Origin of the sequence: Corallococcus sp. AB011P (assembly GCF_003611605.1) — a bacterium.
GTDB lineage: Bacteria > Myxococcota > Myxococcia > Myxococcales > Myxococcaceae > Corallococcus > Corallococcus coralloides.
The window spans coordinates 392,952-447,695 of the sequence record NZ_RAVX01000005.1; the positions used below are offsets into that span (position 1 = coordinate 392,952).

The following is a 54,744-nucleotide window of genomic DNA, read 5'->3' on the forward strand; positions in this document are numbered from 1 at the left end:
CCGGCGCGGTGCGCGAGGTGGCGGTGGTGGAGGAGGGGAGGGTGGTGCCCGGACACGTGATGAACATCAACGCGTCCTTCGACCACCGCTTCCTCGACGGCTACCACGCGGGCGTCATCGCCAGCACGCTGCGGGAGATGCTGGAGCACCCGGAGGAGGCCTTCGGTCCGCTCCCGCCTCCATCGGCGGAATAGCCCGCCGTCAACGTTGTCCGTTCCCACGAGCGAAGCGCCCGGGAGGCTGGCCCACGCGCTTGCTGAACGCCGCGGTGAAGGTGCTCGCCGAGCTGTAGCCAACACGCTCGGCCACCTCCGTGATGGTGAGCTCCTGGCCGCGAAGCAGTCCCCTCGCGACGGCCATCCGCCAGTCCAGCAGGTACTCCATGGGGGGCAGGCCCACGGTGCGCGAGAAGCGCTCGAAGAACACCGAGCGCGAGAGCGCCGCGCTCTTCGCGAGCTGCGCCACGGTCCACGGACGCGTGAGGTGGCGGTGCATCTGCCGGATCGCGGGTGCGAGCCGCGCATCCGCCAGTCCGCGGAGGAGCCCCGGAGGTGTGTCGCCACTCGGCGTGGACCGCAGCGCCTCGATGAGCAGCAACTCCACGAGCCGCGTCAGCACGAGCTCGCGCCCCGAGCGCTGTTCGCTCGTTTCGTCCCTGACGAGCTGGACCAGCGTGGAGAGCCGCTCCACGCCGCGCACGTGCACCAGGACCGGGAGCAACGACACCATCAGGGCCGCGTCCGGCGAGTCGAAGACGAAGTAACCCCCGAGCAGGCGCACGTCCGGGCGGCCGCCACGCCGGCCGTGACGCACCTCCCCCGCGGGGGCCGGGGCCACCTTGGGGTCGACACGTTCGGGCGTCACCGTCTCGAAGCCAGAAATGGTGAAGCCCGGTGTCGCCGGCAGCAGCACGAAGTCGCCTCCCTCGAGCGTGACGGCGGGCTGGCCGTCGACGGCCAGCCGGCAGCGCCCTTCGAGCACGGCACAGAAGCTGGGCTGACCGAAGTCCGAGTAACGAACACCCCATGCGCCAGCCCCGCTGATGCCCTTCGAGAAGATGGCCCTGGGCTGAAGCAGCGCGATGACTTCCGAAAGGGGGTCGGTCATGGCTGGACGATAGCAAAAGAAATACGGACTCCCCGTAGTGGAGCGTCCTGAACGCCGCCGGTACCTTCAGAACATCGACGCCGCGCGAATCGCGGCAAAGGAGACGGCATGAAGACGGTGTTCATCACGGGGTGCTCTTCCGGTTATGGACTTGAGACGGCACGCCACTTTCACGCGCAGGGCTGGAACGTGGTCGCCACCATGCGAACGCCACGGGAGGGCGTCCTCCCTTCCTCGGACCGGCTGCGCGTGGTGCCGCTCGACGTGACGAAGCCGGAGAGCATCGCCGCCGCGCTGGAGGCGAGCGGGCCCATTGACGTGCTCGTCAACAACGCGGGCATCGGGCTCATGGGCGCCTTCGAGGCCACGCCGATGGCCACGGTGCGCGAGGTGTTCGAGACCAACGTCTTCGGCGTCATGGCGATGACGCAGGCGGTGTTGCCGCGGCTTCGCGCACGCAAGTCGGGAGTCATCGTGAACGTGACCTCCAGCGCGACCCTGGCCCCCATGCCGCTGGTGGCCGTCTACACCGCGAGCAAGGTGGCCATCGAAGGGTTCACGGAGTCGCTCGCCTTCGAGCTCGAGGACTTCAACCTGCGCGTGAAGCTCGTCGAGCCGGGCTATTGCCCGAGCACCCGCTTCACGAGCAACGGCACCCCACGGATGGAGGGGCTGTTCCCCGAAGCGTATGCGCCCTACGCCCAGCGCATCTTCGCCTCGCTCGGACAGCCCTCCGCGGTGACGCGCGAGTCCGACGTGGCCGAGGCCATCTGGCGTGCCGCGAATGACACGTCGAAGACGCTCCGCTTTCCCGCCGGGCCAGACGCGGTGGCGCTGGCCCGGTCGGCGTGACCCTCCGGAAGTCTGTCAGTACGCATACTCCCAGCCGCCACGGCCGCGGGTGCCCTGGCCCATCCGCGCGCTCATCTCGCGCAGCCGGCGCACGCGCTCCGGGATGGGCGGGTGCGTGGAGAACAGCGACATCACCCCGCCGTGGTGCAGCGGGTTGACGATGAACAGGTGCGACGTCGCGGGGGCCCGGTCATACGGCATGGCCTCCGCGCCGCGCTCCATCTTCAAGAGCGCGCTCGCCAGCGCATCCGGGTCACCGCACAGCTCCGCGCCCGTGGCGTCCGCGCCGTATTCACGCGAGCGGCTCACCGCCAGTTGCAGCAGCGTGGCCGCGATGGGCGCCACCAGCAGCAGGCCCAGGTTGGACAGCGCTCCGGCCACGCCACCGTCCCTGTCGTCGTCGCCGCGGCTGAGCATGCTGCCGCCGAACCAGAAGAGCATCTGCGCCGCGTAGCTGATGATGCCCGCGAGCGTCGCCGCCACCGTGCCGATGAGCGTGTCCCGGTTGCGCACGTGGCCAATCTCGTGCGCCAGCACGCCCTCCAATTCGCGCCGGTCCAGGATGTCCATGATGCCCGCCGTCACCGCGACGGCCGCGTGGCTCGGGTTGCGGCCCGTGGCGAACGCGTTCGGCTGCGCGGTGGGGAGGAGGTAGACCTTCGGCTTCGGCATGCCCGCGCGCGCGGCCAGCCGCTCCACCATCTCGTGCAGCCACGGAGCCTGCTCGTAGGACAGCGGCTGCGCGCCGTGGATGGCCAGCGCGATGCGGTCGCTGAACCAGTACGAGCCGAAGTTCATCACCACCGCGAAGAGGCCCGCCATCATCAGCCCCTGCGCGCCGCCCAGCCGCTGGCCGATGACGAGCACCAGGCCCGTCAAGCCCGCCAGCAGCACGGTCGTCTTCAATGCGTTGCCCAGCCGGTGCCACCCGCCGCCCTTGAGCGCCGGTGCGGCCGGTCCTCGGGTTGTCATGTGGGGGTCACGCCGCGCCATGTTCCTCGTTCCGTGCCTTTCGCCCCGCCATGGGGGCCACACGAAACGTAAGCAGGAGCAAGGGGGCGTCAACGTAACGGGTCCAGGCTACCCCGGAGGCCCATGGCCCCGGCTGCCGCCCGTCCCAAAGGTAGTGCCGGCCTTAAAGATAGAAACGATCCGCCACGCCCGCCGTACGCTGGAGGATGGCGCTCCACCCGAGCCAGACGTCAATGCCACTGTCGCCCGCCTTCGACTCGCTCCCCAGGGCACCGAGCGAGCCCGTGCAGCCCGCCACCATGCCCAGCCCGGATTCGCGCACGTGCTCCAGCAGCGCACGCACGGTGGGCATGCCGCGCGCCTCGAAGCGGTCCGCCACGTCCTCGCGGCCGGCGAAGTCCGGTTCGTCCAGCCTGTCCAACAGGAAGCGCTCCAGGGCCCACCAGAACAGGTACACCTCCACACGTCGTCCGGCAGCCGTCGCCGCCGCCGCGATGGAGAGCCCCTGGTGCACCCGGTCGTATTCGCCACTGTGCAGGAAGACGACGACCCTGTTGTCCGGCGTGCTCACGCGGTCGCTCATACCGTCCAGAAGCCACCGCGTCCATTCACGCCCGGGGGGCGACCGGTGGGGCCCTTTGGCTTGCACCTCGGCCCTGGCGCTTGGTAGGAACCCAACGACCTTCCAGGCTTACAGGTTTTTTGCAGCGACAGCACGGGTGGCTTTCAGCGACATGGGCGACGAGACGACAGCCAGGCGGAAGGATGCCCACCTCGACCTGTGCGCGACCGGCGATGTGGAACCCGCACGGAACTCCACGCTGCTGGAGAACGTGCACCTCATCCACTGCGCCATGCCGGAGATGGCGGTGGAGGACGTGGACCTGTCCACGCCGTTCCTGGGCAAGCGACTCCAGGCGCCGCTGCTCGTCACCGGGATGACGGGTGGCACGGACCGCGCGGGCGCGGTGAACCGGGACCTGGCGCTGCTCGCGGAGCGGCACGGCCTGGCCTTCGGCGTGGGCAGCCAGCGCGCCATGGCGGAACACCCCTCGCGCACGGCGTCGTACGCGGTGCGCGACGTGGCGCCCACGGTGGCGCTCTTGGGCAACATCGGGCTGTACCAGGCCATTGGCCTGGGCGTGGATGGCGTGCGGCGGTTGATGGACGCCATTGGCGCGGACGGCATGGCGCTGCACCTCAACGCGGGCCAGGAGCTGACGCAGCCGGAAGGCGACCGCGACTTCCGCGGCGGCTACCGCGTGGTGGAGGAGCTGGCGCGTGCCATGGGCGACCGGTTGCTGGTGAAGGAGACCGGGTGCGGCATCGGTCCGGACGTGGCGCGGCGCCTGGTGGAGCTGGGCGTGCGCAACGTGGATGTCTCCGGGCTGGGTGGCACGTCGTGGGTGCGCGTGGAGCAGCTTCGCGCGGTGGGCTCGCAGGCCCAGGTGGGCGAGGAGTTCAGCGGATGGGGCATCCCCACCGCGGCGGCCATCGCCAGCGTGCGCAAGGCGGTGGGGCAGGAGGTCCGGCTCGTGGCCAGCGGCGGCGTGCGCGGCGGGCTGGAGTCCGCGAAGGTGCTCGCGCTGGGCGCGGACCTGGCGGGCATGGCGCTGCCGCTGTTCCGGGCCCAGCAGCAGGGCGGGCTGCCGGCGGCGGAGGAGGCGCTGAAGGTCATCCTCACGGGCCTGCGCCAGGCGCTGGTGCTGACGGGCAGCCGCACCGTCGCTCAGCTGCGGCAGCGGCCTCGCGTGGTGACCGGCGCGTTGAAGGATTGGTTGGCGGCGTTGTGATGCAGGGTGGATCCCAGGTTGGGAAGGAAGAACATGTCTGACACCGTGACGTCCCGGCTCGCCGGTTTCCACAAGCTGCCCCTGGAGGAACGCCTGGCGCGCATTGGCCAGATGTTCCGGCTGACCGAGGCGGAGCTGGACCAGCTGCGCGGCGAGAACGGCCTGGACCTGTCGATCGCCAACCAGATGATCGAAAACGCGGTGGGCACCTTCTCCCTGCCGCTGGGCCTGGGCCTGAACCTCAACGTCAACGGGCGCGACTACCTGGTGCCCATGGCGGTGGAGGAGCCCTCCGTCGTGGCGGCGGTGTCGTTCGCGTCGAAGATCGTCCGCGAGTCGGGCGGCTTCATCGCGGAGGCCGACGAGTCGATGATGATCGGCCAGGTGCAGGTCTCCAACTACGGAGACCCCGGCCGCGCGTCCGAGAAGATCCTGGATGCGAAGGATGAAATCCTCGCCCTGGCCAACAGCTTCCACCCGGCCATGGTGGCCCGCGGCGGTGGCGCGAAGGACGTGGAGGTGCGCCTCCTGCCCGCGCCGGAGGGGCCGCGCGGCGAGCCGCTGCTCATCGTCCACCTGCTCATCGACGCGCAGGAGGCGATGGGGGCGAACCTCATCAACACCATGGCGGAGGGCGTGGCGCCGCTGATTGAGCAGCTGACGGGCGGCCGGGTGTACCTGCGCATCCTGTCGAACCTGGCGGACAAGCGGCTCGCGCGCGCCACGTGCCGCATCCCGCTGCCGCTGCTGGCGGACTTCGGCCTGCCGGGCGAGGTCATCGCCGAGGGCATCGCGCAGGCGAGCCGCTTCGCGGAAGCCGACCCGTACCGCGCCGCCACGCACAACAAGGGCGTGATGAACGGCATCGACGCGGTGGCCATCGCCACGGGGCAGGACTGGCGCTCCATCGAGGCCGGCGCCCACGCGTTCGCGTGCCGCAAGGGGCAGTACCGCCCGCTGTCCACCTGGTACCTGGAGGAAGGGCACCTGGTGGGCCGCATCGAGCTGCCGCTGGCGCTGGGGCTGGTGGGCGGCCCCATCAAGATCCACCCGGGCGCGCAGGTGGCGCTCAAGCTGATGCGCGCGACCAGCGTGCGTGAGCTGTCCATGGTGTTCGCGGCGGTGGGCCTGGCGCAGAACTTCGCGGCGCTCCGCGCCCTGGGCTCCGTGGGCATCCAGAAGGGCCACATGGCCATGCACGCGCGCAGCGTCGCCGTCACGGCGGGCGCGCGCGGCGGGGACGTGGAGAAGGTGGCCAACCTGCTGGTGAAGGCCGGGCACGTGAAGGTGGAGAAGGCGCGGGAGATCCTCGCGAGCCTGCCGCCGGAGACGCCCGCCGTCGCCACCCTCACCAACGGCTGACGTCCGCCCCCGGGCGCTCTCCTCGTGGGAGCGCTTGACGGGGCAGGGCGGGGCGCGGAATGAAGGCGCCCGCCCCCTTCGCGTGCCTGGTGCCATGACTTCCGCAATGAATCCCCTGGTCGCCTTCGGTGCTGGCAAGGTCATCCTGCTGGGCGAGCACAGCGTGGTGTACGGCTACCCCGCCATCGCCGGCCCGCTGACCATCGGCGTGGTGGCGCGCGGTGGGCCTTCGCGCTCGTGCGTGCTGGACGTGCCGGTGACGGCGGACGCGGCGCAGAAGCGGATGATGCGCAAGGCCTTCGCGCGGGCGGCGAAGCTCGTGGGCGAGCCGAAGGTGAAGGTTACCCTGGAGCCGCAGCTGCCCCTGTCCGCGGGGCTGGGCAGCTCCGCGGCGCTGGCGGTGGCCACGTCGCGCGTGCTGCTGCAGGCGGCGGGGCAGGAGCCCACGGCGAAGGCGACGGCGCGGCTGGCGTGGGAGATGGAGCAGGAGTTCCACGGCACTCCGTCCGGCGTGGACCACACCACGAGCGCGGAGGAGAAGCTCATCCTCTACCGGCGGGTGCAGGCGCCCGCGGGCGTCACGGGCCGCGCGCGCGAATTGAAGAGTCCGCGGCCGGTGTCTGTGGTGGTGGCGCTGGCGGGCGCGCGCAGTCCCACGAAGCTGACGGTGGGGGCGCTGCGCGAGCGGCAGGCGCGGTGGCCGGAGCGCTACAAGCGGCTCTTCGGTCAGGTGGGGAGGCTCGTCACCGAGGCGGCGAAGACGGTGGAGGCGGGCGACCTGGAGGGGCTGGGGGACGCGATGAACGTCAACCAGGGCCTCCTGAACGCGCTGGGGTTGTCGTCACCAGCGCTGGAGGACATGGTGTTCCGGCTGCGCTCGCTGGGCGCGCTGGGGGCCAAATTCACCGGGGCGGGAGGTGACGGTGGCGCGGTCATCGGCCTCTTCCCCGAACCGGAGCCCGTGGTCGCGCAACTGACGCGTGACGGCGTGCGCTGCTTCGCGAGTCAGCTCGCGGGGCCGCGGGTCCAGGGAGACATTCCATGAAGGCAACGGTCCGGGCGCATCCCAACATCGCGCTCGTGAAGTACTGGGGAAAGCGCGACGAGGCGCTCATCCTTCCGCACCAGTCCAGCCTGTCGCTGACGCTGGCCCCCATCCACGTGACGACGACGGTGGAGTTCGGCGCGCCGTCGGACACGGTGGAGCTGCACGGCCACGTGGCCAAGGGCAGTGAGCGCGACCGCGTGCTGCGCCTGTTGGACGCGGTGCGCGTGCAGGCGGGGCGCGACCTGGGACCCGCGAAGGTGGTGTCGCGCGGGGACTTCCCGATGGCGGCGGGCCTGGCGAGCAGCGCGGCGGGCTTCGCGGCGCTGGCGGTGGCGGGGCGCGCGGCGGCGGGGCTGCCCCAGGACACGCGGGCGTCCAGCATCCTGGCGCGGCGGGGCAGCGGCTCCGCGTGCCGCAGCGTGCAGGGCGGCTTCTGCGAGTGGATGCGCGGCGAGCGTGAGGACGGCGAGGACAGCTACGCCGTGCAGCGCTTCGACGCGGGGCACTGGGCGGACCTGCGCATGGTGGTGGCCATCCTCGACCGCGGCGAGAAAGAGGTGAAGTCGCGGGACGGGATGAAGAACACGGTGGAGACGAGCCCCTACTATCCGGCGTGGGTGAAGGACGCGGAGGCGGAAGTCCCCCGCGCCCGGGAGCTCATCGCGAAGAAGGACCTGGAGGCGCTGGGCGAGCTGTGCGAGCGCAACGCGTGGCGCATGCACTGCACGACGCTCTCGGCGGATCCGCCGCTCTCCTACCTGAGCCCGGCGACGCTGGGGCTCATCCAGCACCTGCGCGAGCAGCGCAAGAAGGGCGTGCCGGTGTGGTTCACGCTCGACGCGGGGCCGAACCCGGTGCTGCTGACGACCGCGGCCCACGAGGTCGCGGCGGAGGCCCTGGCCCGCGCCTGCGGCGCAGTGGACGTGGTGCGCTGCGTGCCCGGCGGTGACGCGACGCTGCTCACCGAGCACCTGTTCTGATGGACCGAGCGCTCTCCGCCCCGGGCAAGCTGTTCATCTCCGGTGAGTACGCCGTGCTGTGGGGCGGCGTGTCGCGCCTCGCGGCCGTGGCGCCACGCACGGCCGCCTATGTGCGCAGGCGTCAGGACTCGCGCGTGCACATCTGCCTGGAGGAGGGGACGCTCCAGGGGCTCACCACGCCCCGCGGTGTGAAGTGGGACCGCGAAGTGCCCGCGGGTTTCTCCTTCGTCGCCCGCACGTTGGATGAAGCCCTGCGCGCGCACGGCCGCGCGAGCGTGGGCTTCGACGTGGCGGTGGCTCCGGGTGCGCTCGGCCCGGGTGGCCACAAGCTGGGCATTGGAGGCAGCGCGTCCGCGACGGTGCTCGCCGCGGAGGCCGCGCGCTTCGTGCTGGAGGAGAAGTTCGACGTCCTGAAGCTCGCCCTCACCGCGCACACGCTGGGACAGGGCGGCAAGGGCAGCGGCGGCGACGTGGCCACGAGCTTCGCCGGCGGTGCCGTGCGCTACCGGCGCTACGACATCACCGCGCTCGCGGACGCCGCCAACACTGGCCGCTTCAACGCCGCGCTCGCCGAGTCCCCACCCGTGGACCTCTGGCGCATGCCCGTGCCGCGCGTGTCCATGCTCTACGCCTTCACCGGTGAGAGCGCGTCCACGAAGCTCCTCATCGGCCAGGTGGAAGCCCGCCTCGCGGACGCAGGCCGCAAGGCCTTCGTGGAGCGCTCGGATGCGTTGGGCCATGCGATTGAGAACGGTCTGGGTGGCGGCGACTTCCGTGCCTTCGCCGAAGCCGTGAAGGCCCAGCACGCGCTGCTCCTGGAGCTGGGCCCGCTGGAGACAGAAGGCATGCGCCGCGTGCTGGCCATCGCCGCGTCGTACCACTGCGCGGGCAAGCTCTCCGGCGCGGGCGGCGGTGACGGCTGCATCCTCTTCGCCCCGGACGCACAGGCGCGCGAAGCGCTGCGCGAGGGCCTGGAGTCGCGCGGCTTCCTCACGCTGACGCTGGACGTGGAGCAGGGCGTGCGCGGCGAAGCGCAGACGGATGCGCGGCTTCGTGGCTGGGTGGACGCGCTCACGTGAAATCAGCGCGGCGCGCGCCCGGGCCCGCCGTTAGAACATGTGACCGAACGTGATGTAGAAGCGCTGACGGCCCGTCTCGGTGGAGCGCGCGTAGTCCATGCGCACCACGGCCGCGCGGCGCGAGAAGCGCAGGCCGCCGCCGATGCCCGGGTGCCACTCATGCCACTTGCCGTCCGTCACACCCGGATGCCACACGCGGCCCAGGTCCAGGAACACCACCGCGCCCAGCGTCAGCGGCTGCCCGAAGAAGCCCATCCGCGCCGCCTGGAAGCGCAGCTCCGAGTTGCTGAACGCCTTCACGTTGCCGGCGAAGCGGTTGCGCTCGATGCCGCGCACGCTGCTCATGCCGCCAATGCCCTCGGACACGTTGACGCCGCCCGTGGTCATCCACTCGAAGAACGGCACCTCCCCGAAGAGCATGTCCAACGTGAGCCGCTGCGCGAAGACGAGCCGCGGGGTGATGCGGATGTAGCGGCGCTCGCTCAGCGTCACGCCCGCGTACTGGTAGCGGCTGAAGGTGGCCAGGCCCGACACCCGCAGCGCTATCTCCTCCACACCGCCGGACGTGGGGTCGGACTCGTCGTCGCGCGTGTCCCAGAGCGCGCCCGCGAGCAGCTGCCCGCTGGGCCCGCCCTCGATGCCGATGGGCTTCTCCTGCGCCAGGATGGACGTCGCGTAGGGTGACACGCTCGTGTAGCGCCAGCCGTAGCCCACGTACGACTGGAACGGGTGCTTCTCACCGAAGGGCCGCCCGCGCAGACGCACCCAGAGGCCCGGCGAGCCCTTGTCGTAGTTGTACTTCTGGTCATCCACGTCACCCCGGAAGTCCGGGGCGGACAGGTTGCCCGCGCCGAAGAAGGGGCTGCTCTTCTCCTGGCGGTACTCCAGCCGTCCCTCCAAACGCAGGGGCCCCAGCAACTGCGGGCCGTCGTAACGGAGGTAATGATTCATGGCGCCGCGCGCGGTGAAGAACACCTGCGCGGACAGGGCATGCGCGTAGGGCGTCTTCGTGCCGTCGCCATAGAGGTACATGCCGCCGACAGCGCCGTAGCCGAAGCCCTGATCCGAGCTGAAGGACACGAGCGGCAGCGCGATGCCGTCCATCGTCGGCGTCCGCTTCACCGGCACGAGCCCGGGCGCGGAGCGGCCTGCCGCCACGGCGCTCAGCGACAGCAGCATGAAGAAGAGGAAGACGACTGGAGCCAGCATCGAAACCCCGTGAAGCCCCGAGGGGGCGCATCGATTCCAGCCCGGGACAGCCAGCTCATCCGCCCGCCTGCTCTCCAAGAGAGCAACACGGCCCCGGAAGCTCCTGTCCCCCTGAATGCCCATTTTGCCTTGGGGGATGGGGGAGCCGTCAACGTGCGCGAAAGTCTCAACGAGCTCGTCAGCGAGAATTCACGAAACTGGGCGAATACCCTCGTCCGGAGGATTGGATCGAAAGTTCCGCCCGTGGCGGCGCGTCGGCCTCGGAACGCTCTGCTCGTCCACCTGGACGGTGTGCCCAAGGCGCTGCTCGACGAGGCCATTGTCACAGGGCGCATGCCCTTTGTTTCACAGTTGGTCCGCTCTGGCGCGTATCACCTGGAGAACGCATTCTGGGGCGCGCCCACGTCCACGCCGTTCTTCCAGGCGGGGCTGCTCTACGGGCTGCAACACCCGAACCTGCCGGGCTACAGCTGGTACGACCGGGCGCTCGGCCGCAAGGTGCAGATGAACACCCCGGGCGACGCGATGGCCATCGACGCGCGCCTGCGAGGCCACGGCCGCACGAGCTTGTTGGACCACGGCGGCCACACGTACTTCTCGCTCTTCCACGCGGGCGCCATGAACCGCATGTGCATGAGCACGCTGTCGAGCTTCAAGCTCATGGCGCGCTCGTTCGCGTACGAGCTTCAGGGCCTGGGGTCGGCGCGCACGAAGGGCGCGTGGGACTTCCTGCGTTCCTTCGGCATGGAGTCCTGGCAGGCCGCGCGCGAGGTGCGCCAGTGGGCGCGCTCGCTCAATGACTGGCGCCACGAGCAGGGTTTCCTCGTCAGCCGCATCCTCCTCCAGCGGTTGGGCTGGAGCTTCGCGTACACCAAGTCCCTGGTGGACATGGTGCGCGGCGTGCCGCTCATCTACCTGGTCTACGGCAACTACGATGAAGTGGCCCACCGCCGCGGCCCGCGCTCGGAGCTGGCGATGCAGGAGCTGCACCGCGCGGACGCGTCGCTGGCGGGGCTGTTCGCCGTGGCCCGCGCCGCGCCGGAGCCCTACGACGTCATCTTCCTGTCGGATCACGGCCACGTGGACAGCCTGCCCCTGGAGCAGCGCCAGGGCCGGCGCCTGGAGGCCGTCCTCTTCGAGGGCGAGGTGCCTCCGCTGCGCGCCGACGTACACCGCGGCCTGCTGGACGGGCGCCAGCCTCCCGCCCCGGACACCGCCGCGCGCGAGCCCTTCATCCCGGTGGTGGTGGAGGCCGGCAACTTCGCCCACGTCTACCTGAGCGGCCGTCCCGCGCCGCTGGAGGCGCGCGAGCTGCTGGCGCGGCATCCGGAGGTGCTGGCCCGGGCCACGAACAACCCGGACATCGGCATGGTGGCGATGCGCCGGGGCGCGGAGGCGGTGGTGGTGATGGGCGGGGGCGTCTACGGCCCGGAGGACCTGGACCGCGCGCCGCTCACCACCGAGTACAGCAAGCGCGCCGTGGCGGACTTCCTCCACGGACTGCCGCGCATGGACACCGCGGGGGACCTGGTCCTCTTCGGTGAAGCCGTGCAGAAGGGCGGCACGGTGGGCTTCGCGTGGGAGTTCGGCTCGCACGGCGGCTTGACGCGCGTGGAGTCCGACAGCCTGGTGATGTGGCCAGCGAACGGCCCGGTGGACCTGTCTGGCCTCAGCCACTGCGCGCGGTTGCACGAGCGCCTGGCGGAGGCCTACCTGGACACCGGCTCACCGCGGATTCTCCATTGAAACCGAGGAAGGGGAGGACCATGCGGCTTCCCAACGCCGGTGGACGCACGTGGCTCAAGGTGCTGGGCGGAGTGGTGGGGCTCGTCCTGTCCCTGCTCCTGCTCTCCACCGCGTTCTTCAAGTGGAACCTGAGCGGATCCGGGGACCTGCTGACGCCGCGCTTCCCCCTGGACAAGTTCGTCCGTGACCTGCCGGGGCACCTGGTGTGGCTGGTGCCGTTCATGCTGCTGCAGGCGTCGCTGGTGCCGCTCCGGGCGGTGCAGTGGCAGGCCACGCTGCGCAAGCCCATCCCGTTCAAGGACCGCTTCCAGCTGGTGGGCATTGGCGCCTTCGTGCACAACGCGCTGCCGGGGAAGCTGGGCGAGGTGACGCGCTCCTTCCTCCTGTCGCGCACGCACAACATTCCCTTCATCCGGAGCCTGGGCTCCGTGGGCGTGTGCAAGCTGATGGAGTTCGCCTGCTTGATGCTGCTGGTGGCCCTGTCCTTCCTGGGCCCCTTCGGCGAGACCATGGCCCACTTCCGGACGGAGCTGCACGTGGCGCTGTCGCTGTGCATCGGCCTGGTGGCGCTGGTGGTGCTGCTGGCCCACTGGGCGGCGCCCCTGGGCCGCTGGCTGCACCAGCGTCACACCATGCCCCGCGTGGACAGCTTCCTGAATCACGTGGGCGAGGGCTTGGGCACCGCGCGCTCCTTCAAGGGCATGGCGAAGGTGTTCTTCTTCTCCATCTTCCCGGTGTTCGCCTCCGCGCTGGCGTACGGCCTGGCGCTGCACGGCGTCCACATCCCCGGTGGGCTCTTCGCGGGCGCCGTCGTACTGGGCGCCATCTCCCTGGGGCAGTCGCTGCCGGGCGTCCCGGCGGGCATGGGCATCTACTACTTCGTCACCAGTTGGGCGGCGCGCGCGCTGGGCTCCCACCCGGAGGACGCGGCGGCCTTCGCCACGCTCACCCACCTGGGCACCGTCATCAGCCAGGTGGCCGTGGGCGCCTGGTGCGTGCACCGCTCCAAGCTGCGGATCCGCGACCTGCGCAAGGGCGGCCGGCTGGCCAACGCCGCCGCGCACCACGTGGCGCATGAGTCCGTGGAACCCGCGCCGCCCTGAGCCGCCCGTGCGAAGAGGGCAGGGCCGGAAAACAAAAAGGGCCCCGACTTGTGGTCGGGGCCCTTCGATTACTTCATGCCCAGGAGAGGACTCGAACCTCCATGCCCTTGCAGGCGCTAGACCCTGAATCTAGTGTGTCTACCAATTCCACCACCTGGGCAGGTGGCTCGCGGTGCCTTGCGGCGCCGCGATGGGCGAGACGTATAGAGAACCTCCCCCGCCCGGTCAAGCATCCTTTTTCAGGCTACTTCTTCAGCGGCCAGCGGCCCTCGGACTCGAGCTTGCGGCGGATGGCCGGGTTCTCGTCCATGAAGGCGACCAGCGACTCTTCGGTGATCTCCACCGTGACGTCCTCGCCGCCGACCTCCGTCTGGCAGGACAGGCGGGAGTACGGCCGGACGTCGAAGCCCATGTCCAGGCGGTCCATCTCGTCGTCACGCTGCTCGCTCAGCGAGTCCAGGCCCTTGCGGATCCAGACATGGCAGGTGGAGCACCCGCACACGCCGCCGCAGCTGTGGCCCACCTGGGCCTCGCCCTTCTCCGCGGCGTCCAGCAGGGTGGTGCCTTGGGGCACGTCCACGGCGACCTCGGCCAGGGGGCTCTTGAAGGTGACCTTGGGCACGGCTCAGTACTCCTCCACGGAATGGCCGGACACCACCTGGGTGATGGCGTGGTTCATGACCCGTTCGATGAAGGCCCGGGACGCCTCGTCCAGCGCGTGCAGGGCCTCCTTCACGGCCAGGTAGTCCTTGCCCTGCGCGGCTTCGCGCACGCGAGCCATGGCGGCCTGGATGGCCTCCGGCTCGCCGGCCTGGAGCAGCGTGGCGTTCTCGCGCAGCTGGCGGTCGGCCTCGGAGAGGACGCGCTCGGCCTCCACCTGCTGCTCGCGCAGCTGGCGGGCCTGGATGTCGTCCTCCGCGAAGTCGATGGAGTCGAGGAGCATCTTCTCAATCTCCTCCTCCGTCAGGCCATGGCTGGGCTTCACGGTGATGGCCTGCGCCACGCCGGTGCTCTGCTCCTTCGCGGTGACGGACAGGATGCCGTCCGCGTCCACCTGGAAGCGCACCTCCACGCGGGCCATGCCGGCCGCCATGGTGGGGATGCCGGAGAGCGTGAAGCGCGCGAGGCTGCGGTTGTCCTGCACCAGCTCGCGCTCGCCCTGCACCACGTGCACGTCCAGGCCCGTCTGCCCGTCCTTGAACGTGGTGAACACCTGCGCCGCCGCCGTGGGGATGGTGGAGTTGCGAGGGATCAGCTTCTCCGTGATGCCGCCCATCGTCTCCAGGCCCAGCGACAGGGGGATGACGTCCAGCAGCAGCACCTCGTCCTGACGGTCGCCGTCGGTGAGGAGGCTCGCCTGCACTGCCGCGCCCAGCGCCACGACCTGATCCGGATCGATGTCGCCCAGGGGCTCGCGGCCGAACAGCTCCGCCACGAAGCGGCGCACCGCGGGCACGCGCGTGGAGCCACCCACCAGGATGACGCCGTCCAGCTCGCCCGCCGCCACGCCCGCGTCCTTCAGGGCCCGCCGGCACACCGTGCCCGTCTTCGCCACGAGCGGCTGGATCCACGCCTCGAAGTCCGCGCGGGACAGCGGCTGCGAATGGCCCTCCACGCTGAGCGTGACCTCCGCCGCGTCGGTGAGCGCCTCCTTCGCCTTTCGAGCGGCGACCATCAGCTCCGCCACCTGCGCGGGAGTGGGGGCCTGGACGCCCCGCTTCTGGAGCACGTGCTGCGCGATGGCGCGGTCGAAGTCGTCGCCGCCGAGCGCGGAGTCACCGCCGGTGGACTTCACCTCGAAGACGCCGTCCTCCAGCTTGAGGATGGAGATGTCGAACGTGCCGCCGCCCAAATCGTAGACGGCGAACATCCCCTGGCTGCCCTTGTCCAGGCCGTACGCCAGCGCGGCGGCGGTGGGCTCGTTGAGCAGGCGCAGGACCTCCAGTCCCGCGAGCTTCCCCGCGTCGCGGGTGGCCTGGCGCTGGGCGTCGTCGAAGTAGGCGGGCACGGTGATTACGGCCTGCTCCACCTTGCCGGAGAAGTGCGCCTCCGCGCGGCGCTTCAGGGCGCGCAGGATTTCGCCCGACACTTCAATGGGCGTCACCGGCTGGCCACCGGCCACGTTGAAGCGCACCACGTTGGCGCCGGGGGCGAAGTCGTAGTGGCCCAGCTTGCGCGTCTCCGGGTCGTCCGGGCTTCGGCCCATGAAGCGCTTCACCGACACGATGGTGTCCGTGGGGGCCTCGGCCGCGAGCTTCCGCGCGCGTGCGCCCACCACCACGCCGCCGTCCCTACCGTAGTGCACGACCGATGGGAGCAGCAGCGAGTCACCATCGTCCACCGGAACGCACCGGGGCTTGCCCTGGGACACGGACGCCACCAGCGAGTGCGTGGTGCCCAGGTCGATGCCCACCACGTGGCCCTTCGGCTTGAGCGGGTCGTGGATCTGCAGATAGCCGTTGTTGCTCACGCGAGCACCTCCTCCTCGAACGCGTCCACCTGCTCGAGGAAGCGCGTGAAGTAGCGCACCCGCCCCAGCGCGTGCGATGCCTTTCTCACCCCGTCCGGAGAATCCCCGGCGCCCTCCAGCGTACCGAGCGCCGCCACGGCCTCCTGGAGGGCCGCCGCCTTGCGGCCCGCCACGTCCTTCGCCATGGCCTGGGCCTTCGGCAGGTCCCTGGCCGCGATGGCTTCATCCAAAGCCTCGCGCAGCTCCATGACCTCCTCCAGGAACTCCAGGGGCATGTCCTTCTGGGCGCCCGCGTCCTCGCGGTCCAGGTCCACGCCGTGGAGCTTGAGCAGGTAGAAGGCGCGGCGCACCGGGTCCTTCAGCGTCTTGAAGGCCCCGTTGAGGGCGGTGGTGCCCTCCACGGCGGCCAGGCGCGCCTTCGCGTCACCGGGTCCGACGCGGTCCGGATGCAGCTGGAGCGACAGCTCCCGGTACTGCTTCTCCAGGGCCGGCACGTCCACGGCGTGGGAGCGGGGCAGCCCGAACACGTCGAAGTGGGTCCTCACGGTGCGCACATCCTCATGGGAAAACGAAAAAGGGGCCCGGCACCGGGCCGGACCCCTGCTGCCCGCTCCCTGACCGACGGGGCGGGCGGGAAGGCCACTTCAGGCTCAGACGGAGAAGCTCTCTCCGCAGCCGCAGGCGGCCTTGATGTTGGGGTTGTTCAGCTTGAAGCCGGACGCCATCAGCGTCTGCTCGAACACCAGCTCCGTGCCGATGAGGTACAGGTAGCTCTTCGGGTCCACGAAGACGCGCACGCCGTCGCGCTCGAAGACCTTGTCGCGCTCGCGGGACTTCTCCGACCACTCCATGGAGTACTGGAGGCCGGAGCACCCGCCGCCCTTCACCGCGATGCGCAGACCGGCGTCCGGCGTCTGCCGTTCCGCCAGCAGCTGCTTGAGGCGCGCCACCGCGCTGTCCGCCAGGCCAATGCCCTTGGGGGCCGGCTTGGGGGGCGTCTGAGGGGCCTGGGTCGTCTGGGCCTGCTCGTTCATGGGGTCGTCCTCAATCCTGGAAGAGGTGCCGCGCGGGACTTCAGGCCTGCCGCGACGCGCGCTTCTTCTTGAAGTCTTCGATGGCCGCCTTGATGGCGTCCTCGGCCAGCACGGAGCAGTGGATCTTCACTGGGGGCAGCGCCAGCTCCCGGGCCACGTCCTTGTTGGAGATGGTCATGGCCTGATCCACCGTCTTGCCCTTCACCCACTCGGTGACGAGCGAGCTGGACGCGATGGCGGAGCCGCAGCCGAAGGTCTTGAACCGCGCGTCCTCAATCACGCCCGAGTCGCTGATCTTCAGCTGGAGGCGCATCACGTCGCCGCAGGCGGGGGCGCCCACGAGGCCCGTGCCGACGTTCGGGTCGTTCTTGTCGAGCGTCCCCACGTTGCGGGGGTTCTCGTAGTGCTCGATGACCTTCTCGCTGTAAGCCATGCGTCTCACGCTCCTTCTGCACAACGCTTGAACTGATGCGCTTCGGAGACAACCGATGCGCGGCCGGGCGGGCGGGGGCTTCCGTGCCCGGCGGGAAGTCTTGAGGGGAGGGGAGCGCTTAGTGGGCGGTCCACTCGATGCTCTTGAGGTCGATGCCTTCCTTGGCCATCTCGTACAAGGGGCTCATGTCTCGCAACTTGCGGACTTTGTCCACCACGAGGCGGATGACGAAGTCGACCTCCTCCTCCGTGTTGAAGCGGCCCAGGCCGAAGCGGATGGAGCTGTGCGCCATGTCCTCTTCGACCCCCAGCGCGCGCAGCACGTAGGAGGGCTCCAGCGACGCGGACGTGCACGCGGAGCCGGACGACACCGCGACGTCCTTGATGGACATCATCAGGGCCTCGCCCTCCACGTAGGAGAAGGAGATGTTGAGGCTGCCCGGCATGCGGTGCTCCAGGCTGCCGTTCACCGTCACCATGTCCAGCTGCTCCATGATGCCGGTGCGCAGCCGCTCACGCAGGCGGAACAGGCGCGCCGCTTCCTCCGGCAGGTCCTGCCGCGCCACCTCCGCCGCCGCGCCGAAGCCGACGATGGACGCCACGTTCAGCGTGCCGCTGCGCATGCCGCGCTCGTGACCGCCGCCGTCCACCATGGGCGCGATGCGCACGCGCGGCTTGCGGCGCACGTAGAGGGCGCCCACGCCCTTGGGGCCGTACATCTTGTGCGCGCTGATGGAGGCCAGGTCGACGTTCATCTTCTCCACGTCGAAGGGCACCTTGCCCACGCCCTGCACCGCGTCGCAGTGGAAGAGGACGCCCTTCTCACGGCACAGCTTGCCAATCTCCGCCACCGGCTGGACCACGCCGATCTCGTTGTTGGCGAACATGATGGAGACGAGCACCGTCTTGGGCGTCATCGCCGCGGCCAGCTTCTCCAGGCTCACGCGGCCGTCCTTCTCCACGTCCAGGTAGGTGACGCGCGCGCCGCCCGTGGGCATCTCCGCCCACTTCTTGTACGTGTCGTCCGCGTCCAGGTTGAACTTCGCGGCCAGCTCGGGGACTCCTTCCGGCGTGACGTCGCGCTCGGCCAGCTGGCCCAGGCGCAGGAGCTTGAGCTCGTCCAGGCGCTCCTGGCGCACGCGCTCCAGGCGCTTGCAGGTGTCCAGGACGGCCTTGTGCTCCGTCTTCAGGGTGATGATGTGGTCGCCCTTGGACTTGTAGAACTCGATGACGCCCTTGATGGCCAGGTTGTCGGACTCGGTGGCGCCGGAGGTGAAGACGATCTCCTTCTCCGACGCGCCGATGAGGTCCGCCACCTGCCGGCGCGCCTTCTCCACCGCGGCCTCGGCCTTCCAGCCGAACGCGTGATTGCGGCTGGCCGCGTTGCCGAAGTCCTCGCGGAGGTAGGGCAACATCGCCTCCAGCACCCGCGGGTCGAGCGGGGTGGTCGCGTGGTTGTCCATGTAGATGGGCAGGCTCAGCATGAAGTCCTCAGGAAGAAGTGACGCAGGAGGGTGGAACACCCCTCCGCTCCCCGGCGACGCGGTGGGTCCGCGCGCAGCGGCAGGGTCTACATGGGCCCACACGAATGTGGACCGGACTGGTCAATTATAAAATCGACCCCCCTCGGGTCAAGGGAACATGGGGTCCGAGGCCCCTGTCCGCGACGCATCTGGTCGTGGAGTGCACCGGGCTGGTTCAACGCACCTCCAGAGTGGAGCACTCCAACTGCGCCGGATTGGAGCGGGGTGATCCGAAACAGCGCTTCGCGCGCCCATAAGTGCCCGTTTCGCGGTACCCCGGGGCATGGCCGGGCGCCTGCACTGGAGACAGCGCGGAGGGTGCCACCACATGAGCGCCAACGCGAAGTCGCAGGCCCGGAGCAACGCCCAGGACACGCAGCAGGACGGGACGGGGCGGCCGTCGCTGATCCGCCTGGAGGGGGGCCTGGAGCGCTCCCGCTACGCGGACGGCTGGCGGGCGGGCAAGCCCGCGGAGGATCCGGACAAGGTGAAGAAGTGGGGGCTCATCACCGCGCGGCCCAGCGAGTTCCTCATCCACATGCGCCGGGGGCGCGTGCGCGAGGTGAGCGGCCAGGGCGCGAGCTGCTTCAAGCTGCCGGGGGACTCGGTGGCCATCGTGCCCACCAGCATCCAGCGGTTCCAGTTCACCGCGGATCAGGTGACGAGCGAGAAGGTCGGCGTGGCGGTGACGGGCCTGGCGGTGTACCGCATCGCGGATCCGCTGGTGGCCTTCCGGATGCTCAACTTCAGCTATCCGGAGCGCGCGCAGGAGAAGCTGGCGGAGCTGCTCGGGGAGATGTTCGTGGGCGCGGCGCGCCGGCTGGTGGCGAACCTCACCGTGGAGGAGTGCCTCACCCGGCGCAAGGAGGGCATCGCGGCGGAGCTGATGCGCGAGATTGCCCCGGTGCTCTCCGGGCGGGGCCGGCTGGAGGACCGCACCGATACGGGCTGGGGCGTGCTGCTGGACACGATTGAAATCCAGGACGTGCGCGTCCTGTCCTCCTCTGTCTTCGAACACATGCAGGCCCGCTTCCGGCGGGAGCAGGAGCGGCAGGCGCGCGAGGCGGAGCTGGCCAAGGAGCGCTTCGTGCGGCGCGAGGAGACGGAGGCCGAGCGTGTGCTCAACCTCCAGAAGCTCGCCGCGCGCGAGGAGGTCCGCCAGCGCACCCAGGCCACGGAGGAGCAGGCGCAGATGGAGCAGCTCGCGCAGGAGGCGCGGCTGGCCCAGGCGAAGATGGAGCAGGCGCGCCAGCAGCAGCAGGAGCGGACCTCCGTGGAGCGCGAAGTGGCGCTCGCGAAGCTGACCGCGCAGGAGGAGGTCCGCACACGCACGGAGGCGCTGAAGGAGCAGGCCCGGCTGGAGGCGCTGGCCACGGACGCGCGGCTGGAGGAGGCGCGGCTCACGAGCGAACGGCAGCTCGCGTACAACCGCGCGCAGGGGGAACTGGAGGAGCTGCGCTGGGAGCAGGAGGCGGAGGCCGCCAAGGCGCAGGTGGAGCTGGAGCGGATGCGCCGCCAGCAGGAGGCGGAGGCCGCGCGTCATGAGGTCCAGCTCGCCGAGGCCCGGCAGGAGGCCGAGCAGCTGTCCGCCCGGCTCCAGGTGCTGCTGGCGAAGCAGTCCATCGCGGAGGCGGAGGCCGGCATCGCGGAGCTGGAGCTGCGGCGCACCCGCGCGCAGCAGGGGCTGGAGCTGGAGCGGGCGAAGACGCTGCGCGACATCGAGAACTCGGTGAGCCCGGAGGTCATCCAGTTGACGTTGGCGCGGCAGCTGCCGCAGGTGGCGGCGGCCTTCCAGCAGCAGATGGGCGAGGTGCACGTGACGGCGGTGGATGGAGCGAACCCCTTTGGCTACATCGCCGCCGCCGTGGAGGGCGTGATGGGGCTGGCACGCTCCGCGGGGCTGAAGGTGCCTGCCTCCCCTGCGCAGCAGCCTGCGGGGTAGCCGCGTCCCCGGCCTCCGCATATAGAAGGGAGCCTCCGAAGGTCCGGACGCGCGGAGGCGTAAGGCACGCATGGACACGAAGAAGCTGACGCTGGCGGCGGTGGTGGCGGGAGTGGCGGTGGTGGTGGTGCCGTGGCTGTTGCCCACGGGCCCGAGCGCCGGGCTGGACGCGGCCCGGTTCCTGGAGTCCGGCAACCTCGCGTGGGGCGCGCTGGTGGTGTTCGCCGGTGGCCTGCTCACCGCGATGACACCGTGTGTGTACCCGCTCATCCCCATCACCGTGTCGGTGTTCGGCGCGAGGAAGGCGGAGTCGCGGGGCCGCTCGCTGGCGCTGACGACGTCGTACATCGTGGGCATGGGCGTGGTGTTCAGCGCGCTGGGCGTCCTGGCGGCGAAGACGGGCCAGGCCTTCGGCTCCATGCTGGGCAGTCCCGTGGTGGTGCTGGGGCTGGCGCTGTTCCTGCTGCTGCTGGCCTCGTCGATGTTCGGCGCGTTCGAGCTGGCGCTGCCGTCGTCCATGCAGACGAAGCTGAGCAACGTGGGCGGCGCGGGCATCGTCGGCGCGTTCGTGATGGGCAGCGTGTCCGGGTTCCTGGCGGCGCCGTGCACGGGGCCGGTGCTCACGGGCCTCCTGGCCTTCGTGGCGAAGTCCGCCAACACGACGCTGGGCGCGACGCTGCTGTTCATCTACGCGCTGGGCATCGGCGTGCCGTTCTTCCTCATCGGCGTCTTCACCGTGCGCCTGCCGCGCGGTGGCGTGTGGATGGAGTGGGTGAAGAGCGTGCTGGGCATCATGCTGGTGGCGCTCGCGTTCTCGTACGTGAAGGACGCCTTCCCCTGGGCGCGCGACACCGTGAAGGCGCTGGGCGCCGAGGTGGGCCAGGTGCCCGGCGCGGTGCTGGCCGCGGTGCTGGTGGTGGTGGGCGTGCTGGTGGGCGCGGTGCACCGCTCGTTCAAGGAAGGCGCGCGCGACTTCGGCTTCAAGGCGCTGGGCGTGACGCTGGTGGTGGGTGCGCTGGTGATGCGCGGCGGAGCGCTGGACGCGCGGCCCACGGGTGAGCTGTGGGTGCGCATGGGACTCCAGGAGCACCCGGTGGCGCCGTCCTGGCAGTGGCACCACGTGATGCCGGCGAAGAAGGCAACGTTCGACGCCAGCCAGTTCGAGCAGGTGCTCGCGGCGGCGAAGAAGGAGGGCCGTCCGGTGCTCATCGACTTCTTCGCGGACTGGTGCGCGGCCTGCAAGGAGCTGGACCGGCTGACGTATCCGTCCACGGAGGTCATCTCCCAGGCCGAGGACAGCCGCTTCCTCACCATCAAGATCGACGCGACGAACAGCGAGGACCGCCTGGACGCGCTGATGGAGCAGCTGGGCGTGGAGGGCCTGCCCACGGTGGCCTTCGTGAACCCGGACGGCACCGTGCTGACGAAGCCGCGCGTGACGGGCTTCCTGGAGCCCGTGCCCTTCGCGGCGGAGATGCAGAAGGTCCTCCAGTAGGAGGCCCGTCGCCGCATCAGCGCGTCAGAGGTAGTTCTCCCACCCCAGCCGGCCGCGGCTCGCGAGCACGCGTTCAATCATCAGCTCGTGCAGCGTGAGCAGCGGCTTCGCGAGCTCCTCGCCCTCCAGCCGCGCGAGCGCGCCGGCCATGGCCTCCAGCGTGGACATCCCGTCCGGGTGCGGCGGCTTGCGCAGGCGGCGCGTATCCGGCGCGGGCGGCGGCAGCCTCATGCCCGGCAGTCGCCGCAGGGCGGGGACGCGCTGCACCATGCGCCGCGCCTGCGCCCAGCTCCCGTCGATGACCACGAGCCGCTTCGGCGGAGGGCCCTCCGCCTCCGGTGCGTCCGGGAAGAGCAGCCACGTGTCCGGCGTGTCCAGCACCGACGCGTCGAAGGGGGCCCCTGGCGCGCCATAGGACACGATGTGGCAGCGGGGCAGGGCCAGCGCCGCGATGCGCGCCGTGTTGGTGCTCTTCTGCGACTCCTTGTTGTGCCGGATGATCAGCAGCTCCGTGCGCGTGGGGATGACGGGCACGTCCGCGCACAGGCACAGGGCCGTGGGCAGGTAGCACCGCTCACAACGGCCCGACAGGTCCTCCGGGGTGCTCGACCTCATTTCGCCGCGGTGCGGTAGCGGTCCATCAAGGCCCGCGCTTCACGCAGCTTCTCCTCGACGAAGCGGTCGTCCGCGTCCGGCTCGTATTCGGCGTCCGGCGGATCCAACTGGAAGAGGGCGGACAGGCTCGCGGGGGCGACCTCCAGCCACTCGGACGTGCGGGTGAGCGCGGCCTGCCTCCGCCCGGCGAAGGTCTCCGGCCCGTCCTCCGGGCCGCACCGGCAGATGCGCGCGGAGTCCCCGGACACGTCCACGTAGAGCCCCAGCACCTCCGCGTCCACCTCCGCCGCCAGCGCGCAGGTGGCCTCGCTGACGTAGGCCGCCATGGCCTGCGCCGCGCTGCGCTCCGTCAGCGAACGCACCAGGTAGACCTGCCACCCGGCCTCCGTGAGCGCCCCGGCCTCACTCAGCGGGGCCAGCTCCGCCGGCGGTGCCTGGATGCGCGACAGGAGCCGGCGCACCGGGACCTCCAGCCGCTCGAGCCGGGCGTTCGACGCGGGGCAGAAGAAGACCACGCGGTACTCTCGGCTGTCGGCGGCGGTTTCCATGGGCATACGGCGGTGACCCAAGAGGACCAAAGGACTCCCCAGGCACGCAAGGGGGGAGTTACGCCCGAGGACGCTTCCCCGTGCCCCCAGGGGGCCTCCTCCAGGCCCGGAACACGACGCGGCGGGACACGTCCCCCCGCCTGACGCACCAGGAGATGCCACCGCGACCCGCGCACACCGCGGATCCGCGCGTTCACGAAAACGCTCCAGCCGCCGGAAAGCCCCTGGGGCATGCTGGACGCCCATTTTCCGCCCCCCTTTTTCACGCAGGGTCCGGCACGCGCCACCCCGGAGGCAAGTCACACCCATGGAGAGGCATTGAACCGGGGAGTCCCTGGATGTCTGTCTATTCCATGCAAGGAATTGGCGTCTGCTTGAAGTGTTTCAGCCGTACTGGTCGCCGTGACGCGGAAAGAAGCGCGACAGCGTTTGTCGCATCCGTGAGAAAAAAAGAATCCGGCCCTCGGCGTTCTCTGGAGGGAAGGGAGGCGGTCGCATGGTGCCAGGGAGGGAGGAGCCGCCAGTCCGGGAGGGCTCTGGAGGGGAGTTCGCCGCGTTCGCGATCCGCCATCAGCCGGTGCTGGTCGCCATCGCGCGTAATGTCTGCGGCAAGAGTGCCAGTGATTGCGACGACCTGGTGCAGGACGTGCTCTTGCGCGCGCTCCTGCAATGGGAGCGGCTCAAGCGTTGGCCGGAGCCCGCACGCCGCGCGTGGCTGGTGCGCGTGCTGCACAACCGGTTCCTGGACCAGTGCCGCCGCCAGGGCGCGGAGACGGACCGCCGGGTGGACCTGCACAACGTCCACATGCTCTTCGAGGACCCGGAGGACGCGCCGGAGCCCGAGCAGTGGGAGTGCGTCACGGAGGACGAGCTGCGCCAGGCCGTGGCGCGGCTCAATGAGAAGCTGCGCCAGGCGTTCGAACTGCACGCGCGGGGCCTGCGCCACGCGGAGATCGCCCGGCGGATGAACACCCCCAGCGCGGGAACGGTGGGCACGTGGCTCTTCCACGCCCGCCGCCGCCTCAAGGCCATGCTCCACGACACCGCGGAACGCCGCCGCCAGGAGAGGGAACGATGAGCACCGCGTGTGAGTGTGAGGACCTCCAGCCCTTCCTGGACGGGAGCCTGTCCGCCGAGGACCAGCGCCGCGTCCGGGGCCACCTGGCCACCTGCGACGTCTGCGCCCGCCGCTTCCACGACCTCTTGCAACTGGAGATGCTCGCGAGGCTCGCGCTGGAGGATCCGGCGGAGAGCGAGCGCTGGGTGTCCGCCCGCCAGGCCCGCGAGACGGTGCCCGGGTCCGACTGGGACGACGTGCCGGAGAGCTGGCCCGGGGACGTGCTCGCCGCGCAGGCGCCCCTGCCCCCGGAGCGCGAGGGCCGCGCCTGGCACCAGGGCGCCCGCCGCTTCCGCCGCCGCTGTCCGGGGTGCGCCAACTGCTGCCCCTGGTTCGCGGAGACGGAGGCCGTGGAGGCCGTCAGCGCGCCGCGCCTTCCGTGCCCGCGCACCAGCCGCTCCGGCGCGACGCTGCTGCGCCCCCGCACGCGCCGCTGAAAAGGGCCCTCGCCGCCTGCTCCTCCCTGGGGGGCAGGCGAGGGAGCCAGCGGCGAACGCTGCCAGCGGAATCCACCAAGGATTGCTCCCGCTCGCGTTTCGCAAGGGACGGGAGGCGGCCTCGCGACTCCAGGCCCTGACGCTTGATGGATCTCTGGTGCAAGAAGCTCTACCGGTTCCTGGATGGGGAGCTGGAATCGGGGGACGAGGAGCACTTCCGGCTCCATCTGGCCCTCTGCCGTGCGTGCGCCAGCGGGCTGCATGATGCCATGCAGTTGGAGATGCTCAGCGTCCAGGCCCTGTGTGGCGCGGTGGCCCACAACGACGCGCCACCACCGCCTGCCCCCGTCCGTTTGCCGTTCCGCTTCTCGTTGCCGCGCGGCCGGTGGAGGCATGCGCTGGGGGCGGTGATGGCCATGGGGCTGGGCGCGCTCGCCGCGTTCATGACCGGGGACGGCTTCCGGCCGGGGGACGCGTGGCGGGCGGATGCGTCCGCGCGGGAGCTGGAGGCGCGCATCGCGTACCCGGCCGCGGACCGCTACCTCCCCTACGTCCCGGTCCGGACGGGGGCGAGGGGCGGAGCGGCGCTCGCGACCGAACCGCCGGTGCCCCTGCGGACCCTGGCGGCGCTGGAGGAGCGGGGGGACCTGCACGGCATCGCGGCGGCCTACCTGGTGCGCGGCGAATTGCGTCAGGCGTCGGACTTCCTGGCGCGCAGCGCCCCCTCGCTGGACCGGGACAGCGACCGGGCCGTGGTGGCGATGGCGGCGGGGGATTGGCGGGGCGCCCTGGCACTGCTCGAAGGCGTGTTGCGTCAGGCACCGGACCATCCCCAGGCCCTGTGGAACCGGGCGCTGGTGCTCCGGGCCATGGGGCTCCCGCTCCAGGCGGCGGAGGCCTTCGAGGCCGTGGCCCGCCGGGGGGAGCCGGGGTGGAGCGAGGAGGCCGGAATCCGGGCCCTGGCGCTCCGGCAGGGGGGCTCGTTCCTGAAATGACCGGGGGCGACCCAAGGATTCTGGCGATCGGCGTCTATTAATCGAGGCGCGGCGTGGCGGCGGCGGCGGGGTGGACGGCAAGACACCGCACCGGGGGGACGCGATGTACCGCATCGATGCGTGGAGCCAGGGGGACGGCGAGCTGTGGGCGCCCGGTTCCAACGGGGGCGCGGGCGTGCGGCCGGAGGACGAGGTCCGGGAGCCGAGGGGGTACCGGGTCGAGGAGCAAGAGGGGGACGGGGATGAGGACTCCCGGCACGAAGGCGAGGAATCGCTCTTCGATTTCGAGGAAAGCGACCTGGATTGGGTCGCCAGCTACTGAGGTAACGGCGCGCGCGGTTGGATGTCCGCGCTCCACGCGGCCTTCGGGGGAGGGCCGCCGCTTCCAGTGGATTCGCGGGCCGTGAGGCCTGCCGGATTCCAGGTGTCCCGGACCGGGGGGGACGGGATCCGGAAGCGTGTGGGAGCGAGGACATCCGAGCGGGTGAGCAGGTGGGAATGCGCCCCAGGCCCTCCGTTCCCGGACCCCATGGGTTCCGGGAGCGGGGGGCTTCGGTTTTTCGGGCGCGCTAGGCTGCTCCACCTCCTTCCCGACCCGGAGTTCCCGACATGAACCATTGGCGCGCAGTTCTGCCCGCACTGAGCCTGGGCTGTCTGGTGGCGTGTGCCACCGTTCCCGTGAGCGCCCCCACCGCCCTCACGACCCCACCCGTGCCGCCGCCGTCCCAGGAGCGGGCCCTGCGCGAGTCCTGGCTGAAGGAGCGGCATGGCCTGCTGCTGGACATGATGCGCCGGCACGGCGTGGCCATGTGGGTCGTGGTCAACGAGGAGTTCCACGATGATCCGCTGACGGCCTGGGTCGCGCCGCCGCTGCCGTACGCGGGCAACCGCGACGTGTTCGTCTTCGTGGACGCGGGCGACGCGGGGCTCCAGAAGGTCGCGTTGACGGGCTACGCCACGGAGGCGGTGGCGCGCTTCTTCCAGGCGCCCCCGGTGGAGCGCAAGCAGACGGAGGCGCTCGCGGACCTGGACGCGCGCTACCACCCGCGCACCATCGCGCTGGCCATGGACGGGCGGCGGGGCGTGACGCGCAGCCTGACGCACGACACCTACAAGTGGCTGGTGGAGGCGCTGGGCCCGTCCGCGGAAGCGCGCTTCGTGAGCGCGGCGCCGCTCATCGAGGAGTACCTGGACACGCGGCTGCCCGGCGAGCTCACGCCCTACCGCGACCTGGTGGTGCTGACGGAGTCGCTGGTGAAGCGGGCGCTCTCCAACGAGGTGGTGGTTCCCGGCAAGACGACGGTGGGGGACGTGCGCCGCTGGCTCTACGACGCGCTCTTCGAGGCGCGCGTGGGCACGTGGTTCCAGCCGGACCTGCGCGTGCAGCGGCAGGGCATGAAGGACGGTTTCTCCCGAGGCTTCCTGGCGGTGGCGGACGAGGCGGTGGTCATCCAGCGCGGCGACCTGCTGCACGTGGACTTCGGCGTCTCGGCGCTGGGGCTGAGCACGGACTGGCAGAAGATGGCGTACGTGCTGAAGGACGGCGAGCAGGACGCACCGGAGGGGCTGAAGCGCGCGCTGGAGAACACGCGGACGCTGCAGGACGCGCTGATGCTGCGGGCGTCGCGGCCGGGGCGCTCGTCGGCGGACGTCTACGACGCGACGATGGCGGAGATGAAGGAGCGGGGCATCGAAGCCAAGGTCTACAGCCATCCGCTGGGCGCGCAGGGCCATGCGCTGGGCTCATCCATCGACTTCCGCGCGGCGTCGCGCTCGGAGGCGCCCCGGTTGTTGCGCAAGGGCTCGTACCTCGCCGTCGAGCTCAGCACCACCACCGCCGTGCCTGAGTGGGGCGGGCAGCAGGTGGCGGTGATGCAGGAAGATCCGGCGTACCTGACGGACGAAGGCTGGCGGTTCTTCGTGCCGCGCCAGGACGCCTTCTATCTCATCCACTGACGACACGAAGGGAGCGGACGTGATGCGCGTGGGCAGACCATGGACGACGTTCAGTAGGGGGGCGTGCGCACTGCTCCTCCTGGGAGTGACGGGGTGCAGCGCCGCCAGTGGGGACGAAGCCCCCGCGCGGCAGGAGAGCCCCCTGTCCGCGGAAGCGTCGCTGCGGCCGCCGCGCGCGGTGGACAGCCTGCTCGGCCTGTTCGACCAGACGGCCTCCGTGGTGGAGGGTGAAGTCACGGACGTGCGCAGCGAGTACTCGCCGCGCACGGGCCCGTGGACGGTGGTGACGCTGGGGAACGTGCGGGCACACCTGGGCGCGGCTCCGCGTGAGCTGCGCCTCAAGCAGGCCGGAGGGATGCTGCCGGATGGACGGCAGCTCGTGGTGAGCCATGTGCCCCGCTTCGTCCGGGGCGCGCGCTACGTGGTCTTCCTGCGCAACACCGGGTGGAGCCTGTCGCCGGTGCTGGACGAGCACGCCTTCCGAGTGGAGTCGGTGGCGGGCCGCGAGGTGCTGGTGGGGGCAGAGGGCGGGCTCGTGGCGGGCCTGGGCTCGGCGGGGGTGCGGCAGACGGCGCCGGTGTTCGAGACGGTGGACCTGATGGGCGCCCGTCCGGCGCTGCTCAAGGAGGCGCAAGCCCGGGGAGCTCCGGAGGGGATGGAGCGGGAGGCGTTCCTCTCGCTGCTCCAGAGCCACCTGCGCGCGCGTGGGCTCACGGTGACGGGTGCGTTCCGCGAGGAGCCCGTCACCACCGCGTCGTCGCTGTCCGTACCGGTGACGCCCGCCGCGGGCGCGTCCGTGGTGCCGGGTGCCGTTCCCCTCCAGCCCGAGCGGGACATCCCGCCCGGCCAGCCGTGATGAGGTCCGCCATGAAGACAACGACATTCGTGGGCGTCGTCGCGGCGCTGGTGCTGGGCGGCATGGAGGCGGGCGCCGCCGCCTGGGACACGTGCAACGGGACGCCGGTGAAGTGGTACAGCGGGCCGGCCGTGTACCGGAACCGGTGCAGCATCCCGGACTCCGGCAACGTCAACACGGCGTACTGGAACGGCTTGCGGCAGTGGGACGACCTGTCTCACATCGTCAGTGGCTTCAACGTGAACGCGGCGACGGACTGCTCGCTGGACCACAGCGATGGGCAGAACGAGATCGGCCTGTGTGACCGGGCGTCCATCGACGGGAACAACGGCGTGACGTACTCCGTCGTGGGGCTGTGCTTCATCGGGAGCAACGGCATCGACGAGGCGGACGTCTGCATCGCCAGCGACCTGGACTTCACGCCGCGCACCGGCAATGCGTTCGGCACGTCCGGCCGGGGCACGTTCGTGCACGAGGCGGGGCACTTCTTCGGCTTCAAGCACGAGGGCGGGCACAGCATCCTGCGCACCTCGCCGCCGCACCTGGTGACGGGCGGCTACGAGTCCTCCACGCTGTGGCCCACGAACGCGCAGGGCATGAACACGCTGTACGGCTATTCGGTGACGAAGCCGAACCTGCTGCCGTCCGCCATGGGCGTGGTGGGGGACGTGGCGCAGACGCTGGACCCGGCCGGAACGAAGTCGGTGTGCCGGGGCACGGCGCAGAGCGTGAAGTTCTACGTGGGCAACCTGGGCAACGCGGCCGTGTCGTCCTACTCCATGCGCGTGCGCCTGAGTCCGACGGCGCCGCCGAATGGCTACTACGAGTCCACCAACGTGGTGGGCACGTTCAACCACTCGCTGGGCGCGTTCTCGGAGGGCATCTATTCGCTGGGCTTCACGGTGCCTTCGACGCTGCCGTTCACCACGTACTACGTCTACCTGGACATGGATCCGGCGGGCGCGGTGGACGAGCTGAGGGAGAACGACAACACCACCGTCAGCGCCATGGTCCTGCGGGTGGGGTGCTGAGCATGCGGCACGGGGTCCTGATGGTGGCGCTGCTCCTGGGCGCCTGCTCGAAGCCGAGGGAGGAGCGGGTGACGTCGCGTGGTGCCCTCACGGCGGCGGAGCTCCCCCAGCCACGCGGCGCGGCCACGGTGCGGGCTGACGACCGTGCCTACTCCGCCCCGTCCGTCCGGTTCAGCGCCGACTTCCTGGTGGATCCACCCGTCACCTTGTGGATGGTCGCGCTGAGCGCGCAGTCGCAGGACGGGGGCACCTGGCGATTCCGCATGCCTGTGAATGAGAAGTTCGTCACGTCGAAGCACGCCACCGCTCGAATCATCCCACAGACGGCGTTGGGAGCGGGCCTGGCGGTGGTGGACTACCAACTGGCTGGGGAGCCCGCGATGATGATGGACGAGGGCACCCTGGAGCTGACCGTCACCGGGAAGCAGGCGAAGGGTGAGGTCCGGATGAAGGACGGGCGCGTGCGTGCGACGTTCGAGGGACCACTGACCTTCGAATGCATGGTGCCGCCCGCGTGGCTGGGCGGCTCGAACGCGCCCGTCCCGGCTTCTCCGGAGGAGGGCGAGGTCCGGGTGCTCGATGAGGCCTTGGCCACGAAGCAATGCCGGTCCATCGCGGACACCTTCCGCTGACGCCGGGCCTCCCCGTGGGTCCATCCAACAGGGCCCACGGGGTGGCATCACTCCGCATCGCGACCACTCACGTCGGCCCACGCCAGCCCGAAACGCGCCAGGTACTTCCGGAGCCGGTCCGCGTCGTTGACGCTCTTCTTCTGCGCTCGTGACTGCGCGAACAACATCCGGCCCGCGTCCGACAATGAGCGCGCGGAGCGGCACACCGTCACCACATCCGCGAGCTGCACGCGGTCGAACCGGTCCAGCTCCGCCGCCCGCGCCGCTCCCATCACCTCCACCAAGACGTCCTCACTTGCTGACATCGCCGCCGCGCCCGCGGGCCGCCACTGCGAACGCAGGCGGTCCAACTCCTCGTCCACCACGTCGCGGGTCATGCGCCCACCGGCCGCCAGCGTGGACATGCGCAGCACCGCCGCGTTGAGGTCCCGGAAGTTGCCGCTCCACCGGCCTTCAGGGGACGTGGCGAAGCGCAGGAAATACTCCTGCGCCTCCTTGCTCATCGTCACCCGCGTCCCCAACGCCTGGGACGCCTGATCCAGTTCGTATTGCAGATTGGGCGCGATGTCCTCCGGACGCTCGCGCAGCGCGGGCAGCCGGAAGGTCCACAGGTTGATGCGCGCGAGTAGGTCCTCGCGGAACCGTCCCCGCTCCACGTCCAGTTGGAGGTCGCGGTTCGTTCCCGCGATGAGCTGGAAGTCGCTCTCCGCCTCCTTGTCCGCGCCCACCGGCAGGAACCGCTTGTCCTCCAGTGCTCGCAGCAACATGGCCTGCTCGTCCGCGCCCAGCTCTCCAATCTCGTCCAGGAACAGCACGCCGCCGTTCGCCTGCCGCATCAGGCCGGGCCGGTCTCCCACCGCGCCCGTGAACGCGCCCTTCACGTGGCCGAAGAGCGTGGACATGGCGCCGTCGCCGCGCAGCGTGGCGCAGTTCAGGTCCACGAACGGTCCCGTCACCTGGTTGCGCGCCTTCTTCAGCGCGTAGATGCGCTTCGCGAGCTGCGACTTGCCCGCGCCCGTGGGGCCCGTCAGCAGCAGCGGCGCTCGGGATTGCACCGCCACCTGTTCAATCCGCTCGATGATCCGGTTGAACGCGGCGTTGCGCGTGTCGATGCCGGACTTGAGGAATGACAGGCCTTCGCGCTGCTGTTGCCGGAAGCGCGCCGCCAGCGTGTCGTAGTTCGACAGGTCCAGGTCGATGATGGCGTGCGTGCCCACCGCCCCGTGGTCCTTCCCCTTGCCCGGGGACGTCTGCACCAGCCGGCCCGGAATCAGCCGGCTCTCCACCAGGAGGAACATGCAGATCTGCGCGATGTGCGTACCCGTGGTGATGTGCACCAGGTAGTCCTCTTCCTCCGGATGGAAGGAGTTCGCGCGCACGTGGTCCAGGAGCGCGCCGTACGTCTCCTCCAGGTTCCACGGATCCCGGATGGGCAGTGACGTGAGCCGCACCTCCGTCTCCGGTGACACCCGCGCGATGTCGTCCCGGATGACCGCCGCCAGCGACGTCCCATGGGGCGGGTGCAGCAGCTCCAGCCGGTGCACCAGCAGGTCCTCCTGCTGACACAGCGACACCGTGGGCCGCCACCGCGTCCAGCGGTGCGCCCCCATCCCCGTGTCCAGCGTCGTCCCCAGCATCCCGATGACGACCGTCCGCCGCGCCTTCGCCTTTTGAGCCATCAGGATAGGTGTTTATCCCATGGGATACGGATTTCCAGCCTGCCCCCAGTGTCTCCTTCGGGAGCGGCGTTGGCACGCCGGCTGCTCTAGCTCCCCCACGTGACCGGGACACAGAGCCCGGTCGAACGACCGAAAGGTGCAGCGCTATGGACCGGACGAACGCGAACTACGAAGTGATGTCGGACGAAGCGGGCCGCCCCATCAAGACGTGGACGGTGGGGGTGCCGTTCGAGGACGAGGCGAAGAAGCAGCTTCGCAACCTCCGCGGCCTGCCCTTCATCCACAAGTGGGTCGCCGCGATGCCGGACGTGCACCGCGGTTACGGCGCGACGGTCGGGAGCGTGGTGCCCACGGTGGGCGCGGTGGTGCCGGCGGCGGTGGGCGTGGACATCGGATGCGGGATGATCGCCGTGCGCACGACGCTGCGCGCGGATCAGCTGCCGGACTCGCTGCGCGGGGTTCGCTCGGCCATCGAGGCGGCGGTGCCGCACGGCCGTACGGACAACGGTGGCCGGAATGATCGTGGCGCGTGGAAGGACTCGCCCGCGACGCATACCGGTGCCTGGGCCCGCCTGGCGGAAGGGTACGCGCGCATCGTCGCGAAGCACCCGCGCATCGGCCGTGGGCCGGAGCTGGCGCACCTGGGAACGCTGGGAACGGGTAACCACTTCATCGAGCTGTGCGTCGATGAGTCGGACGGCGTGTGGCTGATGCTGCACTCGGGGTCGCGCGGCGTGGGTAACCGCATCGGAAGCCACTTCATCGAGCTGGCGAAGCAGGACATGGAGCGCTTCTTCATCCGCCTGCCGGACGCGGACCTGGCGTACCTGCCGGAGGGGACGGAGCACTTCGACGACTACGTCTTCGCGGTGAGCTGGGCGCAGGACTTCGCGGCGATGAACCGCGAGCTCATGCTGCACTCGGCGGTGGAGGCCCTGAAGGCGAGCGGTGAGCTGCCTCCGTTCGAGCTGTCCGAGTCCGCGGTGAACTGCCACCACAACTACATCTCGCGCGAGCACCACTTCGGAAAGAACTGCTTCGTGACCCGTAAGGGCGCGGTGCGGGCGCGCGAGGGCGATATGGGAATCATCCCCGGCAGCATGGGGGCCCGTTCCTACATCGTCCGCGGGAAGGGAAACGCGGATGCCTTCCACTCGTGCAGCCACGGCGCGGGCCGGGTGATGTCGCGCGAAGCGGCGAAGAAGCGCTTCACGCTGGAGGACCACGAGAAGGCGACCGCGGGCGTGGAGTGCCGCAAGGACGTGGACGTGATTGACGAGACGCCGGCCGCGTACAAGTCCATCGACGCCGTGATGGCCGCGCAGGCGGACCTGGTGGAGGTCGTCCACACGCTCAAGCAGGTGGTGTGCGTGAAGGGATAGCCCAAGCAGTCCCACCCGCCGTCCTGCGGAGGTACTCATGCCGGGATGAAGACACCGAGGCGCCCGTTCCCCCCAAGAGGTCCGCGAAAGCGGCCGTTAAGGGTGGGGGAGCGGGCGCCGCTATTTTTTGAAATCAGGGATGGGATGCTGCATCCGTCCGCGAGCGCGCAAAGGAGCACCACGCACATGGTTCGCATCGATGGTTCACAGGGGGAGGGGGGCGGCCAGGTGCTGCGCACCGCGCTGGCGCTGTCGCTGGTGACGGGCACGCCGTTCGAGATGGTCAACGTGCGCGCGGGCCGCGCCAAGCCGGGCCTCCTGCGCCAGCACCTCACCGCGCTCAAGGCCGCGGAGGCCGTGGGCGCCGCGGAGGTGACGGGCGCGGAGCTGGGCTCCAAGCAGCTGTCCTTCCATCCGCGCGCGTTGTCAGCGGGCAACTACCACTTCGCGGTGGGCACGGCGGGCAGCGCGACGCTGGTGCTCCAGACGGTGCTGCCCGCGCTCCTGCACGCGGACGGAGCCTCCACGCTGATGCTGGAGGGCGGGACGCACAACCCGGCGGCGCCGCCGTTCGAGTTCCTGGAGAAGGCGTATCTGCCGCTCCTGCGCCGCATGGGCCCGCGCGTGGACGTGGCGCTGGAGCGGCCCGGCTACTATCCGGCGGGCGGCGGACGGTTCCGCGTGGACATCCATCCCGCGAAGCTCCAGCCGCTCCAGTTGCTGGAGCGAGGCCGGGTGCTGCGCACGGAGGCCGTGGCCCAGGTGGCGTCCATCCCCTTCGACGTGGCGAAGCGCGAGCTGGAGACCGTGGCCGCCGTGCTGAAGCTGCGTCCGGATCAGCAGCGGCCGGAAGAGCTCAAGCGCGCCTACGGTCCGGGCAACGTGCTGCGCGTCGAAGTGGAGTGCGAGCACGTGACGGAGGTCTTCACCGGCTTCGGCGAGCGCGGCAAGCGCGCGGAGGTCGTGGCCGAGGAGGTCGCCGCGAAGGTGAAGCGCTACCTGGACTCGGGCGTGCCCGTGGGCGAACACCTGTGTGATCAGCTCCTCTTGCTGTGCGCCCTGGCGAAGGGTGGCCACTTCCGCACGGTGGCGCTGGACAGCCATTCGCTCACGCAGCGCGAGACGATGGCGCACTTCCTCGACGTGAAGGTGGACGTGCGGGAGCTGGAGCGCGACGTCCATGAGGTGACGGTGCGCGCCTGACGTGGGGCAGGGCAGGGCGGTGCGCCCTTGTCCGGCCGGACGCCCGGCGGTCGGACGAGGCACGCGTTCAGCAGGGCACAACCCATGGCGTTACCTCGCAGTCTTCCTACGTTGTGACCCGTGGGGGAGGCTGCGCGTGGCGGAAGTCCCTGAAGTCGAAATCATCGTCCGTGACCTGAAGCAGGCCGTCGTGGGCCGGCGCTTCGTGGGCGCGGAGGTGCTGGTGCCCGCGGCGGTGCGCTTCGCCTCGCCGCCGGACTTCATCCAGAACCTCCAGGGCCACAAGGTGCTCGCGGCCGAGCGGCGCGCGAAGTTCATGCTGCTCACGCTGGATGACGGGCAGACGCTCGCGCTGCACTTCATGCTCTGGGGCGAACTTCAGCTGCGGCCCGTGGGAAGCGAGCGGCCTCCCGAGACGCTCGTCGTCCTCACGCTGGAGGGCAATGAAGAACTCCAGCTCACCGACACGCTGGGTTACGCGCGCGTGGCGCTGGGGCCCACGGCGCTGCTGGCCTCGCAGCTCAAGCTGGAGGAACTGGGACCGGAGGCGCTCGATGAGACCTTCACTCCGGAGGTGCTGGCGAAGCAGCTTCGCCGCAGGCGCAGTCCGCTCAAGACAGTGCTCTTGAATCAGCGCGTGCTCGCGGGGCTGGGCAACCGCGACGCGGACGAGAGCATGTGGGGCGCGGGCATCGACCCACGGCGGCTGGCGTCGTCCCTGTCTCCCGCTGAAATCGTCCGGCTGCACCAGGGCATCCGCGACGTGCTGGAGGAAGGACTGCGGCTGCGCGGCACGCAGCGCGACCTGTTCGGTGTGCAGGGGCAGGCGAAGCACCGGCGCAACATCTTCGGCAAGACGGGAGCGCCTTGTCCCCGCTGCGCCACGCCCGTGTCTCACCTGCGCATCGGCGGCCGCAACACGCATTGGTGTTCGCACTGCCAACCCGAGAACGGCGCCGCGACAGAGGCCCCGGCGCAGACGTCACTGCTCTGACAAGGCTCCGGGGGGCTGGTATGAACGGGAGCGTGTCCGACGTTCCCGCCCCCTCACCCCTGTCCCTCGATGACGCGCTCGCGCGAGCTAGCGAGGAGCTGCAGTTCCCCAGCTACTACCAGTCCAGCGTGCGGCCACTCCTGCGCAACCCGGAAGGGCGCTGGCCCCACTGCTGCGGCGGAGGCTGCGAGCCGTGCGCCCAGACGCTCATCCGCGTCGCGCTGCGCGCGTTGGAACTGATGGGCACGCCGCGCCAGAGCCCTCCGCCGGATTTCTAGTCAGAACAGCCGCGTCCCCAGGCCCACGCGCCCCGTGAGCCCCAGCCGCGTGTGGCCCGCGCCCGCGCGCTCCTGGAACGTCTCCACGCCCACCTGTCCCGCCGCGAGCAGCGACAGGTTGCCGCCCAGGTACACCTCCACGCCAAAGCCGCCCAGCGCCTGGAAGCGCCGCTGCTTGTCGCCCGAGAGCCCCAGGTCGATGGGCAGGTCCACCAGGCCCAGCACCACCACGGTGTCCGCCACGCGGTAGCCCGCCACCATCCCCGGCAGGATGCGCACCAGCACACCGGAGAAGTTGTCGTCGTCCATGTACGTGGAGCCGGAGTTGAGCACCAGGCCCACGCCCAGCGTCGGCGCCAGCCTGAACGCCCCGCTCCGCACCACCTCCTTGCGGCCCACGAGCTCCAGCGACGCGCCCAGCTTGAACCAGTCGAAGCGCGCCCGCGCCTCCACCTCCAGCGCGCCCAGTCCCTGCCGGAACCCCACGCCCACCTCCGGCGCGCCCGTGTAGCCATAGAGCGCCGTCGCCCCCGCGGGCAGCATCACCGGCGCCACCACGGAGCCCAGCGGGTCCTCCTGTGAGAAGGACACTTCGGCGTCCTGGGCGGAGGCCAGTCCGGGCACGACGAGGAGGGCGAGCAACAGTCCGAGGCGCGTCATGGGCGCGCACCCTAGCTTGGGATGCAGCCTGGCCAAAACCCAACGAATCCAGGGACTTGGGGGCAGGTTGTGCATTCGCGCGGGATCCCTGGAAGAATGGGGAATCCATGGTTGCCTACCTGCACGCCGCACCGCCTCCTGAAACCTCCACGCCCGCGGGAGGTCGTGACGCACTCGGCCTGCCGGGTGGGGCCGGGGGCTGGGTGCTGCTCGTGGGTGAGCCTGCGCGGCCCGCGGTGGCGGAGGCGCTCGCCCGCGAAGGCTTCGAGCCCGTGCATGTGGATGGGGCACGCGCGGCGCTGAAGCGGCTGGGCGTGGAGGCTGGAGGGACGCTGCCGGACGCGGCGCCCACGGACTCGAAGGCCGAGCTGCCCCGGCTGGTCATCATCGACGCGGACCTTCCGGACGGCGACGGCTTCAGCCTCTGCGGCGTGCTCCGCGCGGACCCGAAGTCCGCGCACCTGCCGGTGCTGCTGGTGGCGAAGCACGCGGAGGAGTTCCACCGCGACCTCGCCGCGGGCGTGGGCGCGGACGAGTACCTGGTGGAGCCGGTGGACGCGCGCGACGTGGCGGTGCTCGCGCGGCTCAAGGCGGGGCGGCGCGGCGAGGAGGACGTCTACGATGCGCACACCGCGACGCTGCCGCTCGTGGCGTTGATTCGCGCCCTCCTGTCCGGCGTGCGCTCGGGGCGGGTGGTGCTGTCGGAGGACTCGGGCGCTCTCTTCTTCCGCCATGGCCTGGTGGTGGACGCGGCCTTCCACTGCGAGCGCGGCATCCTCGCGTTCCGGCGCCTCTTGTGCTTCGGCGCGGGCGCGTACACGGTGACGTTCGGCCCGGAGCTGCAGCGGGGCTGCTTCTCCATGGACCGCCCGTTCCTGTGCGAGCAGGTGGTGCCCGCCCTGGAGCGCTTCGAACAGCTGCGCGTCAAGGGCCTGCCCCTGGCGGCGCGGCTCACGGTGGACTTCAACCGGCTCTCGCAGGAGCTGCCCTCGCTGCCGGAGGACGTGGAGCAGGTGGTGCGCCTGTTCGACGGGCGGCGCACCGTGCGCGCGATGCTCCTGGAGTGCCGCTTCCCGGAGGCCCTGGCCTACGAGGCGGCGACCCGCCTGTTCATGCTGGGTGTGCTGGTGCCCGCCATCCTGGTGGAGGAGCGGGAGCGCGCCCGGGAGTCCGCGGGACCGCCCCGCCTCTTCGAGCCCGTCCTGGCTCCCGAATCCGGGTCGGAGCCCGGGCCGGACGCGTCGTGAGGGTTTGACTCGGGCGGCCTGCTCGGGGCACAAGGCCGGGAGCGCCACGGGCTGAACGCCCGTCCACCCCACGCCGAAGCCGCCCCCCATGTCCGGTCACAACCGCTGGTCGAAACTCAAACGCCGGAATGCCGTCCTGGGCGTGGCCAAGGGCAAGCTCTACTCCAAGGCCATCAAGGAGATGACCGTCGCCGCGCGCCTGGGCGGCGGTGACCCGTCCAGCAACGCCCGCCTGCGCGTGGCCGTGGCCCTGGCGCGCGAGTCGAACATCCCGCGCGACACCATCGAGCGCGCCATCAAGAAGGGCACGGGCGAGCTGGCCGGCGAGTCCTACGAAGAGGTGACGTACGAAGGCTACGGCCCCGGCGGCGTCGCGCTCATCATCGAGTGCCTCACCGACAACCGGAACCGCTCCGCCAGCGACGTGCGCAACCTCTTGGGCAACTACGGCGGGAACATGGGCGCGGAAGGCGCCGTGGGCTGGATGTTCCACAAGAAGGGCGTCATCACCGTGAAGCCCGGCCCCACCGAGGACCAGGTGATGGAGCAGGCCCTGGACGCGGGCGCGGAGGACGTCGTGGACCAGGGGCCGGACGGCTTCGAGGTGCGCACCGCCCCGGCGGACCTGCACACGGTGGGCGCGAAGTTGGAGGCCGCGGGACTGCCCCTGGGCGAACAGAAGTGGACCTTCGTGCCGCAGAACACCGTGAGGGTGGAAGGCGACAACGCGAAGCGCCTGTTGAAGCTGATGGACGCGCTCGACGACAACGACGACGTGCAGCACGTGCACGCCAACTTCGAAATCGACGAGTCCCTGATGGAGTCGCTGTCCACGTAAAGCCCCGGCAAGGGGCGCGTGGGAAAGGAACGGGCCGGTGCGGGTACTCGGCGTGGACCCTGGCAGCCGCTTCATGGGCTTCGGGGTGGTGGAGGAGAAGAAGGGCAAGCTCGTGCACCTGGGCCATGGCGTCATCAAGGTGGTGGAGTCCGCGCCCCTCGCTGAACGCCTGAGGGACCTGCACGCCGCCTTGAGCGCCGCGCTCCAGCGCTACCAACCGGAGGCCGTCGCCGTGGAAGGCCTCTTCACCCACCGCAACGCCCGGAGCGCCCTGGTGCTGGGCCACGCGCGCGGCGTGGCGCTGCTCGCCGCTGCGCAGGCGGGCCTGCCCGTGCACGAGTACGCCCCCGCCAGCGTGAAGAAGTCCGTAGGGGCCAGCGGCGCGGGAGGCAAGGACGCCGTGGCGCGCATGGTGCGCACGCTGCTCGGTGTGGATGAAGCGACGCTGGAGCGCGCGGATGCCAGCGACGCGCTCGCCGTCGCAGTGTGCCACTTGAACCAGTTTCGCGTGGGCATGCCCCGCGCCAGCGCTCCCGGCAACGCCAAGCGCAAGGGGGCCGCGTCGGTGCTCGCGGACCGCCTGTCGTCCGCCTACCAGCGCCCGGAGACCCGCCGATGATCGCCCGGCTGCGTGGCAACGTTTTGGAGAAGGGCCCCGAGGATGCCGTCATCGACGTGCACGGCGTGGGCTACCGCGTGAACCTGTCCACCGTCTCGCTGGGCAAGCTGCCCGCGGACGGCCAGCCGGTGGACCTGCGCATCCGCACCGTGGTGCGCGAGGACGCCTTCGAGCTCTTCGGCTTCCTCTCCCCAGCGGAGGAGGAGCTCTTCCAGCTGCTCAACACCGTGTCCCGCGTCGGTCCGCGCATGGCCCTGGGTGTGATGTCCGGCATGGAGGTGGGTGAGCTCATCGCGGCGCTGTCGCGCGGTGAGACGAGCCGGCTCGCGAAGATCCACGGCGTGGGCAAGAAGACCGCGGAGCGGCTCGTCCTGGAACTCAAGGAGAAGGTGCGCAACCTCCACTCGGAGGGCATCGCGCGCGGCACCACCCCCCGCGCGCCCGTCACGTCCGGCAACAAGGCGGACCTCGTCTCCGCGCTGCTCAACCTGGGCTACAAGCAACCCCAGGCGGAGAAGGCCGCGGACGTCGTCATCGAGCAGCTGGGCCCGGACGCCTCCTTCCAGGCTCTCTTCCGCGAAGCCCTCAAGGCCCTGCGCTCCAGTCCGTGACTTCCGGACACCGCTCCGCCCTCCAGGGCGAGACGCGGTGCTTCCTGGGGTGGGAAATCCTCGGAAAATACGCGCAAGGCTTTTTCCTGTAGGAATCCGCTGTCGTCGCACAGCGGACGCTCCTGCCGTTCGCCTGCCATCATCTGGTGATCCACGCCGCTCACGGTTTGACACCCCTGAGCAATCCTGGCCGGCCGTGAGCTGGCCCATTCCGCTGCAAATATCAATTTCCAGCTCAGGTGCGGTGGTCCCGAAAGGACCGCGCCGCGCCGAGGAGGCGTGTGTCATGGCGGCGTGGCGTGGTGTTCCGGTCGTCGTGCTGCTGCTCTCCGGCGTCATCGGAGTGGGGTGCGGCGCGGCCGAAGGCGAGGACGTGTCGGCGGTGGATGACGTGTCGGCGGCGCTGGGGTCGGCGGCCTCCGGAGGCCCGCAGCCGTGTGGTCCGTCGGCGCGGTCCGTGGGGGATGTCCGGCGCGGCGCGGAGGGCTCGGCGCCGGAGACGCTGGTGGAGGTGGGCGGGCAGGTCTTCTACGCCGCGAACGACGGCGTGTCCGGCCTCGAGCTGTGGGTGACGGACGGGGGCGCCACGGAAGCGCGGCGGGTGAAGGACGTGAGGCCCGGGGCGTACGGCAGCACGCCGCGTTTCCTCACGCGGATGGGCGGGCGGCTGTTCTTCGTCGCGGACGACGGCGCGCACGGGCCGGAGCTGTGGGTGTCGGACGGCACCGCGAAGGGCACGGTGCTGGTGGCGGACATCCGGCCCGGGGCGCGGGGCAGCGTGCCGGACGGGCTGACGGTGGTGGGCAGCCGGCTGTACTTCACCGCGGATGACGGCGTGCGCGGCCGTGAGCTGTGGAGCACGGACGGCACGGCGAAGGGCACGCAGCTCACGCAGGAGTTCGCGCCTGGGCCGGGCTCGCTGTTCCTGGATGACCTGACGGAGTGGAACGGGAAGCTGGCGCTGGTGGCGTACGGCGACGCGGTGACGCTGTGGGTGGTGGAGGGGCGCTCCGGCTCCGCACGGGCGCTCTTCCGCGGCCCGGAGCAGTCCGTCGTCTTCTCGCTGACGCCCGTGGGGAAGGACCGCCTCTTCTTCCTCGTGGACCTGGGCTTCGGCGAGGCGGACCTCTGGGTGACGCGGGGCCAGCCCTTCCTCACCTTCCCGCTCAGGCACTTCGCGGGGGACTACCCGTCGGAGCTCACGCCGCTGGGCAACGCCGTGTACTTCATGGCCGGCGCGGAGGGCTTCTTCGGCGAGCCCGGGGACCTGCTCCACGGCGGCGAGCTGTGGAAGAGCGACGGCACGCTCCTGGGCACCCGCCTGGTGAAGGACGTGCGGCCGGGGCCCCACGGCTCGCTGCCCTCCGGGCTGACGGTGCTGGACGGGCGGCTGTACTTCGCCGCGGATGACGGCGTGCACGGCCGCGAGCTGTGGAGCTCCAACGGCACGGCGCAGGGCACGGTGCTGGTGCAGGACGTGGAGCCGGGCCCCGCGGGCAGCACCCCCACGGCCTTCGCGGTGGTGGACGGGTGGCTCTTCTTCTCCGCGACGACGGCAGGCCGGGGCCGCGAGGGCTGGTACTCCAACGGCGACCCGGGCCACGTGGATCCGATGCGCGACATCGCGCCCGCGGGGCTGGACGCGAACCCCCACGGGTTCGTGCGCGCGGGGGGCTCCGTCTTCTTCATCGCCACGGACCCGGCCCAGGGGGAGGAACCCTGGGCGCTGCCCTTCCTCCCCGCGGCCCGCTGCGCCCGCCTGGAGCCATGAGGGCGACGGCTACGCCGCGCGCCGCAGCGCGGGCGTGGGGTGCAGCCCGCCCGTGTTCGGCGCGGGCAGCACCACGGTGGGCCCCAGGCCCGGGGCCAGCAGGTGGGCGGTGAGCAGCGAGGACGGGTGGAAGTTCACGAACGACGGGTCATGCGCGGACGGGCCCGCGAAGAGCTTCTCCACCACCATGGACGCGTACTGCTCCAGCGAGTCCTCGCGCGTGTTGCCGTTGAGCACCACCTCCCAGCCCATCTGCTCCGCGAAGCGGCGCACGCCGGGGATGCGCGACAAGAGCGGCGTGTAGCTCTCCGTGCTCACGCCGTTCTCGCTCACCACGAAGACTTCATTCGCGGTGGCCACCGCCAGGGACATGTTCCCCTGCGTGTGGCCGGGCGTGCTGAGCAGCGCCGCGCCCTGGCCCAGCCACGTGTCGCCGTCCAGGAGCACCACGCGCTCGTCGGGGATGTCCGCGCCGCCGGGCACGAACCACACGTGCTGCATGGGGTGCAGGTGCTTCACCATGGTCCACTCCGCGCGCTGCACCAGCAGCTTCGCCCGGGGGAAGACGGGCGGGGCGCCGTCACCGCCCAGCCAGCCGCGCAGGTCCTGGATGTGCAGGTGGTCGAAGGCCAGGTAGTCCACGTCCGACGGCGTCAGCCCCAGCTGCTCCAGGTAGCCCTGCACCGTGCCGTGGCGGGTGGACATCACCTTGTCGGAGAGGAACGCGCCGTAGCGCTCGCGCAGCGCGCGGTAGAAGGGCGCCGCGTGGCCCCGCTCGTAGTCGGTGGGGTTGAAGAGCAGCGTGCGCCGCTGGCCGGTGCTGGCCTCCGCGAACTGCACCACCTGCATGCGGTTCGTCATCATCACGTAGGGCGCCGGTGACAGCGCCGCCCCGCTGAAGGCGAACAGCGTGGGGTAGGGGAACGTGATGAGGTCGCACGTGGCCACCGCCGCCACCGGGCCCTCCCGGACGAAGGCTTCGCGGGCCTCCTGCGCGGCGCGGCGCAGCTTCTGGAGACGGGGGCCGGGCGAACGCTCGGCGCGGGCCTCGGGCAGGAGGGGCAGGGGACGGAACGGGGCAGAAGCGGAAATCATGACGCGACTCCCTTCGTGCAGGGGGACGTGCCCCCTGGCTGGCCGGTCGGCGTGCCGCTCCGATTCTAGCGCCGCCAGAAGGGCAGCGACACGCGCCCCCTTCGCTGTATAGGGTCGGAATGGCGATGGCGAGGAAGTCCGACGACACCCTCTCGGGAGATGTTCAGCCGGAAGACATCCGGCTGGAGGCCTCCCTGCGCCCACGCGCCTTCGACGAGTACGTGGGGCAGGGGGCGGTCGTCGAAAAGCTGAAGGTGTACGTGGCCGCGGCGAAGAGCCGGGGTGACGCGCTGGACCACTGTCTGTTCTCCGGCCCCCCCGGCCTGGGCAAGACGTCGCTCGCGCACATCATCGCGAACGAACTGGGCGTTGGCGTTCACGTCACCAGCGGCCCCGCGCTGGAGCGCAAGGGCGACCTGGCGGGTCTGCTCACCAACCTCAACGAGCGGGACATCCTCTTCATCGACGAGATCCACCGCCTCAACGCCGCCGTGGAGGAATACCTCTACCCGGCGATGGAGGACTTCCGGCTGGACATCACCATCGACACCGGGCCCGCCGCCCGCGCGATGAAGATTGATTTGCCGCCCTTCACGCTGGTGGGCGCCACCACGCGCACGGGCCTGCTCACGTCCCCCCTGCGCGACCGCTTCCAGATTCAAGAGCGCCTGGAGTACTACGAGCCGAAGTTCCTGGAGCAGATCCTCGACCGCTCCGCGCGCATCCTGGGCGTGCCCATGGACCGCGCCGCCAGCCGCGAAATCTCCACCCGCTCGCGCGGCACGCCCCGCATCGCCAACCGGCTGTTGCGCCGCCTGCGCGACTTCGCCCAGGTGGAGGGCAACGGCCGCATCACCTACGACCTGGCGCACGACTCGCTGAGCCGCCTGGGCGTGGACGCCAGCGGCCTGGACGCGATGGACCGCAAGATTCTCCTGACCATCCTGGAGAAGTTCGGCGGCGGTCCGGTGGGCGTGGAGACCATCGCCGCGAGCGTGGGCGAGCAGCGCGACACCATCGAGGACGTCTACGAGCCCTTCCTCATGCAGGAGGGCTTCCTCATGCGCACGCCCCGGGGCCGGACCGCCACGCTGCGCACCTACCAGTACTTCAAGAAGACGCCGCCCCCCAGCTCCCCGCAAGGGGCGCTCTTCTAGCCCGCACCACTTTCCGCCATGAGCCAAGCCTCCGCGCCCGCCGTGCCCACGGTCCTCCCCAGTCCCCGCGACTACTACGGCGACCTGATGCGCGCCTCGCAGGCCACGCGCGCGGGCTTCCTCGCCGAGCGCGAGCGCTGGCTCCGCGGCGTCCCGGTGGAGGGCCGCGAGGAGCTGCTCTTCGAGTTCGAGATGTGGCTGCGCGCCGTGGAGCGCTACCTGAACCTCCACAACTCCGTGGTGGATGCCCGGGCCCGGCCGCTCGTCACGCGCGACTTCCACGAGGAGTTGGTGGACGTGCGCGACGCCATGGAGCGCGCCGTGCGTGTCGCCCGGCACCTGCAGGATCCGGACAGCGACCCGAAGATGGTCTTCCGCAAGTACGTGGAGACCCAGCTCGCGGACGACCGCGTGCGCCGGCTGCTCATCGAAGAGGAGTTGGATCAGGAGACCCCGCCGGAGAGCCTCTTCGTCGTGCGCGAGGCGTTCGACGCGCTGAAGAACCTGCTCGACAACCTGCTCCAGCTGCCGCTCATCGGCCTGTCGCTGTTCCAGGACGTGGGCAAGCTGACGCTGCGGGAGATCGTCCTCAACCGCTACTTCCGCCCCTTCCGCCCGCTGGAGTTCCGCGTCGAGTACGACCGGCTGCGCTCCGTGCGCCTGCTGGACGTGCTGGGCACGCTGCCCGCGGACACGCGGCCCCTCTTCACCACCGCGTTCCTGGGCCTCTTCCGCGTGCTGCACTACCTGACGCACGTGGACCCGGAATCGCAGCCGCCCGTGCCGCGCCGCGTGCGCGTGCTCCTGTCGCTGGTGCGCGGTGAGGTGTCCGCCGTCGCCAGCTACCTGCACACGGAGCTGTCCCCCAAGGCCGGCCCCAAGCACCTGCAGGCCGCCACGCTGCGCGCCGCGCGCGACCTGGCCCGCGAGACGGACCGCATCTCCCGCGAGGTGCTGGTGGACCTGGACCGAGACCCCGCCGCCCCCCTTCGCGCCGCGGAGGCCTTCACCACGCTCTTGCGCCAGCAGGTCGTCGCGCTGGTGGACGCGCTGGCCCCCAACGGCTCGCTGGGGGATGAGGCCTTCGGCCACCTCACCAGCGCCCAGGACGCCGCGCTGCGCCTGCGCAAGGACCTGTGGGTCTACGCCCAGCTGTGCCGCGCCGCCGAAAGCCACCTGCGCTCGGAAGACGTGCCCGCCGCCGAGCGCGTGCTGGAGGCCCTCAAGTCGTTCCTCGACTACTTCCACGACGGCGGCTACCAGCTGCTGCGCTACGCGGACTACGACGCCTTCGACCGCTTCACCTCGCTGCTGGTGGAATTGCCCTGGCCCCCGGAAGGGCCCGGCATCCGCAGCCGCCTGGCGGAGGACCTCCGGCGGTTTTCACAGACGCTGGAGACCACCTTCCACGCCGTCAGCCGCCGTTCGCTCCTCCAGGGCCGTGGCTTCGACCGGCCGGACGCGGAAGCCCTGCGCGACCGCTTCCTGCCGCCTGCTCGCTGACCCACCCTCCCAGTCACGATTCCCGTCAAGCCCCGGACTCCCGGTATGTCCGGGATGTGCGTTTGCTTCCGGGCACTCGCCTGCGATAGAGACGCGCCCCTGTCACATGGGTGACACGCACTCCCGGTTGGCGCGAAACCATTCGGGGGCCCTGGAGTTCGAAGGATGAATTCCGGACATCGCTGTCACGGTGGGAGGAGCAGTGGTGGGTTTCCCAAGAGGGGTGTCCGGGCCCCAGCCCAGGCCATCCTCCGTCCCTGAGGCCCGTGCGCCAGCAGTTCCAGGGGGTTGGGAAGGGCAGGGCCACCCCATCAGGCAATTCTTGTGTCACGGCCGCGTGGCATGTTGATTGCTCCTGTGTGCAGCGCGTCAGACCGCCGTGGAACGGCCTGACGGGGCCATACCCCGCGTATGTCAGTACGAAGCAGTCCCTAGAGGCGACACCGACATGCTCCAGTTCAACGACTTCCAGCGCACCCTTTCCCAGCCGGCCATCTGCCGCGGTGTGGGGCTCCACTCCGGGTTGCCCGTGACGCTGACCCTGAAGCCCGCGCCCGCGGGGCATGGCATCGTCTTCGTCCGCACGGACCTGGAGCGCCCGGTGAGCATCCCCGCGCTGGCGGAGTACGTGGTGGACACGTCGCTGGCCACCACCCTGGGCCGGGACGGCGTGAAGGTGGGCACGGTGGAGCACCTGATGTCCGCGCTGGCGGCGCTGGGCATCGACAACGTGCGCGCGGAGCTGGACGGGCCGGAAGTGCCCATCATGGACGGCAGCGCGGCTCCCTTCACGCACGCCATCATGGAGGCCGGGTCGCACGAGCTGGACGCGCCGCGCGAGTACCTGGTCATCAAGAAGAGCGTGGCGGTGACGGACGGCGACAAGCAGGCCTCGCTCACCCCCGCCCGGCGCTTCCGCATCAGCTGCACCATCGACTTCGAGCACCCCGTCATCCAGGGCCAGTCCTTCGACGTGGACGTGAACGACCGAGGCTTCTCGCGTGAAATCTCGCGCGCCCGCACCTTCGGCTTCCTTCGCGACGTGGAGAAGCTCAAGACGCTGGGCCTGGCGCGCGGTGGTTCGCTGGAGAACGCGGTCGTCGTGGACGAGGCCGCCATCCTCAACCCGGACGGCCTGCGCTTCCCGGACGAGTTCGTTCGCCACAAGATTCTGGACGCCATCGGCGACGTGTCGCTGTTCGGTCGGCCTGTCATTGGCCACATGACGGCGTTCAAGACGGGCCACGCGCTCAATCACAAGCTCGTGCGCAAGGTATTGGCGGACCCCTCCAGCTTCGACATCGTCACCGCGCGCCGCCGGGACGTGGAGGGGCGTGAGCCGGGCCGTGGAAGCCTCGCGGGCGCGTTGGAGCTGGAGCCCCTGGTCGCCTGAACGACAGACTGGCAATTCCTTGCCAGTCCCGAGGACCTCTATTAAGTCGGCGGGCTATGTCCATGCGCTCTACTCGCATCGCCCTGGCCGCCCTCCTCGCGGCATCCCTCACCGCCGGCTGCAACAAGGAGAAGGCGCCGGCCAATGCCCAGGCGCCCGCCGCGCAGGCCCAGGCTGGCAATGCCGCCGAGCCGTCGCCGGACACCGTGGTGGCCACCTTCGGCACCAACCAGAAGGTCACCTTCGGTGAGCTCAACGAGCGCATCAAGGAGCCGCTGGCGAACCTGGACAAGCAGAAGTACCAGCTGCGCAAGCGCGGCCTGGAAGGGCTCGTCACCGAGCGCCTGGTGAAGGAAGAGGCGACGAAGCGCAACCTCACCGAGGAGCAGCTGCTCAAGGCGGAGATCGACGACAAGATCCCCGCGCCGCCGGAAGAGAAGATCAAGGAGGTCTTCGAGGGCGCCAAGGGTCAGCTGCCCCCGGGCGCGACCTACGAGCAGATGAAGCCGCAGATCGTGGACTTCCTGTCCGGCCAGCAGAAGCAGGAGCAGGCCCAGAAGTTCTTCGACTCGCTCCGCGCGGGCGCCAACGTGAAGTACGAACTGCCCGAGCCCCCGCGCCCGCCCGCGGAGCGCAAGCAGGTGGCCGCCACCGGCCCGTCCAAGGGCCCGGAGAGCGCGCCGGTCACCATCGTGGAGTTCAGCGACTTCCAGTGCCCGTTCTGCAGCCGCGCCATCGGCACGGTGGACGAGGTGACGAAGCTCTACGGCGACAAGGTGCGCCTGGTGTTCCGCCAGTTCCCGCTGGACTTCCACCAGCAGGCGCAGAAGGCCGCCGAGGCCTCGCTGTGCGCGAACGAGCAGGGCAAGTTCTGGGAGATGCACGACAAGCTCTTCGCCAACCAGAAGGCGCTGGGCGTGGATGACCTGAAGAAGTACGCGGGCGAGCTGAAGCTGGACACGGCCAAGTTCAACACCTGCCTCGACTCCGGCGCGACGGCCGCGCAGGTGAAGGCGGACATGGCGGACGGCTCCAAGGTGGGCGTCAGCGGCACGCCGGCGTTCTTCATCAACGGCATCATGCTGTCGGGCGCGCAGCCCCTCTCCGAGTTCAAGAGCGTCATCGACGATGAGCTGAAGGGCGCGAAGTAGTCCGGCAGCACCTGCAGGGAGGGATGCGGTGGCGTCCAAACCCAGGGCCACGCCCCGCGTGAGCGGTGAGGCGGCTTCGCTCGAACTGGAGCGGCCGCTCGCCGCTGTCGTCTCTCCCACCCGGCCCCTTTCGGCGCACTTCCTGGCGCCGGAGGGGCTGGTGCTCCTCCCGGAGTCCCACGGCGCGGCCGGCTTCTTCGCCGGCAGCCTGGGGACGCTCTCGGTCGAGGAGGTGTTCGCCCAGATTCTCTCGGGCATCCGCACCGGACAGCTCGTCGTGCAGCACGGCAGCGTGCGCCGCACGGTGGCCTTCCGCGACGGGCAGGTCGTGTTCGCCACCTCCAGCGAGCGCTGGGAGCGCCTGGGCGCGGTGATGGTGCGGCTGGGGCTTCTGACGGAAGCGCGGCTCACCCAGGCGCTGGCGCAGGTGACGCCCGCGCGCCGCATCGGCCAGGTGCTCACGTCCCAGGGGCTGGTCTCCGAGGCCAGCCTCTACAGCGCCATGACGTTCGTGGTGCGCGAGGTGGTGCTCAACCTCTTCGAGATGGTGGAGGGCAGCTTCCTCTTCCTGGAGGCGAAGTCCCCGGCGGTGGACGCGGTGAAGCTGCCGGAGCGCACGCGCGACCTGGTGCTCACCGGCATCAAGCGCGCGGAGGAGACGGGCCGCCTGGGCCGCCGCTTCCCGGACGACATGCGCGTGACGCCCGGCCCCCAGGGCGCGCTGCCCGGCGAGGAGGCCCTGTTCGCGAAGCTGGGCGAGGGCACGACGCTGGGCGCGCTCCGGGCCGCCTACGCGGGCAGCCAGTACGCCTTCTTCAGCGGTGTGGAGGAGGCGGTGCGGGGCGGCCACCTGTCCGTCCAGGCCGCGGAGCCGGCTCCTGCCCCGGGCCCCGCGGTGGAGGGCATGGCCTGGGAGCTGTTGTCCGCGGAGGAGCGCTACAACCTCCTCCTGTCGCTGGTGCACCGCGCGCTGCGCGAGGCGGGCCGCGACGTGGACCTGCTGCGCGGCTTCGTGGAGTCGCCTCCGCCGGGCCTGGAGGAGGCCTACCACGGCGTCACGCTGGGGCCGGACGGCCGGGTGGACGTGGCCCGGCTGCGCGCCAACGTGTCCACCCGCGGCGGTGAGGCGGTGGGCCGGGCCATGGCGCTGGAGGCGCTGGACGCGTTCGTGTCCTACGCGCTGTTCTCCGCGCGCAACGTGCTGCCCGCGGACGTGGCCGAGCGGCTGGCCAACACCTACCGCACCCTCCAGGGCGGCCTGTCGTAGGGCCGGGCCCGGGCGCGAAGTTTCCACCGTCTGACAGCACACACCGCCCCCGTGTGCCCCTGGCGGGCCCGGAGGTGGGTGTCCACGTTCCTCCCCACGGCTGGCGGCTGGCGGGGGACGAGCGACATGGGCGCGATGCGGATGTTGGGTTGGGGAGTGCTTCTGCTGAGCACGGCGTGTGGCGCGTCCCGGACGGCGGTGACGAAGGCGGAGCCCGGCACGGGCGGTTCCGGAGCGGCGTCGGACGAGTCCGCCGTCGCGTCCACCACGCGGCGCTACGTGGACGAGGACCTGGGCTTCGAAATCATCCGGCCCACGGCGGAGTGGCAGCTGGATGAGACGAACGAGCGCACCCCGGAGGGGCTGGCGATTCCCGTCATCCTGCGCCACCGCGTGACGGGCGCGCAGGTGGTGCTACAGGTGGCGCCCGGCGTGGCCACGCCCGTGCAGTTCGCGGAGCGGCTGACGCAGGGGCTGCGCCAGCAGCCGGGCTTCACCACCACGGATCCGCAGCCCATCGCGCTGTCGGACAACGCGGTGGGTTTCGACTTCCAGGTGGGGGAGGGCGTGCGCGGCAAGGTGGCCGTGCGCGAGGGCAACTCCGGCCGCGTGTTGATGATGCTGGCCACCTGGCCCACGGATGCCACCGCTGGCATCACGGAGAGCGTGGACGCCCTGATGGCGGGCGTCCGTCCACTCCCGGAGCCGAGCGTGGCGGTGCGGGGACCCCGCGCGCCTGAGAAGGAGCCCGGCGACCCGCGCTAGCCGGCGCGAGCAACCGGGCCCCGAGGCCCCACGCGGGGCCCGGAGGTTCCACGGGGACTACGCGCGGGCCGGCTTGCCCTTGGCGGCCTTCGAAGCCTTGGCGGCCTTCGGGGCCTTCGCGGGCGCCTCGGCCCTGGTGGGCTCCGGCTGCGAGGCGATGCGCGCGGCCTGCTGGCGCACCAGCTCCACCAGCGTGCGCGCGCCTACGCCCGTGCCGCCCTTGTTGAGGTAGCCGCGCTCCTTGGGGCTGTTGGACGGACCGGCGATATCCAGGTGCACCCAGGGCGTGTCGCCCACGAACTCCTTGAGGAAGAGGGCCGCGTTGATGGCGCCGCCCCAGCGCTCGCCGGAGTTCTTCATGTCCGCCACTTCCGAGCGCAGCGCGTCCTTCTGCAGGTCGCTGACGGGCAGGCGCCACATCTCCTCGCCCGCGGCGCGCGCGGCGGTGAGCACGCTGTTCACCGTGTCGTCGTCGTCGCCGAAGGCGCCCACGATGTAGCTGCCCAGCGCCACCATGCACGCGCCCGTGAGCGTCGCCAGGTCGATGATGGCGGACGGCTCGTGCTCGCCGGCCCAGGTGAGCATGTCACCCAGCACCAGGCGGCCTTCCGCGTCCGTGTTGGTGATCTCCACCGTCTTGCCGGAGCGCGCGGTGAGGATGTCACCCGGCTTGTACGCCGTGCCGGACGGCATGTTCTCGCACGCGCCGATGAAGGCGTGCACGGGGAAGGGCGGCTTCACCACGGAGCCGATGACCTTCATCGCGGCCAGCACCGCGGCGGACCCGGCCATGTCCGTCTTCATCTCCACCATGCCCTCGGTGGGCTTGAGCGACAGGCCGCCCGAGTCGAACGTGATGGCCTTGCCCACCAGCGCCAGCGGGGCGCGCTTCGCGTCCTTCGTGTTCTTCGGCGTGTAGACCAGGTGGATGAGCCGCGGCTCCTGCACGCTGCCGGCGGTCACGCCCAGGAACATGCCCATGTTCAGGCGTTCAATCTCCTTGCGCCCGCCAATCTCCGCCGTGAGCCCGCCCTCCTTGGCGGCCTGCTGCGCGGCCTGCGCCAGCTTCGTGGGCGTCACCACGTTGGGGGGCTCGTTGACCAGGTCGCGCGCCCAGTTGACGGCCTCCGCCAGCTTCAGGCCCAGGTGGAGCGCGTCGTCCAGCGCACGCGACTTCTCCGTGCCCTCCGGCAGGGACAGCGTGGCGCGGTTCAGCTTGGGGCTGCCCTTGTCCTCGCGCGCGGAGGACTTGTACTTGTCGAAGCGGTAGACACCCAGCTCCAGGCCCTCCACCACCGCGCGCACGGCCAGCGCCGCGTCGTCCGTGGCGGGCACGCGGAAGCCGATGGCGGTGGACTTCAGCCGCTGCGCCGTCTTCGCCGCGCGGCCCGCGGCCAGCCGCAGCACCTCCGGCTGGAAGCGCGCGCGGTTGCCCAGGCCCAGCAAGAGGACGCGGTCCGCACCCAGCTTCCCCAGGGTGTGCACCAGGAAGGACTGGTCCACCTTGCCCTTGAAGCCCTCCTGGGTGGCGGCGGCGCGCAGCTTGCCGTCCAGCGCCGAATCCGCGGCCGTCAGCGGCGCGGGGGCGGAATCACCCAGCTCGCCCTCGAAGAGGGGGATGACGAGCAGCTCACCGCTCACCGGCGCGGCTTCACCGGAGACGAGACTGAATTGCATGGCGACTTGGACTCCTGGACAGAGGGAGGGGGTGATCCGAGGGGCGTGACTGTAGACGCGCCGCGTGTTGCTCGCAAAGCGCTGGTTGCCACTCGGGCATTGCAATGCCCCGGCGCGCTGGATAGCTGTGCACTCCCAATGCCCACCCTGTTGCTGCATCTGACGGCCATCGAACGGTTGGCGGCCCACCCGGACGGGCTCCCCGCCGACTGGGTGCGCGCGCTGTCCGAGGACCTGCCGTACGCGCGCTTTGGCGCGGCGCTGCCGGACCTGCCGCTGTGCGCCGGCGTGCGCGGGGGCCTGGGGGTGATGATGCAGCCGGAGGCCGGCTGGCCCCACTTCGCGCGGCTGTACCACGAGCGCGCCCCGGTGAGCCTGGGCCTGAAGATGGCGGAGCTCGTCGCCTCCGGCGCCCTCGTGGGCACGGAGGCGGGCCTGGCCATCCTCGCGGGGTATTTCATGCACCTGAGCCTGGACCGGCGCCTCCACCCGCTGGTGGACCAGCTGGTGCTGCGCCACCGCCGCAAGGGTGAGCGGGCCTGGGACGCACGGCGTCAGGTGGAGTGGGCCCAGACGCTCTTCTTCCTGCGCCAGCAGGACGGCACGGATGGCGTGGGCACCGCCCGCATCCGCGAGAAGTTCCAGGTGGTGAAGAGCTCCGGCATCCCGCTGCGAGGCATTGGCCGGGGCATCTACGAGCTGGTGCGCCTGGCGTCGCAGGACCGCGTGGGACAGGCCCCCACCAAGGCGGAGCTGGATGGCTGGGTGCGCGGGCTCTACGTCTCCGGGCTCTTCCTCTCCAGTCCGCTGGGCCGCATGCGGGCGCTCCCGGCGTACTCGCAGCTCTCCTTCCAGGAGCTGTACCGCAATGATCACTTCGACTTCGCGGTGGAACTGGACGCCGCGCTGGAAGTGACGCGCGGGCTGATTCGCAGACTGCACGGCTACATGGCGCGCGGCACCTACACGCCGCGCACACGCGCGCGCTTCCTGGAGGAGTTTCCAGAGGGCACGCTGGGCGCCACCGCCGCGTAGTGAACGGATCCTCACGGCCCGCGTCGCAGGGCCGTGTCCGCGTGCAGGGCATCCAACCGATCGAGCAGGTTGCCCTCCAGGGCGTGGCGCTATCCGAAGCGGGGAGTGCCTCCTATCCTCGATAGGGAATGACGGTCTTGCTCCTCATGGCGGCGGGTGTGTTGGCGGGTGGGCTGGGGGCGCTCCTGGGCATCGGGGGCGGCATCGTCCTGGTGCCGGTGCTGGTGTTGGGATTCGGAATCCCGCTGGAGCAGGCCGTCCCCGCGAGCCTGATGTGCGTGGTGGCCAACTCCTGCGCCGCCGCCGCCAGCTACGTGGAGAACAAACTGAGTGACCTGCGGCTGGGGCTCACCCTGGAGCTGGCCACGGTGATGGGCGCCATCGTCGGGGGGCTGGTGGCGGCCTTTGTCGCGGAGGCGATGGTGGCCGTGGTGTTCGGCCTCTTCACGCTCTTCGTCGCGCTGCAGATGCTGCTCATGCGCCGCCCCGTCCAGGAGCCGGCGACGGCGGCCAACTACGAGCCCGGCAACTACCCGCTGGGCATCTCCGGCTCCTTCGTGGCGGGTGGGCTGTCCGCGCTCTTGGGCGTGGGCGGCGGCCCGCTGAAGGTGCCGCTGATGACCTACGGCATGCGCGTGCCCTTCAAGGTGGCCAGCGCCACCAGCAACCTGATGGTGGGTGTCACCGGGGCCGCCAGCGTCGCGGCCTACGCGTGGCGCGGCCAATTGAATCTCGGGCTCGTGGCGCCGTTGGTCGTAGGGGTGCTGGGCGGCGCGTCCGTGGGCAGCAAGCTGATGCTGAGGACCCCGACCGCGGTGCTCAAGAAGCTCTTCGCGGCGGTCCTGTTGATTGTGGCCGGACAGATGTTGTGGAAGGGAGGGGAGGGGCTGTGGCCGAGCGTATGGAAATGAGTGAAGCGGAGCCTGAACTACCCGGTGTCCATCCGTCGATGATGGTGCCGGAGGCAGGACCCCCACGTCGCAACGTGCAGGCGACGTCGGTGGCGTTGGACGCGGAGTTCCACGAGGAGCTCCCGCGGGAACCCATCACCCAACCGGAGGTGCTCCCACGTGAGCGCCGGGGGGCCAGGAGGCTCGCCGCCGGAGAGCGATGGATTGCCCGCATGCTGCGCACCGGGGCCATCACCAGTGGCTGCATGTTCGTCACGTCGCTCGCGCTGGAGTTGCTGCCGCGCGACGAGTCCGTGCACGTGGCCATCGACCTGTTGCGCAAGGGCGCGGCGTCCATGCTGCTGGTGACGCCGGTGGCGCGGCTGGCGATGGCGGGAACGCTGCTGGGCCTGCGCGGCGAGTGGCGTTACGCCGCCATCGCCGCGGGTGTCATCGGGTTGCTCGCGCTGGCGGTGGGCGCGGGCTTCCAGGCCTGAAGAGGCGTCAGACGCGAGTAAGACCGCGCGCGGGGCTACACGCCGCGCGCGGCGAAGTGCGCGAGGACGTTCTTCACCTTCGCCACTTCATCGTGCTGCTTCAGGTCCTCGTACATGGGCAGCACTGACTCGAACTGCTCGCGGGCCGCGGCGTAGTCCTGGAGGTAGTAGCAGGACAGCCCCAGGTCCCAGCGCGCGCGGGCTTCGTAGACGTGGTCGTGCAGCTCGCCGTACACGTCCACCGCGCGCAACAGGTGCGGCCGCGCGTTGTCGTGGTGGCCCAGCAGACCCTCGGACTCGCCCAGCAGCAGGTGCCCCAGCGCGAGCGCCTCCGCGTCCTCACCCTGCTCCAGCAGCGGCACGGCCTCCAGGAAGCGCTTGCGGGCGGGCTCGTACTCGCCCTTGGCCATGCGCAAGTCGCCAATGTCCAGCAGCAGCCGCGCGATGCGCTCGGTGTTGCGCGTCTGGCGGTAGAGGATGAGCGCCTCCTGGTACTTCTCCTCGGCGCCGTCGGCCTCGCCCATGGCGCGCAGGGACTCGCCGATGCAGGCGCGGGTGAGCGCCTCGCCCTCGCGGTCGCGCGCCTCGTTGAAGAGCAGGGCGGCGGTGGCCATGTGCTCGATGGCGCCCTTGTGATCCTCGAAGTAGGCCTTCACCACGCCCAGGCCGAAGAGCGCCTGCGCCTGGCCGGGCTTGTT

54 protein-coding genes and 1 tRNA gene (2 of these 55 running past the window's edge) are annotated in these 54,744 nt (G+C 70.6%); 37 read left to right on the forward strand and 18 right to left on the reverse strand.

Annotated elements, in window-relative coordinates; translation table 11 throughout:
• Positions 1-194, forward strand: the final stretch of a protein-coding gene (locus D7X30_RS17355; RefSeq protein WP_120564043.1) for a 2-oxo acid dehydrogenase subunit E2. It extends 646 nt beyond the left edge of the window; 194 of the gene's 840 nt are visible here — the last part of the coding sequence; its start codon lies beyond the left edge, outside the window; the stop codon is at positions 192-194.
• A gap of 7 nt (positions 195-201) precedes the next feature.
• Here D7X30_RS17355 and D7X30_RS17360 read toward each other — a convergent pair whose 3' ends face one another.
• The gene (locus tag D7X30_RS17360; RefSeq protein ID WP_120564044.1) at positions 202-1,107 is read right to left on the reverse strand and encodes an AraC family transcriptional regulator; all 906 of its coding nucleotides are present in this window, start codon (positions 1,105-1,107) and stop codon (positions 202-204) included.
• Between the two features lie 108 nt (positions 1,108-1,215).
• On the opposite strand from D7X30_RS17360, the gene D7X30_RS17365 reads away from it, so the two are divergent.
• On the forward strand, positions 1,216-1,959 hold the full coding sequence (locus D7X30_RS17365; protein WP_120564045.1) for an SDR family oxidoreductase: 744 nt from the start codon (positions 1,216-1,218) through the stop codon (positions 1,957-1,959).
• Between the two features lie 15 nt (positions 1,960-1,974).
• Here D7X30_RS17365 and D7X30_RS17370 read toward each other — a convergent pair whose 3' ends face one another.
• Both D7X30_RS17370 and D7X30_RS17375 read right to left on the reverse strand, forming a co-directional pair.
• Positions 1,975-2,931 carry a zinc metalloprotease HtpX gene (locus D7X30_RS17370; protein ID WP_120564046.1) on the reverse strand — a complete coding sequence of 319 codons (957 nt, stop codon included), beginning with the start codon at positions 2,929-2,931 and terminating at the stop codon, positions 1,975-1,977.
• Between the two features lie 163 nt (positions 2,932-3,094).
• Positions 3,095-3,514, reverse strand: a complete 420-nt coding sequence (locus D7X30_RS17375; protein WP_120564047.1) for a hypothetical protein — start codon at positions 3,512-3,514, stop codon at positions 3,095-3,097.
• 151 nt (positions 3,515-3,665) lie between these two features.
• Between D7X30_RS17375 and fni the strand changes: the two genes are divergently transcribed.
• From fni to D7X30_RS17400, 5 genes are all read left to right on the forward strand, one after another.
• A complete protein-coding gene (gene fni, locus D7X30_RS17380) occupies positions 3,666-4,724 on the forward strand; it encodes a type 2 isopentenyl-diphosphate Delta-isomerase (protein WP_120564048.1) in 1,059 nt (352 codons plus the stop codon).
• A 33-nt stretch (positions 4,725-4,757) separates the two neighbouring features.
• A complete protein-coding gene (locus D7X30_RS17385; protein WP_120564049.1) occupies positions 4,758-6,086 on the forward strand; it encodes a hydroxymethylglutaryl-CoA reductase, degradative in 1,329 nt (442 codons plus the stop codon).
• Positions 6,087-6,192: 106 nt separating this feature from the next.
• On the forward strand, positions 6,193-7,131 hold the full coding sequence (gene mvk / locus D7X30_RS17390) for a mevalonate kinase (RefSeq protein ID WP_120564050.1): 939 nt from the start codon (positions 6,193-6,195) through the stop codon (positions 7,129-7,131).
• A complete protein-coding gene (mvaD, locus tag D7X30_RS17395; protein ID WP_120564051.1) occupies positions 7,128-8,114 on the forward strand; it encodes a diphosphomevalonate decarboxylase in 987 nt (328 codons plus the stop codon). The genes mvk and mvaD overlap by 4 nt, the downstream gene beginning before the upstream one ends.
• On the forward strand, positions 8,114-9,193 hold the full coding sequence (locus D7X30_RS17400) for a mevalonate kinase (protein WP_120564052.1): 1,080 nt from the start codon (positions 8,114-8,116) through the stop codon (positions 9,191-9,193). The genes mvaD and D7X30_RS17400 overlap by 1 nt, the downstream gene beginning before the upstream one ends.
• A gap of 30 nt (positions 9,194-9,223) precedes the next feature.
• Here D7X30_RS17400 and D7X30_RS17405 read toward each other — a convergent pair whose 3' ends face one another.
• Entirely contained in the window at positions 9,224-10,402 is a 1,179-nt protein-coding gene (locus D7X30_RS17405; protein ID WP_120564053.1) for a BamA/TamA family outer membrane protein, read from the reverse strand.
• Positions 10,403-10,555: 153 nt separating this feature from the next.
• Between D7X30_RS17405 and D7X30_RS17410 the strand changes: the two genes are divergently transcribed.
• Together D7X30_RS17410 and D7X30_RS17415 are read left to right on the forward strand one after the other, a co-directional pair.
• On the forward strand, positions 10,556-12,148 hold the full coding sequence (locus tag D7X30_RS17410; RefSeq protein ID WP_120564187.1) for an alkaline phosphatase family protein: 1,593 nt from the start codon (positions 10,556-10,558) through the stop codon (positions 12,146-12,148).
• Positions 12,149-12,168: 20 nt separating this feature from the next.
• Positions 12,169-13,251 (forward strand): lysylphosphatidylglycerol synthase transmembrane domain-containing protein, encoded by a 1,083-nt coding sequence (locus tag D7X30_RS17415; protein WP_120564054.1) that lies wholly within the window; start codon positions 12,169-12,171, stop codon positions 13,249-13,251.
• A gap of 76 nt (positions 13,252-13,327) precedes the next feature.
• On the opposite strand, the gene D7X30_RS17420 is transcribed toward D7X30_RS17415, so the two are convergent.
• The 7 genes from D7X30_RS17420 to D7X30_RS17450 all read right to left on the reverse strand — a co-directional run bounded on the left by D7X30_RS17420 (position 13,328) and on the right by D7X30_RS17450 (position 18,668).
• Positions 13,328-13,411, reverse strand: a tRNA-Leu gene (locus D7X30_RS17420).
• Positions 13,412-13,495: 84 nt separating this feature from the next.
• Positions 13,496-13,873 carry a 2Fe-2S iron-sulfur cluster-binding protein gene (locus D7X30_RS17425; RefSeq protein ID WP_120564055.1) on the reverse strand — a complete coding sequence of 126 codons (378 nt, stop codon included), beginning with the start codon at positions 13,871-13,873 and terminating at the stop codon, positions 13,496-13,498.
• A 3-nt stretch (positions 13,874-13,876) separates the two neighbouring features.
• Complete coding sequence (gene hscA / locus D7X30_RS17430; RefSeq protein WP_120564056.1) at positions 13,877-15,721, reverse strand: Fe-S protein assembly chaperone HscA; 1,845 nt, start codon at positions 15,719-15,721, stop codon at positions 13,877-13,879.
• On the reverse strand, positions 15,718-16,266 hold the full coding sequence (gene hscB / locus D7X30_RS17435) for a Fe-S protein assembly co-chaperone HscB (RefSeq protein WP_120564188.1): 549 nt from the start codon (positions 16,264-16,266) through the stop codon (positions 15,718-15,720). Before hscB ends, hscA begins: the two co-directional genes overlap by 4 nt.
• Before the next feature lie 105 nt (positions 16,267-16,371).
• Positions 16,372-16,755: an iron-sulfur cluster assembly accessory protein gene (locus D7X30_RS17440; protein ID WP_120564057.1), complete on the reverse strand. Its 384-nt coding sequence runs from the start codon at positions 16,753-16,755 to the stop codon at positions 16,372-16,374.
• A gap of 40 nt (positions 16,756-16,795) precedes the next feature.
• Positions 16,796-17,188 (reverse strand): Fe-S cluster assembly scaffold IscU, encoded by a 393-nt coding sequence (gene iscU / locus D7X30_RS17445; RefSeq protein ID WP_120553652.1) that lies wholly within the window; start codon positions 17,186-17,188, stop codon positions 16,796-16,798.
• Positions 17,189-17,306: 118 nt separating this feature from the next.
• Positions 17,307-18,668, reverse strand: a complete 1,362-nt coding sequence (locus D7X30_RS17450) for an IscS subfamily cysteine desulfurase (RefSeq protein WP_233591633.1) — start codon at positions 18,666-18,668, stop codon at positions 17,307-17,309.
• Between the two features lie 370 nt (positions 18,669-19,038).
• On the opposite strand from D7X30_RS17450, the gene D7X30_RS17455 reads away from it, so the two are divergent.
• Positions 19,039-20,652 (forward strand): SPFH domain-containing protein, encoded by a 1,614-nt coding sequence (locus D7X30_RS17455; protein WP_120564059.1) that lies wholly within the window; start codon positions 19,039-19,041, stop codon positions 20,650-20,652.
• 70 nt (positions 20,653-20,722) lie between these two features.
• Positions 20,723-22,147, forward strand: coding sequence for a protein-disulfide reductase DsbD (locus tag D7X30_RS17460; RefSeq protein ID WP_120564060.1), 1,425 nt, complete (start codon positions 20,723-20,725; stop codon positions 22,145-22,147).
• A gap of 24 nt (positions 22,148-22,171) precedes the next feature.
• Here the strand turns inward: D7X30_RS17460 and D7X30_RS17465 are convergent, their stop codons facing one another.
• Positions 22,172-22,762 (reverse strand): tRNA-uridine aminocarboxypropyltransferase, encoded by a 591-nt coding sequence (locus tag D7X30_RS17465; RefSeq protein WP_120564061.1) that lies wholly within the window; start codon positions 22,760-22,762, stop codon positions 22,172-22,174.
• Positions 22,759-23,310, reverse strand: a complete 552-nt coding sequence (locus D7X30_RS17470) for a hypothetical protein (RefSeq protein ID WP_120564189.1) — start codon at positions 23,308-23,310, stop codon at positions 22,759-22,761. The genes D7X30_RS17465 and D7X30_RS17470 overlap by 4 nt, the downstream gene beginning before the upstream one ends.
• A gap of 496 nt (positions 23,311-23,806) precedes the next feature.
• On the opposite strand from D7X30_RS17470, the gene D7X30_RS17475 reads away from it, so the two are divergent.
• The 8 genes from D7X30_RS17475 (at position 23,807) to D7X30_RS17510 (ending at position 30,334) form a co-directional block, all read left to right on the forward strand.
• On the forward strand, positions 23,807-24,388 hold the full coding sequence (locus tag D7X30_RS17475) for an RNA polymerase sigma factor (protein WP_120564062.1): 582 nt from the start codon (positions 23,807-23,809) through the stop codon (positions 24,386-24,388).
• A complete protein-coding gene (locus D7X30_RS17480; RefSeq protein ID WP_120564063.1) occupies positions 24,385-24,864 on the forward strand; it encodes an anti-sigma factor in 480 nt (159 codons plus the stop codon). Before D7X30_RS17475 ends, D7X30_RS17480 begins: the two co-directional genes overlap by 4 nt.
• Before the next feature lie 146 nt (positions 24,865-25,010).
• The gene (locus tag D7X30_RS17485) at positions 25,011-25,859 is read left to right on the forward strand and encodes a zf-HC2 domain-containing protein (protein WP_120564190.1); all 849 of its coding nucleotides are present in this window, start codon (positions 25,011-25,013) and stop codon (positions 25,857-25,859) included.
• Between the two features lie 70 nt (positions 25,860-25,929).
• On the forward strand, positions 25,930-26,181 hold the full coding sequence (locus tag D7X30_RS17490; protein ID WP_120564064.1) for a hypothetical protein: 252 nt from the start codon (positions 25,930-25,932) through the stop codon (positions 26,179-26,181).
• 287 nt (positions 26,182-26,468) lie between these two features.
• On the forward strand, positions 26,469-27,815 hold the full coding sequence (locus D7X30_RS17495; protein ID WP_120564065.1) for a M24 family metallopeptidase: 1,347 nt from the start codon (positions 26,469-26,471) through the stop codon (positions 27,813-27,815).
• A gap of 28 nt (positions 27,816-27,843) precedes the next feature.
• A complete protein-coding gene (locus tag D7X30_RS17500) occupies positions 27,844-28,671 on the forward strand; it encodes a hypothetical protein (RefSeq protein ID WP_147443225.1) in 828 nt (275 codons plus the stop codon).
• Between the two features lie 11 nt (positions 28,672-28,682).
• Positions 28,683-29,702, forward strand: a complete 1,020-nt coding sequence (locus D7X30_RS17505; protein WP_120564067.1) for a hypothetical protein — start codon at positions 28,683-28,685, stop codon at positions 29,700-29,702.
• 2 nt (positions 29,703-29,704) lie between these two features.
• Positions 29,705-30,334 (forward strand): hypothetical protein, encoded by a 630-nt coding sequence (locus D7X30_RS17510; RefSeq protein ID WP_121710793.1) that lies wholly within the window; start codon positions 29,705-29,707, stop codon positions 30,332-30,334.
• Positions 30,335-30,381: 47 nt separating this feature from the next.
• Here the strand turns inward: D7X30_RS17510 and rtcR are convergent, their stop codons facing one another.
• Positions 30,382-32,013: an RNA repair transcriptional activator RtcR gene (rtcR, locus tag D7X30_RS17515; RefSeq protein WP_120564069.1), complete on the reverse strand. Its 1,632-nt coding sequence runs from the start codon at positions 32,011-32,013 to the stop codon at positions 30,382-30,384.
• A gap of 146 nt (positions 32,014-32,159) precedes the next feature.
• Here rtcR and D7X30_RS17520 point away from each other — a divergent pair, with 146 nt between their 5' ends.
• From D7X30_RS17520 to D7X30_RS17535, 4 genes are all read left to right on the forward strand, one after another.
• Positions 32,160-33,395: an RtcB family protein gene (locus D7X30_RS17520; RefSeq protein WP_120564070.1), complete on the forward strand. Its 1,236-nt coding sequence runs from the start codon at positions 32,160-32,162 to the stop codon at positions 33,393-33,395.
• A 186-nt stretch (positions 33,396-33,581) separates the two neighbouring features.
• Positions 33,582-34,598, forward strand: coding sequence for an RNA 3'-terminal phosphate cyclase (gene rtcA / locus D7X30_RS17525; protein WP_120564191.1), 1,017 nt, complete (start codon positions 33,582-33,584; stop codon positions 34,596-34,598).
• A gap of 136 nt (positions 34,599-34,734) precedes the next feature.
• A complete protein-coding gene (locus D7X30_RS17530) occupies positions 34,735-35,592 on the forward strand; it encodes an Fpg/Nei family DNA glycosylase (RefSeq protein ID WP_120564071.1) in 858 nt (285 codons plus the stop codon).
• A 20-nt stretch (positions 35,593-35,612) separates the two neighbouring features.
• The gene (locus tag D7X30_RS17535) at positions 35,613-35,870 is read left to right on the forward strand and encodes a hypothetical protein (RefSeq protein WP_167548185.1); all 258 of its coding nucleotides are present in this window, start codon (positions 35,613-35,615) and stop codon (positions 35,868-35,870) included.
• Here the strand turns inward: D7X30_RS17535 and D7X30_RS17540 are convergent, their stop codons facing one another.
• Complete coding sequence (locus D7X30_RS17540) at positions 35,871-36,530, reverse strand: hypothetical protein (protein WP_120564072.1); 660 nt, start codon at positions 36,528-36,530, stop codon at positions 35,871-35,873.
• Between the two features lie 107 nt (positions 36,531-36,637).
• Between D7X30_RS17540 and D7X30_RS17545 the strand changes: the two genes are divergently transcribed.
• The 5 genes from D7X30_RS17545 to D7X30_RS17565 all read left to right on the forward strand — a co-directional run bounded on the left by D7X30_RS17545 (position 36,638) and on the right by D7X30_RS17565 (position 41,616).
• The gene (locus D7X30_RS17545; protein ID WP_120564073.1) at positions 36,638-37,777 is read left to right on the forward strand and encodes a PleD family two-component system response regulator; all 1,140 of its coding nucleotides are present in this window, start codon (positions 36,638-36,640) and stop codon (positions 37,775-37,777) included.
• A gap of 88 nt (positions 37,778-37,865) precedes the next feature.
• Positions 37,866-38,615, forward strand: coding sequence for a YebC/PmpR family DNA-binding transcriptional regulator (locus D7X30_RS17550; RefSeq protein WP_120564074.1), 750 nt, complete (start codon positions 37,866-37,868; stop codon positions 38,613-38,615).
• A gap of 37 nt (positions 38,616-38,652) precedes the next feature.
• The gene (gene ruvC / locus D7X30_RS17555) at positions 38,653-39,234 is read left to right on the forward strand and encodes a crossover junction endodeoxyribonuclease RuvC (RefSeq protein ID WP_120564075.1); all 582 of its coding nucleotides are present in this window, start codon (positions 38,653-38,655) and stop codon (positions 39,232-39,234) included.
• Positions 39,231-39,845 (forward strand): Holliday junction branch migration protein RuvA, encoded by a 615-nt coding sequence (ruvA, locus tag D7X30_RS17560; RefSeq protein ID WP_120564076.1) that lies wholly within the window; start codon positions 39,231-39,233, stop codon positions 39,843-39,845. The genes ruvC and ruvA overlap by 4 nt, the downstream gene beginning before the upstream one ends.
• A gap of 286 nt (positions 39,846-40,131) precedes the next feature.
• Entirely contained in the window at positions 40,132-41,616 is a 1,485-nt protein-coding gene (locus D7X30_RS17565) for an ELWxxDGT repeat protein (protein WP_120564077.1), read from the forward strand.
• 9 nt (positions 41,617-41,625) lie between these two features.
• Here the strand turns inward: D7X30_RS17565 and D7X30_RS17570 are convergent, their stop codons facing one another.
• A complete protein-coding gene (locus tag D7X30_RS17570) occupies positions 41,626-42,711 on the reverse strand; it encodes a hypothetical protein (RefSeq protein ID WP_120564078.1) in 1,086 nt (361 codons plus the stop codon).
• A 119-nt stretch (positions 42,712-42,830) separates the two neighbouring features.
• Here D7X30_RS17570 and ruvB point away from each other — a divergent pair, with 119 nt between their 5' ends.
• The 6 genes from ruvB (at position 42,831) to D7X30_RS17600 (ending at position 49,947) form a co-directional block, all read left to right on the forward strand.
• Positions 42,831-43,868, forward strand: a complete 1,038-nt coding sequence (gene ruvB / locus D7X30_RS17575) for a Holliday junction branch migration DNA helicase RuvB (RefSeq protein ID WP_120564079.1) — start codon at positions 42,831-42,833, stop codon at positions 43,866-43,868.
• Between the two features lie 18 nt (positions 43,869-43,886).
• Positions 43,887-45,371: a hypothetical protein gene (locus D7X30_RS17580; protein ID WP_120564080.1), complete on the forward strand. Its 1,485-nt coding sequence runs from the start codon at positions 43,887-43,889 to the stop codon at positions 45,369-45,371.
• 448 nt (positions 45,372-45,819) lie between these two features.
• Entirely contained in the window at positions 45,820-46,764 is a 945-nt protein-coding gene (lpxC, locus tag D7X30_RS17585; protein WP_120564081.1) for a UDP-3-O-acyl-N-acetylglucosamine deacetylase, read from the forward strand.
• 56 nt (positions 46,765-46,820) lie between these two features.
• Entirely contained in the window at positions 46,821-47,915 is a 1,095-nt protein-coding gene (locus D7X30_RS17590; RefSeq protein ID WP_120564082.1) for a thioredoxin domain-containing protein, read from the forward strand.
• A 28-nt stretch (positions 47,916-47,943) separates the two neighbouring features.
• Positions 47,944-49,182: a DUF4388 domain-containing protein gene (locus tag D7X30_RS17595; RefSeq protein WP_120564083.1), complete on the forward strand. Its 1,239-nt coding sequence runs from the start codon at positions 47,944-47,946 to the stop codon at positions 49,180-49,182.
• Positions 49,183-49,308: 126 nt separating this feature from the next.
• Entirely contained in the window at positions 49,309-49,947 is a 639-nt protein-coding gene (locus D7X30_RS17600) for a hypothetical protein (RefSeq protein ID WP_120564193.1), read from the forward strand.
• A 57-nt stretch (positions 49,948-50,004) separates the two neighbouring features.
• On the opposite strand, the gene D7X30_RS17605 is transcribed toward D7X30_RS17600, so the two are convergent.
• Positions 50,005-51,624 (reverse strand): leucyl aminopeptidase, encoded by a 1,620-nt coding sequence (locus D7X30_RS17605; protein ID WP_120564084.1) that lies wholly within the window; start codon positions 51,622-51,624, stop codon positions 50,005-50,007.
• Between the two features lie 138 nt (positions 51,625-51,762).
• Here D7X30_RS17605 and D7X30_RS17610 point away from each other — a divergent pair, with 138 nt between their 5' ends.
• The 3 genes from D7X30_RS17610 (at position 51,763) to D7X30_RS17620 (ending at position 54,046) form a co-directional block, all read left to right on the forward strand.
• Positions 51,763-52,659: a hypothetical protein gene (locus tag D7X30_RS17610; RefSeq protein WP_120564085.1), complete on the forward strand. Its 897-nt coding sequence runs from the start codon at positions 51,763-51,765 to the stop codon at positions 52,657-52,659.
• Positions 52,660-52,787: 128 nt separating this feature from the next.
• Positions 52,788-53,570 (forward strand): sulfite exporter TauE/SafE family protein, encoded by a 783-nt coding sequence (locus tag D7X30_RS17615; protein WP_120564086.1) that lies wholly within the window; start codon positions 52,788-52,790, stop codon positions 53,568-53,570.
• Positions 53,567-54,046 carry a hypothetical protein gene (locus tag D7X30_RS17620; RefSeq protein ID WP_233591620.1) on the forward strand — a complete coding sequence of 160 codons (480 nt, stop codon included), beginning with the start codon at positions 53,567-53,569 and terminating at the stop codon, positions 54,044-54,046. The genes D7X30_RS17615 and D7X30_RS17620 overlap by 4 nt, the downstream gene beginning before the upstream one ends.
• 35 nt (positions 54,047-54,081) lie before the next feature.
• On the opposite strand, the gene D7X30_RS17625 is transcribed toward D7X30_RS17620, so the two are convergent.
• Positions 54,082-54,744, reverse strand: partial view of a tetratricopeptide repeat protein gene (locus tag D7X30_RS17625; RefSeq protein ID WP_120564088.1) — the 3' portion only. The gene runs 207 nt beyond the window's last position; 663 of the gene's 870 nt are visible here — the last part of the coding sequence; its start codon lies off the right edge, out of view — the gene reads right to left on this strand; the stop codon is at positions 54,082-54,084.

What these genes read in the sequence shown, in the direction of transcription:
- D7X30_RS17360 (WP_120564044.1), bottom strand. Translation starts at nt 1,107, where the DNA reads ATGACCGACCCCCTTTCGGAAGTCATCGCGCTGCTTCAGCCCAGGGCC.
- D7X30_RS17365 (WP_120564045.1), top strand. Translation starts at nt 1,216, where the DNA reads ATGAAGACGGTGTTCATCACGGGGTGCTCTTCCGGTTATGGACTTGAG.
- D7X30_RS17370 (WP_120564046.1), bottom strand. Translation starts at nt 2,931, where the DNA reads ATGACAACCCGAGGACCGGCCGCACCGGCGCTCAAGGGCGGCGGGTGG.
- D7X30_RS17375 (WP_120564047.1), bottom strand. Translation starts at nt 3,514, where the DNA reads ATGAGCGACCGCGTGAGCACGCCGGACAACAGGGTCGTCGTCTTCCTG.
- fni (WP_120564048.1), top strand. Translation starts at nt 3,666, where the DNA reads ATGGGCGACGAGACGACAGCCAGGCGGAAGGATGCCCACCTCGACCTG.
- D7X30_RS17385 (WP_120564049.1), top strand. Translation starts at nt 4,758, where the DNA reads ATGTCTGACACCGTGACGTCCCGGCTCGCCGGTTTCCACAAGCTGCCC.
- mvk (WP_120564050.1), top strand. Translation starts at nt 6,193, where the DNA reads ATGAATCCCCTGGTCGCCTTCGGTGCTGGCAAGGTCATCCTGCTGGGC.
- mvaD (WP_120564051.1), top strand. Translation starts at nt 7,128, where the DNA reads ATGAAGGCAACGGTCCGGGCGCATCCCAACATCGCGCTCGTGAAGTAC.
- D7X30_RS17400 (WP_120564052.1), top strand. Translation starts at nt 8,114, where the DNA reads ATGGACCGAGCGCTCTCCGCCCCGGGCAAGCTGTTCATCTCCGGTGAG.
- D7X30_RS17405 (WP_120564053.1), bottom strand. Translation starts at nt 10,402, where the DNA reads ATGCTGGCTCCAGTCGTCTTCCTCTTCTTCATGCTGCTGTCGCTGAGC.
- D7X30_RS17415 (WP_120564054.1), top strand. Translation starts at nt 12,169, where the DNA reads ATGCGGCTTCCCAACGCCGGTGGACGCACGTGGCTCAAGGTGCTGGGC.
- D7X30_RS17440 (WP_120564057.1), bottom strand. Translation starts at nt 16,755, where the DNA reads ATGAACGAGCAGGCCCAGACGACCCAGGCCCCTCAGACGCCCCCCAAG.
- iscU (WP_120553652.1), bottom strand. Translation starts at nt 17,188, where the DNA reads ATGGCTTACAGCGAGAAGGTCATCGAGCACTACGAGAACCCCCGCAAC.
- D7X30_RS17455 (WP_120564059.1), top strand. Translation starts at nt 19,039, where the DNA reads ATGAGCGCCAACGCGAAGTCGCAGGCCCGGAGCAACGCCCAGGACACG.
- D7X30_RS17460 (WP_120564060.1), top strand. Translation starts at nt 20,723, where the DNA reads ATGGACACGAAGAAGCTGACGCTGGCGGCGGTGGTGGCGGGAGTGGCG.
- D7X30_RS17465 (WP_120564061.1), bottom strand. Translation starts at nt 22,762, where the DNA reads ATGAGGTCGAGCACCCCGGAGGACCTGTCGGGCCGTTGTGAGCGGTGC.
- D7X30_RS17470 (WP_120564189.1), bottom strand. Translation starts at nt 23,310, where the DNA reads ATGGAAACCGCCGCCGACAGCCGAGAGTACCGCGTGGTCTTCTTCTGC.
- D7X30_RS17475 (WP_120564062.1), top strand. Translation starts at nt 23,807, where the DNA reads ATGGTGCCAGGGAGGGAGGAGCCGCCAGTCCGGGAGGGCTCTGGAGGG.
- D7X30_RS17480 (WP_120564063.1), top strand. Translation starts at nt 24,385, where the DNA reads ATGAGCACCGCGTGTGAGTGTGAGGACCTCCAGCCCTTCCTGGACGGG.
- D7X30_RS17485 (WP_120564190.1), top strand. Translation starts at nt 25,011, where the DNA reads ATGGATCTCTGGTGCAAGAAGCTCTACCGGTTCCTGGATGGGGAGCTG.
- D7X30_RS17495 (WP_120564065.1), top strand. Translation starts at nt 26,469, where the DNA reads ATGAACCATTGGCGCGCAGTTCTGCCCGCACTGAGCCTGGGCTGTCTG.
- D7X30_RS17505 (WP_120564067.1), top strand. Translation starts at nt 28,683, where the DNA reads ATGAAGACAACGACATTCGTGGGCGTCGTCGCGGCGCTGGTGCTGGGC.
- D7X30_RS17510 (WP_121710793.1), top strand. Translation starts at nt 29,705, where the DNA reads ATGCGGCACGGGGTCCTGATGGTGGCGCTGCTCCTGGGCGCCTGCTCG.
- rtcR (WP_120564069.1), bottom strand. Translation starts at nt 32,013, where the DNA reads ATGGCTCAAAAGGCGAAGGCGCGGCGGACGGTCGTCATCGGGATGCTG.
- D7X30_RS17520 (WP_120564070.1), top strand. Translation starts at nt 32,160, where the DNA reads ATGGACCGGACGAACGCGAACTACGAAGTGATGTCGGACGAAGCGGGC.
- rtcA (WP_120564191.1), top strand. Translation starts at nt 33,582, where the DNA reads ATGGTTCGCATCGATGGTTCACAGGGGGAGGGGGGCGGCCAGGTGCTG.
- D7X30_RS17535 (WP_167548185.1), top strand. Translation starts at nt 35,613, where the DNA reads ATGAACGGGAGCGTGTCCGACGTTCCCGCCCCCTCACCCCTGTCCCTC.
- D7X30_RS17540 (WP_120564072.1), bottom strand. Translation starts at nt 36,530, where the DNA reads ATGACGCGCCTCGGACTGTTGCTCGCCCTCCTCGTCGTGCCCGGACTG.
- D7X30_RS17545 (WP_120564073.1), top strand. Translation starts at nt 36,638, where the DNA reads ATGGTTGCCTACCTGCACGCCGCACCGCCTCCTGAAACCTCCACGCCC.
- D7X30_RS17550 (WP_120564074.1), top strand. Translation starts at nt 37,866, where the DNA reads ATGTCCGGTCACAACCGCTGGTCGAAACTCAAACGCCGGAATGCCGTC.
- ruvA (WP_120564076.1), top strand. Translation starts at nt 39,231, where the DNA reads ATGATCGCCCGGCTGCGTGGCAACGTTTTGGAGAAGGGCCCCGAGGAT.
- D7X30_RS17565 (WP_120564077.1), top strand. Translation starts at nt 40,132, where the DNA reads ATGGCGGCGTGGCGTGGTGTTCCGGTCGTCGTGCTGCTGCTCTCCGGC.
- D7X30_RS17570 (WP_120564078.1), bottom strand. Translation starts at nt 42,711, where the DNA reads ATGATTTCCGCTTCTGCCCCGTTCCGTCCCCTGCCCCTCCTGCCCGAG.
- ruvB (WP_120564079.1), top strand. Translation starts at nt 42,831, where the DNA reads ATGGCGATGGCGAGGAAGTCCGACGACACCCTCTCGGGAGATGTTCAG.
- D7X30_RS17580 (WP_120564080.1), top strand. Translation starts at nt 43,887, where the DNA reads ATGAGCCAAGCCTCCGCGCCCGCCGTGCCCACGGTCCTCCCCAGTCCC.
- lpxC (WP_120564081.1), top strand. Translation starts at nt 45,820, where the DNA reads ATGCTCCAGTTCAACGACTTCCAGCGCACCCTTTCCCAGCCGGCCATC.
- D7X30_RS17590 (WP_120564082.1), top strand. Translation starts at nt 46,821, where the DNA reads ATGTCCATGCGCTCTACTCGCATCGCCCTGGCCGCCCTCCTCGCGGCA.
- D7X30_RS17600 (WP_120564193.1), top strand. Translation starts at nt 49,309, where the DNA reads ATGGGCGCGATGCGGATGTTGGGTTGGGGAGTGCTTCTGCTGAGCACG.
- D7X30_RS17605 (WP_120564084.1), bottom strand. Translation starts at nt 51,624, where the DNA reads ATGCAATTCAGTCTCGTCTCCGGTGAAGCCGCGCCGGTGAGCGGTGAG.
- D7X30_RS17610 (WP_120564085.1), top strand. Translation starts at nt 51,763, where the DNA reads ATGCCCACCCTGTTGCTGCATCTGACGGCCATCGAACGGTTGGCGGCC.
- D7X30_RS17615 (WP_120564086.1), top strand. Translation starts at nt 52,788, where the DNA reads ATGACGGTCTTGCTCCTCATGGCGGCGGGTGTGTTGGCGGGTGGGCTG.
- D7X30_RS17620 (WP_233591620.1), top strand. Translation starts at nt 53,567, where the DNA reads ATGAGTGAAGCGGAGCCTGAACTACCCGGTGTCCATCCGTCGATGATG.